43 protein-coding genes and 3 pseudogenes (1 of these 46 only partly in view) are annotated in these 57,671 nt (G+C 48.6%); 18 read left to right on the forward strand and 28 right to left on the reverse strand.

What is annotated here, in order from left to right; all coding sequences use genetic code 11:
* Window positions 1-866, reverse strand: partial view of a methyl-accepting chemotaxis protein gene (locus EBC_RS26220; protein ID WP_065762062.1) — the beginning only. Its footprint begins 1,039 nt before the window's first position; the window shows 866 of its 1,905 coding nt (coding positions 1-866); the start codon lies at window positions 864-866; its stop codon lies off the left edge, out of view.
* A gap of 465 nt (window positions 867-1,331) precedes the next feature.
* On the opposite strand from EBC_RS26220, the gene EBC_RS00855 reads away from it, so the two are divergent.
* The 3 genes from EBC_RS00855 (at window position 1,332) to EBC_RS00865 (ending at window position 8,722) form a co-directional block, all read left to right on the forward strand.
* Window positions 1,332-1,955, forward strand: coding sequence for a DUF2913 family protein (locus tag EBC_RS00855; RefSeq protein WP_041691817.1), 624 nt, complete (start codon window positions 1,332-1,334; stop codon window positions 1,953-1,955).
* Between the two features lie 2,378 nt (window positions 1,956-4,333).
* A complete protein-coding gene (locus tag EBC_RS00860; RefSeq protein WP_013199912.1) occupies window positions 4,334-5,785 on the forward strand; it encodes a methyl-accepting chemotaxis protein in 1,452 nt (483 codons plus the stop codon).
* A gap of 831 nt (window positions 5,786-6,616) precedes the next feature.
* Window positions 6,617-8,722 (forward strand): putative bifunctional diguanylate cyclase/phosphodiesterase, encoded by a 2,106-nt coding sequence (locus EBC_RS00865; RefSeq protein ID WP_041691818.1) that lies wholly within the window; start codon window positions 6,617-6,619, stop codon window positions 8,720-8,722.
* 760 nt (window positions 8,723-9,482) lie between these two features.
* Here EBC_RS00865 and EBC_RS25645 read toward each other — a convergent pair.
* The 3 genes from EBC_RS25645 to EBC_RS00885 form a co-directional block, all read right to left on the reverse strand.
* Complete coding sequence (locus tag EBC_RS25645; RefSeq protein WP_041691794.1) at window positions 9,483-9,767, reverse strand: hypothetical protein; 285 nt, start codon at window positions 9,765-9,767, stop codon at window positions 9,483-9,485.
* Window positions 9,768-10,878: 1,111 nt separating this feature from the next.
* Complete coding sequence (locus tag EBC_RS00880; protein WP_041691795.1) at window positions 10,879-11,613, reverse strand: tyrosine-type recombinase/integrase; 735 nt, start codon at window positions 11,611-11,613, stop codon at window positions 10,879-10,881.
* Between the two features lie 403 nt (window positions 11,614-12,016).
* Window positions 12,017-12,220 carry a hypothetical protein gene (locus EBC_RS00885; protein WP_013199921.1) on the reverse strand — a complete coding sequence of 68 codons (204 nt, stop codon included), beginning with the start codon at window positions 12,218-12,220 and terminating at the stop codon, window positions 12,017-12,019.
* 872 nt (window positions 12,221-13,092) lie between these two features.
* Here EBC_RS00885 and EBC_RS00890 point away from each other — a divergent pair.
* A complete protein-coding gene (locus EBC_RS00890; RefSeq protein WP_041691796.1) occupies window positions 13,093-13,311 on the forward strand; it encodes a DUF3606 domain-containing protein in 219 nt (72 codons plus the stop codon).
* A 351-nt stretch (window positions 13,312-13,662) separates the two neighbouring features.
* Here the strand turns inward: EBC_RS00890 and EBC_RS00895 are convergent, their stop codons facing one another.
* The 3 genes from EBC_RS00895 to EBC_RS00905 all read right to left on the reverse strand — a co-directional run bounded on the left by EBC_RS00895 (window position 13,663) and on the right by EBC_RS00905 (window position 19,151).
* Complete coding sequence (locus EBC_RS00895; RefSeq protein WP_013199926.1) at window positions 13,663-13,902, reverse strand: hypothetical protein; 240 nt, start codon at window positions 13,900-13,902, stop codon at window positions 13,663-13,665.
* A 935-nt stretch (window positions 13,903-14,837) separates the two neighbouring features.
* Window positions 14,838-16,616, reverse strand: a complete 1,779-nt coding sequence (locus tag EBC_RS00900) for a sensor domain-containing diguanylate cyclase (RefSeq protein ID WP_013199928.1) — start codon at window positions 16,614-16,616, stop codon at window positions 14,838-14,840.
* Between the two features lie 765 nt (window positions 16,617-17,381).
* Entirely contained in the window at window positions 17,382-19,151 is a 1,770-nt protein-coding gene (locus EBC_RS00905; protein WP_013199931.1) for an EAL domain-containing protein, read from the reverse strand.
* 520 nt (window positions 19,152-19,671) lie between these two features.
* On the opposite strand from EBC_RS00905, the gene EBC_RS00910 reads away from it, so the two are divergent.
* The gene (locus EBC_RS00910; RefSeq protein ID WP_322874456.1) at window positions 19,672-19,908 is read left to right on the forward strand and encodes a helix-turn-helix domain-containing protein; all 237 of its coding nucleotides are present in this window, start codon (window positions 19,672-19,674) and stop codon (window positions 19,906-19,908) included.
* A 455-nt stretch (window positions 19,909-20,363) separates the two neighbouring features.
* On the opposite strand, the gene EBC_RS00915 is transcribed toward EBC_RS00910, so the two are convergent.
* The gene (locus EBC_RS00915) at window positions 20,364-21,134 is read right to left on the reverse strand and encodes a (S)-acetoin forming diacetyl reductase (protein WP_041691820.1); all 771 of its coding nucleotides are present in this window, start codon (window positions 21,132-21,134) and stop codon (window positions 20,364-20,366) included.
* A 507-nt stretch (window positions 21,135-21,641) separates the two neighbouring features.
* Between EBC_RS00915 and EBC_RS25650 the strand changes: the two genes are divergently transcribed.
* Complete coding sequence (locus EBC_RS25650; protein ID WP_157867990.1) at window positions 21,642-22,544, forward strand: PAS domain-containing protein; 903 nt, start codon at window positions 21,642-21,644, stop codon at window positions 22,542-22,544.
* Window positions 22,545-22,673: 129 nt separating this feature from the next.
* Window positions 22,674-22,952 carry a methyl-accepting chemotaxis protein gene (locus EBC_RS25655; protein ID WP_157867993.1) on the forward strand — a complete coding sequence of 93 codons (279 nt, stop codon included), beginning with the start codon at window positions 22,674-22,676 and terminating at the stop codon, window positions 22,950-22,952.
* A 1,014-nt stretch (window positions 22,953-23,966) separates the two neighbouring features.
* Here the strand turns inward: EBC_RS25655 and EBC_RS00925 are convergent.
* The 5 genes and pseudogenes from EBC_RS00925 to EBC_RS00950 all read right to left on the reverse strand — a co-directional run bounded on the left by EBC_RS00925 (window position 23,967) and on the right by EBC_RS00950 (window position 30,143).
* A complete protein-coding gene (locus EBC_RS00925; RefSeq protein ID WP_013199938.1) occupies window positions 23,967-24,746 on the reverse strand; it encodes a spermidine synthase in 780 nt (259 codons plus the stop codon).
* 851 nt (window positions 24,747-25,597) lie between these two features.
* A complete protein-coding gene (locus EBC_RS00935) occupies window positions 25,598-25,897 on the reverse strand; it encodes an XRE family transcriptional regulator (protein WP_013199940.1) in 300 nt (99 codons plus the stop codon).
* Window positions 25,894-26,252 (reverse strand): annotated as a pseudogene (locus tag EBC_RS00940) (type II toxin-antitoxin system RelE/ParE family toxin). The gene EBC_RS00935 and the pseudogene EBC_RS00940 overlap by 4 nt, the downstream one beginning before the upstream one ends.
* An 851-nt stretch (window positions 26,253-27,103) precedes the next feature.
* Window positions 27,104-28,735: a putative bifunctional diguanylate cyclase/phosphodiesterase gene (locus EBC_RS00945; protein ID WP_013199943.1), complete on the reverse strand. Its 1,632-nt coding sequence runs from the start codon at window positions 28,733-28,735 to the stop codon at window positions 27,104-27,106.
* Between the two features lie 463 nt (window positions 28,736-29,198).
* On the reverse strand, window positions 29,199-30,143 hold the full coding sequence (locus EBC_RS00950; protein WP_013199944.1) for an AraC-like ligand-binding domain-containing protein: 945 nt from the start codon (window positions 30,141-30,143) through the stop codon (window positions 29,199-29,201).
* Between the two features lie 152 nt (window positions 30,144-30,295).
* On the opposite strand from EBC_RS00950, the gene EBC_RS00955 reads away from it, so the two are divergent.
* From EBC_RS00955 to EBC_RS00965, 3 genes are read left to right on the forward strand one after another with little or no spacing between them, the layout of a single operon-like run.
* Window positions 30,296-31,294, forward strand: a complete 999-nt coding sequence (locus tag EBC_RS00955; protein WP_049789580.1) for a carbon-nitrogen hydrolase family protein — start codon at window positions 30,296-30,298, stop codon at window positions 31,292-31,294.
* 2 nt (window positions 31,295-31,296) lie between these two features.
* Window positions 31,297-32,346, forward strand: a complete 1,050-nt coding sequence (locus EBC_RS00960) for a phenylacetaldoxime dehydratase family protein (RefSeq protein ID WP_013199946.1) — start codon at window positions 31,297-31,299, stop codon at window positions 32,344-32,346.
* Window positions 32,343-33,218 carry a transporter gene (locus EBC_RS00965; protein WP_013199947.1) on the forward strand — a complete coding sequence of 292 codons (876 nt, stop codon included), beginning with the start codon at window positions 32,343-32,345 and terminating at the stop codon, window positions 33,216-33,218. Before EBC_RS00960 ends, EBC_RS00965 begins: the two co-directional genes overlap by 4 nt.
* Before the next feature lie 111 nt (window positions 33,219-33,329).
* Here the strand turns inward: EBC_RS00965 and EBC_RS00970 are convergent, their stop codons facing one another.
* Complete coding sequence (locus tag EBC_RS00970) at window positions 33,330-34,490, reverse strand: IS30 family transposase (RefSeq protein ID WP_013199948.1); 1,161 nt, start codon at window positions 34,488-34,490, stop codon at window positions 33,330-33,332.
* A gap of 159 nt (window positions 34,491-34,649) precedes the next feature.
* Between EBC_RS00970 and EBC_RS00975 the strand changes: the two genes are divergently transcribed.
* The 3 genes and pseudogenes from EBC_RS00975 to EBC_RS24905 all read left to right on the forward strand — a co-directional run bounded on the left by EBC_RS00975 (window position 34,650) and on the right by EBC_RS24905 (window position 36,389).
* On the forward strand, window positions 34,650-35,108 hold the full coding sequence (locus tag EBC_RS00975) for a GNAT family N-acetyltransferase (protein WP_013199949.1): 459 nt from the start codon (window positions 34,650-34,652) through the stop codon (window positions 35,106-35,108).
* A gap of 98 nt (window positions 35,109-35,206) precedes the next feature.
* Window positions 35,207-35,579, forward strand: a pseudogene (locus EBC_RS00980) (VOC family protein).
* A gap of 273 nt (window positions 35,580-35,852) precedes the next feature.
* The gene (locus EBC_RS24905) at window positions 35,853-36,389 is read left to right on the forward strand and encodes a P-loop NTPase family protein (RefSeq protein WP_013199951.1); all 537 of its coding nucleotides are present in this window, start codon (window positions 35,853-35,855) and stop codon (window positions 36,387-36,389) included.
* Window positions 36,390-36,554: 165 nt separating this feature from the next.
* On the opposite strand, the gene fhuB is transcribed toward EBC_RS24905, so the two are convergent.
* The 8 genes from fhuB to EBC_RS01020 form a co-directional block, all read right to left on the reverse strand.
* Entirely contained in the window at window positions 36,555-38,489 is a 1,935-nt protein-coding gene (gene fhuB / locus EBC_RS00985) for a Fe(3+)-hydroxamate ABC transporter permease FhuB (RefSeq protein ID WP_013199952.1), read from the reverse strand.
* Window position 38,490: 1 nt separating this feature from the next.
* Window positions 38,491-39,327: an ABC transporter substrate-binding protein gene (locus tag EBC_RS00990; protein ID WP_157867991.1), complete on the reverse strand. Its 837-nt coding sequence runs from the start codon at window positions 39,325-39,327 to the stop codon at window positions 38,491-38,493.
* A 56-nt stretch (window positions 39,328-39,383) separates the two neighbouring features.
* Window positions 39,384-41,729, reverse strand: a complete 2,346-nt coding sequence (locus tag EBC_RS00995) for a TonB-dependent siderophore receptor (protein WP_013199954.1) — start codon at window positions 41,727-41,729, stop codon at window positions 39,384-39,386.
* A 130-nt stretch (window positions 41,730-41,859) separates the two neighbouring features.
* The gene (locus EBC_RS01000; RefSeq protein ID WP_231853651.1) at window positions 41,860-42,903 is read right to left on the reverse strand and encodes a FecR family protein; all 1,044 of its coding nucleotides are present in this window, start codon (window positions 42,901-42,903) and stop codon (window positions 41,860-41,862) included.
* Entirely contained in the window at window positions 42,887-43,417 is a 531-nt protein-coding gene (locus EBC_RS01005; RefSeq protein ID WP_041691799.1) for an RNA polymerase sigma factor, read from the reverse strand. The genes EBC_RS01000 and EBC_RS01005 overlap by 17 nt, the downstream gene beginning before the upstream one ends.
* Window positions 43,418-43,998: 581 nt before the next feature.
* Window positions 43,999-44,976: a ParB/RepB/Spo0J family partition protein gene (locus tag EBC_RS01010; protein WP_013199959.1), complete on the reverse strand. Its 978-nt coding sequence runs from the start codon at window positions 44,974-44,976 to the stop codon at window positions 43,999-44,001.
* Window positions 44,973-46,181 carry an AAA family ATPase gene (locus EBC_RS01015; RefSeq protein ID WP_013199960.1) on the reverse strand — a complete coding sequence of 403 codons (1,209 nt, stop codon included), beginning with the start codon at window positions 46,179-46,181 and terminating at the stop codon, window positions 44,973-44,975. Before EBC_RS01015 ends, EBC_RS01010 begins: the two co-directional genes overlap by 4 nt.
* Before the next feature lie 940 nt (window positions 46,182-47,121).
* Window positions 47,122-48,141, reverse strand: coding sequence for a RepB family plasmid replication initiator protein (locus EBC_RS01020; protein ID WP_013199962.1), 1,020 nt, complete (start codon window positions 48,139-48,141; stop codon window positions 47,122-47,124).
* A gap of 1,052 nt (window positions 48,142-49,193) precedes the next feature.
* Here EBC_RS01020 and EBC_RS25660 point away from each other — a divergent pair.
* From EBC_RS25660 to mazF, 3 genes and pseudogenes are all read left to right on the forward strand, one after another.
* Window positions 49,194-50,127: pseudogene (locus tag EBC_RS25660) on the forward strand (integrase core domain-containing protein).
* 431 nt (window positions 50,128-50,558) lie between these two features.
* Window positions 50,559-50,807 carry an AbrB/MazE/SpoVT family DNA-binding domain-containing protein gene (locus tag EBC_RS01035; protein WP_041691825.1) on the forward strand — a complete coding sequence of 83 codons (249 nt, stop codon included), beginning with the start codon at window positions 50,559-50,561 and terminating at the stop codon, window positions 50,805-50,807.
* Window positions 50,808-51,140, forward strand: coding sequence for an endoribonuclease MazF (gene mazF, locus EBC_RS24910; protein WP_013199966.1), 333 nt, complete (start codon window positions 50,808-50,810; stop codon window positions 51,138-51,140).
* 612 nt (window positions 51,141-51,752) lie between these two features.
* Here the strand turns inward: mazF and EBC_RS24915 are convergent.
* From EBC_RS24915 to umuD, 4 genes are all read right to left on the reverse strand, one after another.
* Window positions 51,753-51,980 (reverse strand): plasmid partition protein ParG, encoded by a 228-nt coding sequence (locus tag EBC_RS24915; RefSeq protein WP_071822088.1) that lies wholly within the window; start codon window positions 51,978-51,980, stop codon window positions 51,753-51,755.
* 38 nt (window positions 51,981-52,018) lie between these two features.
* The gene (gene parA, locus EBC_RS01045; protein ID WP_013199968.1) at window positions 52,019-52,639 is read right to left on the reverse strand and encodes a ParA family partition ATPase; all 621 of its coding nucleotides are present in this window, start codon (window positions 52,637-52,639) and stop codon (window positions 52,019-52,021) included.
* Between the two features lie 528 nt (window positions 52,640-53,167).
* The gene (gene umuC / locus EBC_RS01050; RefSeq protein WP_013199970.1) at window positions 53,168-54,442 is read right to left on the reverse strand and encodes a translesion error-prone DNA polymerase V subunit UmuC; all 1,275 of its coding nucleotides are present in this window, start codon (window positions 54,440-54,442) and stop codon (window positions 53,168-53,170) included.
* 3 nt (window positions 54,443-54,445) lie between these two features.
* Window positions 54,446-54,874 carry a translesion error-prone DNA polymerase V autoproteolytic subunit gene (gene umuD / locus EBC_RS01055; RefSeq protein WP_013199971.1) on the reverse strand — a complete coding sequence of 143 codons (429 nt, stop codon included), beginning with the start codon at window positions 54,872-54,874 and terminating at the stop codon, window positions 54,446-54,448.
* Between the two features lie 117 nt (window positions 54,875-54,991).
* On the opposite strand from umuD, the gene EBC_RS24920 reads away from it, so the two are divergent.
* A complete protein-coding gene (locus EBC_RS24920; RefSeq protein WP_013199972.1) occupies window positions 54,992-55,204 on the forward strand; it encodes a hypothetical protein in 213 nt (70 codons plus the stop codon).
* Window positions 55,205-55,493: 289 nt separating this feature from the next.
* Here the strand turns inward: EBC_RS24920 and EBC_RS01060 are convergent, their stop codons facing one another.
* Window positions 55,494-55,691 carry a hypothetical protein gene (locus EBC_RS01060; protein WP_013199974.1) on the reverse strand — a complete coding sequence of 66 codons (198 nt, stop codon included), beginning with the start codon at window positions 55,689-55,691 and terminating at the stop codon, window positions 55,494-55,496.
* A gap of 181 nt (window positions 55,692-55,872) precedes the next feature.
* On the opposite strand from EBC_RS01060, the gene EBC_RS24665 reads away from it, so the two are divergent.
* Entirely contained in the window at window positions 55,873-56,238 is a 366-nt protein-coding gene (locus EBC_RS24665; protein ID WP_013199975.1) for a hypothetical protein, read from the forward strand.
* Between the two features lie 222 nt (window positions 56,239-56,460).
* Here EBC_RS24665 and EBC_RS01070 read toward each other — a convergent pair whose 3' ends face one another.
* Window positions 56,461-57,621: an IS30 family transposase gene (locus EBC_RS01070; RefSeq protein WP_013199976.1), complete on the reverse strand. Its 1,161-nt coding sequence runs from the start codon at window positions 57,619-57,621 to the stop codon at window positions 56,461-56,463.
* Window positions 57,622-57,671: the final 50 nt, after the last annotated feature.

The raw sequence follows: 57,671 nt of genomic DNA on the forward strand, positions 1-57,671 counted from the left end.
ATAACTACCGAAAATACCGATAAGAAAAGTATTTTTATACGTGCGGAACTGATAAAGTCAGAGGATATTTTCTTCTGATAATAAAACATATTATCTAAAGTTTTGTCGAATTGCTCTCCTTTGCTCACCAGGTTTTTTGCGGCCATATGATGTTCAGACCAGAGCGCTTCAAACGGTGATGCTGATGTCAGAACTTTGTCAATAATATCAACAGTGGGAATAGTTAATTCGCCCAGAGCCGGATTGGTGATTAAATTCAGCATTGAAACTGTCTTTTTGGCATCGTTAAGAGCGGTGTTGAGGGTTGCTTTCAAAATATCATTCGGTTCTTTAGTGAATGAAAGCACCAGTAAATTAACTTCTTTTAATTGTGAAGACAGTCGTTGAAGTAAAAGTGCCGTTTCATTATCCGCTTTGTTTCCTTCAACTATGGCGTCAATTTTTTTTGCAAGAATGAGATATGGCAGTTGCTGTAATGAGGAAGCCTGCGCCATCATTCGTTGCATGTAATCAACCAATATATCTCGTTGCGTTCCATAGCTATCCATGGCCTGCTCAATATCTTTAAGTAACCTGCTACCTTCCGTATCCCAGGAAAACACAGCAAGCATTTTATACTGGTTATTGAGTTTTTTAAGCGCATCCGCATTCTTATCAGCATACTGTTGCTCATTCGTATACTGGTAAAGTGTGCGATTTAGGCGGGCCTGACCAAAAGTGCTGTTCATTTCGATGGTAAGACTTCTTCTCGCCGAATTGTCCTGAATGGTGTCAAGGCAACCAGAAGAAACAATCGCTGTCAGGATGAGCGCTCCGATTACCACGGAGAATCCCAGAGCAAGTTTTGCTCCAACTTTTAAATTCATGAAATAACTGCCGTTTATTAGACTTCGCATAACATACAACCCCTTGATTTATATTGTCTTAATTTTCTATATGGCATTAAGAGAACTTCAGTCATTAACAGTTATCGGCATTAAATAAATTTCATTAAATAAATTTACACATCGCCATCTTACACAGTAAGAATTATGAAACTATTTCTAAACCATCTTACTGCGCATACGCGCTCTCCATGAATTTTTTATCAAATAATTCATACTGATAAGTAAAATACCCGACATCACTCAAGGGGGGTAAATATTTATTAACGGTGAATTATTTAAGGGTTCTGAATCGAATTAATCATGAGTATCTTTTTTTTGAGGCAGATACTAATCATATTAACTTCGAAAGGGAGGCCTCATTGCGATATTATGGGAAATGAAGGGTTGCTGTTATCGTACGCACTGGTACTAAACGATGATGAAGTATCTGTACAGGAGGGGTTGATGGATGAAACAACGGGAAACAGCCGGGTGTCTCACTTAGCCTGGTGTGCACTGGTTGCATTACACATTGCGCGACGCGAAGGAATCACCTCCACACCCCTGCAGGAAAACCTATTTCTGACGAGGTGGCTGGCCACGGCTGAAAAGCAGCGTCTTTTTCCCCGCGAGCTGGCCGCCGATATCGCCTGGATGTTAAAAACAGGGCGTGAAATGGGTACCCGCGCGGACCTGCCGGGTAAATTAGAATACCTGTGGCGTACCGGAAACGGCAGTTTACTGGATCAAAAGGACCTGTTCCGCCTCCAACAAGCTCTTCATGCTCTCAGGCGCAGCGGCTGGTTTTATATGGTACTGAGTGACAAGGAATGGAGCAGCTCAAGATCCCGGAAGCCTTTCCCTGAAACGCCCGGGCTTTATTTGAATAAAAATGGACTCGATAACGCCTTCGATGCGGAGGGTAATCAGATCCACTCGCTTTTGGTGCATATTACAGGCGACTTCGATGGGCTGGACGTTGTGTTAAGGCAGTCAGGGTGGCGCAGGGAACCGACAGGACAGGAATTTCTGCACAGCCTCTTTGCCACTTCTTTTGATGGGAGCCGATTACGCAATGCTGCCCTGTGATTTCACATGTGAAACGGACAACCCTGTTGCTCCTCAGTAGCTGATGGAATATCAATAATTTTTGGAAAACAGCCTTTCCGTAACGATCCTCACAATTATTTTGGAGAAAACCGCATCAAGAACACCATCCGTGAGCGCGATCCTGTCCACGATTGTTGACTGAATTAAGACCTGTTCTTACAGAACCGGTAAAGAGGCGGGCCATCGCACTAAACATTTCACGTTAAGTCCGTTTGGTGCTCAGGCATGACCGGCTGCTTTCAGCGAGTAGCGGGAGCTCTTGATTGTTATCATTCGGGTCGTGTTACCTGCACTGCCCTATGTTTATTGTCGAGTGAAGCAGTCAAACCCGATGTGCAGGCTCAGTAGCTCCCTGATATGCGATGTTATAATTCTCCCCGCGACTGAAGTGATGAGTGAAATTAACTTCATCAAAAATAATCTTATATCGTTAGATGAAGGATCTTTTTCGGGCGTCATGCGCACCTGAAGAATAATCACCCCATCACCAGAGTTGAAAATGCATCCGGCTACGGACACGCAGGAAGCCTTACCGGTCACATGGGGGATGGACTGAAGCGTCTGACATGTCAGCTCTTCTGGATATCCCCGCCGCTGACGTGATTTTACTGCAACAGATTATTAGCCACGGAAAGGTGGACGCATCTTTGATTTGTGTTTGAACTCACTGGCCTCATCCTTCACTGCGAACTGAATGGACCTGGCATTATGACAATTTACCGGGCAGGAAAACGGCTTTAAACCCTTCCTTCGGGAGGTGCAGACGCGCGGATACAGCAGGCTGAATTCCTCGCGGAGGATCATGCCAGCTGTTGCGCAATCTGTTGCTGCCGGTCTAAAATAGAGGTCGGCCATCGGAAGCTTTTTTGTGTGCACCGTATGGCCGGATATTTCCCTGGTGTTGGCTAAATTTAGCTCCTGACCTTAACGGTCAGGTTTTTTTTCTTCAGCCGACGGAGTCAGTGTACAAGAAAGAGTGAAACCGGTAAGCTGTACTTAAGTATAGGTTTGCGCGTAATCACATCACGGTGACTTTCTCCACACGGGATTGTCCTGTATTTTCATAAAAAACATAGGGTCCTCACCTCACCGGGGCGTTAACTGAACATTAGCCGGAATATTTTCAGGCAGTAACAGGCCAGGAAAACTTTATAATCCCACACAATCCCAAGCTGTACTCATGAATTGGTCCGGTTACCCCATGCTGGCAGTTTTTGTTCACAAACCGGCCCTGTTAAAAACCGGAACGGCATGCCCCGGTCAGTCGCCAGCTTATGCAACCCGTTTACTTTCTTGCCCCTGGAGGTGCCATTTTGTTTCAGGCAACGTTTCAGCCTCCCGGACTCAGACATCGTAATCACGTTACGTATGATGCCCATCAGAAAAACTTCTGGACGTTACATAGCCGTTTCGGCACCAGATGCCTGTCGTTAACGGCATGCAATTTCAATTGGCACGATCCACAGTGCGCTCTGCCTTGCTGCAGCCCACGCAGGAAACCGGTAGCCGGCGTGATCACGTGTGATAAGTGCCCTGATGTCCCTGGTCCATACCCCGTTTAGACGCGGTTTTGTATTAAAATTCCCTTCGGCTGGTGTGATCCTGACGTATCCCTGACCCACGGCTAAATCCGGGGAAGTTCTCTCGTTCAGTCCCGCGGAATTCGCAGCCCGGCTGACAATATTCACTCTCGTGATTTTTTATAATGCCATGATAAAACGTTCAGGCCGCCGGCATGGGGTCGTGCGCACCATCAGCAGAAATGATTGATGCAGGATAACCCCAAGCCGCAGGCAGGGTGGGGTTAAGACACGGTTAAGCATCCTGACGATGACAGCAGGCACAGAACAGCGTTGCGCGCGCCCGGGTGAAGAAATTACTGACTACTCATATCTGGCCTGAACAGCCGACTGCGCCCCGCCGTAACAGTAAACCGCGCCTGACACGCATCTCATCACAGGCTGCTCTGGTGGTGATTCTGAACCTTTGCATTGCCCCCTGATGCCGGAGCAGCGTCCCGGGAGGAGGGCGCCCGATTGCTCCGGGAGGCGATTGATACATTGAGGAACGATAAAATAAAAAGAGTAAATGTGGATGTTTTTTTAGGCCAGAATTATTTATGTTAATTTAAAAGTAAGGGTGCTTTAATTAACCTGAAATAATATGAGACTATGCGTTTTTGTTTTCTTTAACGAAATAATTAATAAGCAACGATTGGATTATTTTGTCGTGACAATGCTTTATTTTATTCGCTATTCTGACATTATGGTATGCATAAAAAAAAGGCCTGCATTAACAATACAAAAAAAACCCAGTAATAATGCTTATTATTTTTTATAAAACCAGGGGAACCTTACATGCATTTACTCAGACATTTTACCATCCGCCGTGTCGTGCTGTGGATGATGCTCATCTCACTGGGCGTCGTGGCATGCGCCGGCGGTTACAGCGCACTGACCCTGCGTGATATATACCGGCATGCCGACCGCGCCGATGAACTGACGCAGCAGCTGACGTTCCTGACCCGCAGCGGTATCGTGATGCAGTCCGGCACGGCGGCAGAAAAAATTGCCCTGATAAGTAGCATCCCGGAGGGCACCGACTGGGATGACTTTCGTCGCGTGCTGGCGACCACCCCCGCTGATTATGCGCCTGCCGCGCGGGCGCGTCTTGACGCGCTGACCCTGCATCTTGCAGAAGACGATGCGCCGGTCTTGGCGGACAGACAACGGCTGGAGGCAATCCTGATTTCAGCACTGCTGGCCGCCATAACGCTGCTGATATTCTGTGACCGCTATCTGGTGACACACCTCGTACGCCCTGTGGCCAAAATCCGCGCCCACCTGAAAATCATCGCCAGCGGTGACCTCACGCAAGAACCCGAAGATCTGGGGCGCAACTGCGTCGGACAGCTGGTCCCGCTGGTAAAAGAGATGCAGCACAGCCTGATGGATACGGTGCTGGCCATTCGTGATAATGCCGCGATTCTCCATCGTGAGGCCAGAGACATCGCCGCCGGTAATGCAGATCTGTCAGACCGCACGTCAACTCAGGCTGCGGCACTGGAGCAAACGGCGGCAAGCATGGAGGAAATTACGGCAACAGTAAGCCACAATGCGGAGAACGCCCGTCAGGCGCGGGAGTTATCAGGTGTAACGGCCAGTACCACGTTGAAGGGTGAACATCTTATGCATGCCGTTGTCTCCGCCATGGCTGGGATTGCGGAAGGTTCAGAGAAAATCCGTCAGTTTACCGCAACTATTAACGGAATTGCGTTTCAGACGAATATTCTGGCGCTGAACGCCGCCGTAGAAGCCGCCCGTGCAGGCGAGCAGGGGCGCGGCTTTGCAGTGGTGGCCGCTGAGGTGCGTTCGCTGGCCCAGCGCAGTGCGACGGCTTCAAAAGAAATAGAAGTACTAATCGCAGAAACCGTATCCCGCGTGAATGACGGCCGCCGGGCAGCAGACACCGCAGGCACCACCATGGAAGCAGTGTTGCAGGGCGTCAGCAGCGTAAATGAACTTATCGGCCAGATAGCGCTGGCCTCAGAAGAGCAAAGTAAGGGGATAGCACAGGTTACCGTTGCGGTGGCGGAGCTCGATCGTGTCACACAGCAGAACACGACGCTGGTTCATCAGGTGTCTGCCACGGCGGGTAGCCTGAGCGGGCAGACGGACATACTGGGCGGGGTCATCACGCGCTTTACACTGCCGGCAGCCGCAGGTGCTCCCGAAGTGCCACGCATAAGTAAACGGGGGAAAAGTACGCCTGTGACGTCCGGTGGCTGGGAGCCCTTCGCCGGTCAATAGTGCACCGGGTATGAAGGCAGGAGCGGCCAGGCACCCTCTTCGGTATCTGCCTGAAGCGTGGCAGGCCTTTCAGGGGGACAAGTCGTTATCTGACACTGTCCGTCACTCTCCAGATAATTGACATTTTTTCTGGAGGGGGAATAAATTAATATTTATTCATCGTATTATGCCCGGTTGTGCTTAAGGCTAAGTCAGCAGAAATTATTACAGCTTCACGGCCATTCAGTACAAAGGTGTGAAATGCGGCGCTGATACAGGGGGACCTTTTCAGGGGCTCGCGTTCCGACGCCGAAGGAATGGATTATTTATGCCGCGAAGTACCCCGCCGGTTAGTTTCCATTTTTCATTTCATTCAGGGTAGTGCCAGCAGAAAAGAACGCATAAAAGTCGTGTCAGCCCTGGCAGGGCGATGATATGCCCCCACACGTCCATCGCCGGGATCCTGTCTCATTCTAATCTTATGTCATAAAAAATAACCCGCTCATTTTGCTCCCCTTCCTGAAGTTTTGACTGCGTGGACCGATATAACAGTCAAACATCTTGAGCGTAACGTTTGTCGCGGTGCCGCCCGGTCCGTTATGGCCCGGATCTCGGCCTCTCAGGGAGCGTTGACAGCAGGGGCCGGCACGACGTTGCTGAAAAGACTACGAACCGGCCCTTCCCGGGTCGGAAAATGGGCAGTGATATCTGCGGAGCTCTCTGATTGAAATGGTCCACTTTATGCTGTGAAATGCCGGCCACAGTACATAACCCCAGAGGGGACAGACTCTGAAACGCCCGATCAATAATCACGAAGCAGCACGCCTTGACGCGCTGGCGAAATATCAGATGATGAACGAACCGCCACTCGACGTGCTCGACCGGATCACCTCTCTGGCCGCCCGACTTTTTCGCGTACCTGTGGCTTTTATTTCACTGATTGATGAACAGCGACAGTTCTTTGCTTCACGTTACGGCCTCAGCATATCAGGTACTGCTCGGAGCGTGGCGTTCTGCAATCACACGCTTGCGCAGGACGACATCCTCTGCGTGCCCGATACGCTCACCGATCCGCGCTTCCGGGACAGCCCTCTGGTTCATGGCTATCCACACATCCGCTTTTACGCGGGGATCCCGTTGTCCACTCCGGACGGCCATCATATCGGGACTGTATGTCTTACCGACACGCAGCCACGTCCGCCGCTGACGTCAGCTGACCGGCAGCACCTCACCGATATCGCCGCGCTGGTGATGGACCGGATGGAAGTGCACCGGCTCGAATTGCTACGCCATACAACGCAGCAGAGGCTGGAGGCGATATCGTGGACCTCACCTGACGCCATCATCTGTACAACCCCTGGCCGGGGTATAACTTTCTGGAATCCTGCGGCTACCACAATGTTCGGATTTACTGACAAAGAGATGACGGGTCAGTACGTGGCCGGACTCGTACCAGAGCGGTGCCAGATCGACTACCGCAACGAGCTCGAGCGTCTGACCGCAGACGAAGAGGCTGTCTCCCAACCACGTACTTTACAGATATGGGGTCTGAGACGGGACGGCCATGAGTTTCCAGCTGAAGTCTCTTTCTCAGGCTGGCGTGAAGGCGGTGAGCGCCTGGTCGGCATGATCATCCGTGACGTTACCGCTCGTCATGAAAGTGAAGCCCGCCTTTGCGAACTGGCTTCTCTCGACATGCTGACAAGGCTTGCCAGCCGCAGCGCGTTTATGGAGCAGCTGGGACAGATGACCGAAGCGGGCGTGCCTTATACGCTGCTGATGACCGACCTTGACGGCTTTAAGGAAGTGAATGACACGCTGGGCCATGCCGCCGGGGATGCGCTGTTATGTCACGTTGCAGAACAGATACGCCTGGCGTGTGCAGACGCGGTGGTTGCCGCCCGGTTGGGCGGTGATGAGTTTATAGTCCTGCTCTGCGGAGGCGTCGCTGAAGCCACGCTGACGGCGGAGCGACTGATTTCCTGTATACAGATACCGTTCAGCTACCATGGAGCACCGCTCATCGTCGGAGCGAGTACGGGTATTGCTTCTTTTCCTGAGCACGGGCTGGATCCGTCGGCCGTGATGTCCGCCGCCGACCTTGCCCTGTACCGTGCCAAGGCCTCCGGGAAAGGCTGCAGCGTGCTGTTCCTGCCTGCATTCCGTGAAGCGGAACAGCGTCGTCGTCGTTTTGAACGCGAGCTGGAAACTGCGGTTCACCAGCAGCAGTTTATTCTTTACTACCAGCCACGCTACGACGCCAGAAGCGGTCGTCTTACAGGCTGTGAGGCGCTGGTGCGCTGGCAGCACCCAGCCCGTGGGCTGCTGCTACCGACGGAATTTATAGGCATGCTGGATAAAAGCCCGCTGTCGGTAAGGCTTGGTGAGTGGATTATCAGCAGCGCCATTGCACAGGTCCGCCAGTGGCAGTCTGGCTGTCCGCACCTGCGCGTCAGCATCAATCTGTTTCCCCGACAGCTGGGATTGGGGCCTGAACAACTGCTGCGTGAATTCGGCAGTGGCGACCTGGGTTTTGTGGATCTGGAGGTGGATGAATCCCTGCTACCGCTGCTGACCGGGGAGATACCGGGTAACCTTGCAGCCATCCGTGACACGGGTGCCGGCCTGATTATCGACCACTACGGGCGGACGCTTGGTGCCATGAACCTGTTGCGGCACGATCTGGTCTCGGGGGTTAAAATCGACAAATCACTCACGCATGAACTGGCCACGAACATGCGCGTACGAATGATGTTCAGTGCTATCGCGGAACTTGGCAAAAGCCTTGGCATCAGCGTGGCGGCGGAAGGTGTGGAGGATATGCTTCAGCAAACGTTCGTCACCAACGCCGGATGCGACATAATGCAGGGCAACGGGTTGTGCCTGCCACTGACCGCTGCGGCATTTGGAGAGTTACTGTCGTCTGAAAAGGAGACGCCGTTCCTTGCAGGTCCGTAAAGGTGCATGCAGTTTCGCGAAGGCAACAATGACATCTGACACTGGTAAGTACCTTTAAAACCCGCGTACTGAAATGATGACTGCTAATTTATATTTACACAGATATCAGCTAAGTTAGGTTTATCTGTTAATTACTGGTATCAGTTCATGAAGTTTTTCGTCAGAGAGTATCCCGGGGGGCAACCCCGGAAAGGCGTCCAGACACCACAGCTGTCTGCCCTGAAATCCGGGCTGTCATGAAAGTACCGATGTATTACTATCTTCTGCAAAGCGGTACGGGAAAGTGGCTCATACATCGCAGGGGGTGTGAGTTGCTCACGGGTTCGCCGGGTAAAATATTTCTGGGCACCGTGTACAGCACGCGTCAGGCTGTGGGTGTAGCCAGAAACAGAGTCAGGGAGCCTAAACTTTGTTACCTGTGTTTCCGGGATGAAATTTAGAAATGGTGTCACATTTGCTCAGACGGTGTCCGGCGGAGCAGGCTGGCATGTTATGCCCTGGTGACTGCAATAACGCCCCGTCAGTGCTTTTACCGCCGGAAGCGTATCGTATCGTATCGTATCGTCAGAGGATAAAATCAGGGCCATATCGTGGCCAGAGATATCCGGATCCTGATGATGGCGTTGAGGCCGTTTGCCTGTGTGGGGCTGCTACAGAAAAGACCAGAAGGCTGTACCGCTCCCTGCCGTGCCGGCGAGCGGGTATGGAAAAAACATATAATTCTGAAAATAAAAATACACCGTCAGCCCCGGAAAGGGTATTAACGGGCACGTTCATTATATGCCAGCAGGAAAAGACTGACCGCTTCTGCCGAGAAAAGCAGCTGCGGGTTTTTGACAACCGGCACCGGCGGGAGGATGCCGCGCAGCTTTTTCCCGTGACATACCGCATCGTAAAGCATAACTGTCGGTATACGGGTTAGCTCAGCAAAAGAAATTAACGTGACTAAATTTTCCCTCCCGAACTGTTCATCAGGTGACGTTTTTCGGGGGCGTGCGTGCCAGGCTTTGGCAAACAGAAGGGCCTCTTCATAATCGAATGTCATTCTGCTCCCCTCTGACTGCTGACACCTGGGCAACGTTATTCCCTCAAGCTGGCCGCTACTTCTGGCGGCCCTTAACAGCATGCCGGAGCGTTATTTTCAACATCTCAGCAAAGGCATCCAGCCTGATCAACATACGATAATCTCCAGGGTTGTTGATATGAGCCCTGCTGTGCACGGCAGTCACTGGCCCACAGGCATTTACCAAAATGTTCTGTCCCCGGGGCGGGTGAGGAATCATCACAACGCAGGTGACAGGCCGCCTGGAAGTGCAGGAATATGATTATAAAGCAGTGGCTTGTTTGATTGATAATATACATAACAAATCACTGAAGTACACGGGGGCGTGCGCTTAAATACGGGGTTCAGGCTGTTAAAAAAACCGGCATTTTAACGCCGGTAAAACATCAGCACAGGAATGAAATTCACGAAGGGAATATTCGCACTGGAATAATAAACCCTTCAACTATATAAAGGCAAGCTAATACCGGGGGCTTTCAGGGCGTTGAATTTTAGTTTTGACGCCGCATGTTTTCCAAAGCCGGCCCTGCTGGCTCATCAGAGCTTGCCTTGATTGATTTTTTTAATGAGTAGTCAAAAAATGGGCACCTGACTTCCGGTCAGCCCCTGCCAGGAAAGCATAAAAAAAATCCCGGTAAAAAAACCGGGAAAGCAGCAAATTATCAAGGGTTCTGTTTCTGTGAAAAACGGGAGTGCCCTACTGATAACCCCAGGCAGGTCATAAGTAATCTCCCGTCATTTTTAATTATCGGCAGGACCTGAACAAACTGAAGGGTAGAGAGTATAAAAATCTGAATTAATGATGCCTTGCAGTGCTTTCCGTTGTACCGGAACAGCCCCACACCGTGACGGATGAAGACCTGAAACCTCATGTGATTCTGATAATTAATCATTATATTCAATGACTTGTTAACCTTCCTGCCGACCGGCTTATCAGCCATTACATCCACCGAAATTCTGTGAAAGAACGCCCATAACTTGAGCCGGACAACCGGCAGCGTAGTGCCTTAAAGGCCGTTATCAGCATCATGAGGGCACAGCCGCCTGGTCACCAGGCAGGGCAAAAGCGTTCTCAGAAGCATGCATTTTTATCTCATGCCGGGGGCAGTGACCGGAGTACCGCCGCGGCGTCATGACCGTCACCGGTAAAGGGGACAGAAAGGGTGGCTGCCAGCTCCAGCGCAAATACCCGGGTGTAAACCTCCACCGAGCGCGCATCCTTATGGCCCGCCAGCGCCTGAATGACCTTCAGCGGCTGGCGGTGGTAGAGCATGTGCATAATCCATGAGTGGCGAAAGGTGTGCGGCGTTACCGCAATGGAGAACTGCACGCCGTCCTCTGCCGCTCTCCGCACGGCTGCCTTCAGCCAGTTACGCATGGTTTCATCGGTAGCCGTCCACAGCGGTTCCCGCCGCTTCGGGCGCACGCTTGCCATCCACACTTCCACCTGGCGTACATACCCCGTATCGGTGAGCGGTACCAGCCGCACAGCGTCCTTGGGCGGCCGGCCGCGACGTGAGCGGACCTTCTCCGAAAGAATGCGCACGAACGGACGCGGCCCGTCCAGCACAAAAGACTCGGGCGTGAGGCTGCAGGCCTCGCCGATGCGCGCGCCGGTATTCCACAGGGTGCTGAACAGAAAGTGGTGCTTTCTGTCCGGCATATAGTGCAGCAGAGCGCTCACTTCAGGGGCCAGCAGGTAACAGGGCGTGGCACCGGTGGCGGTGGCCATACGCCTGAGGGCGACCGCCGTTGCAAAATCGACGCCCGGGGCAATGCTCAGCACGCCGGCGCGTTCTGGTGAATTCTGCAGTACCGGAGGGCTCATTATCATAAAGTTTTCACGTAGCGCGATCTGTGTGTTTATGCGGCTATTTTCCCGCATCCCGGGCGCGGGAGCCAGCGTAATAAATCGCGACGACGGGATCCGGGATTTGGTTTTACCCACATTATGGAGGGTAATCCAAAGCAGGTAAAGGATCCTTTTTTGGTGAAAATCGGCCGGAAGCCCCGTGTGACGCGGCCTGGAGGGAAGATCTGTAAATTTGGTATAAATGGAGTAAAGCCAGGCATGGCTGAATGACGGGAGATAAAGCGTGTTGCAGATGGGATGCCCGTACAGGCGAGTAAGTCACACCACTAAAAAAAAGGAAATTGCGGTTTCACAGTACTGAATGCTCTAAACTTTCAAATAAACCCGCACTGACCACATGGGCTTGATGACGCGTTGGTTAATCTTCAAACCCATTCCTTATCAACTGTGCAGTCCCTTTAAGAAGTAATTTATGGAGAACATCATCAACTTCAGTACGTTTGTTCTCAAGAAGAAATGAAATATTTTCCTGTGATACAGGCTCTCCTTTTTTGAGAAGCATTAACACAGCGTATCCTATTTCACAGGCAATCACGCGGGATTTCTCTTCGTCAAGATACATTATTTTTCCTCTGAAATTTTTTCCATTTATAACATAGCTCAGAGAGAGGGTCACCTCATAAATCGTTGAAAAATCAGCTCAGAGATAAGATGATTGTATGGAGAAATTGTTATTTTCTATGCAAGTACCTGTTATTGGTAGTCAATGGTTTTTACTGTCACATAAGTTAAATATTACACTCTTTCAGAAAATGCCATTTAGAGGTGAAAGCGACGAATGGCCCTGCGGACTGCTTTTTTGAAGCAGAAATCAATTGAATTTAATAATTAACATTCACACTTGCAGCATCCTGGTTACTCTTGGAAAATTGGCTAAGTGAATTCACTCAACAATTAAAAAGTATCTGACGCCAGGGGCTTTCTTGCGGTTATGTTTTTTGGTTAAACCCGGTGGTTTATGGTGATATGTATAAACTTCATGACGGTTCAGAATCTTATTATCACTTAAAACTGGAAGAGCTGTATTTTAAAAGATCATTTCTCACTGATATTTATACCCTTAGATTTATTACCGTCACGCCAATACACATCCCCGGGCAACATGCGTCCAGACCACCGTGTAACGCCCCCTGCGGGTTGTGTCAGCACATGAGACGTGTATGAGCGAGCTTAATGATGATGCATTGTCATAATTAACTTCAAATGCTTTATTTAAACAAACAATATTACTCATCAGAATAAGAATAATGGTATGTTTTTTCCCAATTAATACTGAGTGCATCATGCATAACACCCAATCAACCAGGACTACTCCTACTTTACCTCTTAAAAGGAAAAAGTGGAATAATCTGGTTAGCTATTAAAGCTCAACATGTAAATATGTCACCCGAAAATATTATTTCCCTACCTGGCCCTGTTTTTTATAATGGAGGTATGACATTGACTAACAAAAGATTCCACAGACGCGAGCCTGAAAACAGGGAGCTTATCTATCTGGATGAGCAATGGCAAATAACATACTGGACGCAGGAGTTATTAACCACACAGGACAGGCTCAATCATGCAATCCGGAGTGCTGGTAACAATACCGATGCAGTAAGGGAGTGGCTTGAGAAAAACCCGCCGCCCAGGAAACCAGTTATATTTCGGTGAATGATTTTCTGAATAAAACCCCCCGGATATTTATCCCTGTAGTCTTCAGAACAGCTGAGGAGGGATAATGGATCTGTCTCAATTTGTCAATTAGAGGCACTGGCTGATTTATAAAAGTCTGAAGGGTAATGTTATTAAGAACTTTTAAAATTTATATGTTTCTGTTTTTTATAACCAGCATAAAATAATCTTGACTTAATTTAATATTGCTAACCCTGTATTTTACTGCAGAGATACTTCCATTAATAGTATGGTAGTGTTTTACATATTTAAAAATGGCACTGTTTTGTGCCATTTCCGGATTGCAGAAAACAACATGATTGTGGAGTAAGTAATTATAAACATCTATTGTCAATGCCTTTTATCACTATCCCCCTTGACGGTTATTTGCGGCATATTTCCACTGCGTATGATTTCAGCCGCCTCCGTATAGAGCTTTTTTTTGTATAAGTCACCCTCTGCCTGGCGAATTTCCTCCAGTTTACCCGTAACGTTTTTTTCGTTCAGTTGCTGGCCAGAGAGTCTCACCCCGAGAACGGCAAGACCAATAGCTCTCAGCAGAAAAATCAGCTTTTCTTCATCAAATTCCATATAATCTCATCAGGATTGGGTCTGCCCGGCACACACATTATACGGGTAAATTTGACTTAATCCAATTGAACAGTACGGATAAATAAAAGCGATCGTATATTGATGGTGTTATTAAGGCCGGAAAATATTTTTATCTTATTACACCCATTGATTTTTTTGCCTAAACAATAAGCACATGGTGCAGAGCTTTCTTTTTTATTATATCTTTATTCAATTATTACTTTCCGCCAACATATCCGAATCAAAATGATTGCCGTCATCAACCCTTCACTTTTCATGCTAAGTAACCTTGTATTTTTATGTAAAAAGCCCGGATTGTAACCATCTGAAAAGTAATTGTTTTTTAAGTACGAATGGTTCTTCTGTAAGCTTGTTTTTTAAGGTGTGAATTTTGGTGATTTTCTTTTATCAGGATGCAGGTGGTAAAAAAATAAAACTCACTTAAGAGGATTTTAAATATATTTACAGGAAGTGATTTCTGAAAGCAGGGCATGGTAATGCCCCTGGTAATTCCGGGCGTTTTCGGCATGTCCTGTCGTCAGGAAATCACAATATTATAATATGGAATAAGAAATATTTTTTGAATAAGAAGTTTCGTACCTTTAGCGGGATGTGATTTACAATTTCGTATTTAATAAATCTGGCAGGGTTGATATAGTGCTGGATTTTCGGGCCACTCCTTGAAAATTGAGTTACTTTATTTACGGGAGTTAAATGGCCTGTTAGATCAGTATTATACAGATAAATGAATATCCTGCTGAGGGGATATTTAAAAATATTATACTGGACGTATAACTATCCAAAAGACATGCTGAACTTCCCCTGCCCGGGATAGTCAGCATGTCTGGCGTGAGAGATGATACGTTATAATGATACTATAAAAAATATGAGCCGCTCAGGATAAGAAGGGTGTCTCACTTACAAAGCGATAGTCATTACTTTTTTATGAAGCTTCGCGATAACAGGCTTGATATATCTTTTGCTGGCAACGGACGCGAAAAATAATATCCCTGTATCTGATCACATCCTGCGGCGGTAAGGATCTCTTCAGTTGCCCTGTCTTCCACCCCTTCAGCTACTACCGTGTATTCAAGCTCCTTAAGCATCCTGATGACATTTGTTGCAATGATACGGCTTCTTTTGTCTGTGACTATTCCCCTGACCAGCACGCGATCGAGCTTAATAACGTCCAGTGGCATCCGGTAGAGGTAGCTGACATTACTGTATCCCGCGCCGAAATCATCAAGTGCAATTTTAAACCCCCGCTCGCGCAGGGCTATCAGCGCTGACACAGCACCTTCTTTTTCGGCTATTTTTTCTGTTTCAAGGCATTCAATTTCAATGAGGTCTGGCGTCAGGCCGGCCTTCAGCACGTCGCTGTGCAAAGTATCAGCAAATCCTTTTCTGGTGAAATCACTTTCGCTGAGGTTTACCGAAACCGGCACGCTAATACCCGCCGCCTGCCATTGCACCAGTTGTGACGATACGTTCCGGATCACCCAGTCAGCAAGCGAAGCATGCAGGCGGGTGCGGGCAGCAGCCGGAAGAAAAGCATCAGGCGATAGCTCGCCGCGCGTTGGATGACGCCAGCGGACAAGCGCTTCAACTCCGGTTAGTTTCCCCGTAATCAGGGATTTTTTAGGTTGATAAACCAGATACAGCCCGGGTTCATCCCGCAGGGCAGCTGCGAGATCATGCATTAAACGGAATTCGCCATTACGACGGCCATCGGTCAGTGCGTCAAAACTCAGCACGCGGCTGCCGGAGGAAATGGCTTCGTGCAGGGCGCTGACAGCGCGACGAAGACCTTCCTGTGCAGAGACCTCGGAAAGTGCAAAGCATGCCTCTCCTGCGTGTATGGTCAGGTCCACAGCAATCCCTTCCTCGATGAGGGCCGTAACGTCTTCCAGCTGAGTGCTGAAAGAAGAGGCTGTAAGCTGCTGGGCCTCTTCTGTAAGCACGGCATAGCGCCCTGTTGCGACAGTATATAACATATCACCAGGAGGCAGCCTGAGCCGAAGACGCAGGAGCATGCCCACATCACGCAGAAGAGATTCAACCGGTAACATGCCCATTGAGCGGGCAAGCTCGTAGATTTTCTGCATATCAATACAGTCCAGTATCACCAGCCGCAGTCGGTTTTTTGCATCCGTGGCGGCTCTGCGCTGCATTTCCCTTAGCAGCGACTGACGGTTTGGCAACCCCGTTACGGGATCGGTAAATCCTGCGGAGTGCCATGTCTCCAGAAATGTCATCACCAGTCCGGCCAGAATCTCGAGCATTTCACTTTTGCGTGATGAAAAGCGGTGAGGGCTGGTATCAGTGACACACAGCGTACCGAGCAACACCCCTTCAGAAGTCCGCAGCGGTGCGCCGGCATAAAACCGTATGAAGGGCTCACCCAGTACAAGCGGATGTGATGAAAAACGTGCGTCTTTATGTGTGTCCTGGACGACTATCGTTTGGCCACTATCCACAACATGCCGGCAGAAAGATTCTTCACGGCTTGTCTGCCGTAATGTGAAGTTTCGGGACACCGTAATAAACTGATGCCTGTCGTCGAGCACAGAAATAAAACTGCCTGTTACGCCGAGTGACTGTGCGGTGAGGGCCACAAAATCGTTTAAAATTTCATCCCGACATTCATCTGGGGTCCTCAGCACAGCAACTGCTTTAAGGCGCTGTTCCTCATCGCCGCTCAGGTTTATAAGCATGACCATTTCCCCGGTATCGTTTAGTTAAAATCGAAAGTTGACAGTGAGAGCTATGTTTATGAGTTGCCTTTAAAAATATGTTAATTCTGTCTGCAAAAACACCTCTATACAGGAAAGTATTCCCAGTTCCTGTAAGGGGAGATTACCGTCCGCTTCGTTTTTACTGCTACAGCTCTTCAGCACAGACGCATAATAAATGCTATTTATGATTTTAATCCAGGAACGGTTTTTTTATCCAGAGCCTTCTCTTCGTTGTTCACGAGGAATGTAAGCCTTCCACACCTGTATTCGGGACGCAAAATATTTTTCCTGTGTGGCGTTAAAAACACATATATTTTGAAATTCCTAATCAAATCAAAAGAGGGTCTGTGTCAGGACGGGCCTCAACCCGATTTTTTATCTGCCAGTACAAGCGGAAAAGTGTAACGGACATCATTATCGGTTTTGTCACGACCTTTTCTGTCTCTCATTAAGTGAAGAGTAACAATACAAAGTGGCATTTTCTCAGCAGGCTGGCGCTGAAGTTAACTGGTCTCACAGAAAAGTTGATTACCTCCTCAGGCTCCTTACTATTTCCTGCACTCAATCCGTTGTGATTGGTGTGAAATGTCTTTTCGTACAAGGTGCACACCAGAGTTGTGGTCAGATACGTTTGTTACGTCAGAAGATGTAGAGTCTGTTTAGTCGTGAGAATCGTTTATTGTGTTTACATGCTTCTGCAATTTAAGCAGAGTCTCAGACAGCAGATGAAGACGTGAGCCGTCTCTACCTGCATTGGTTACAGTTATCGCGTAATTTCCAGTACAGCCAGCTCTGCACGGCTGCTGCCGGCAGAGAACGGGCATAAAAAAAGCCGTTCACTGCATCACTTCCATCTGTATCTTCATCCAAAGAAGTGATGACCCGATAGTCCTGACTCTCCAGCATTCTGATAATGCCACGGACCATAATACGTGAAGCAGCATCAGCCGAAAGCGACGCTTTGAGTTCATGTGTGAGGCTCACGACCGCTGGCGGGGGGCGTAAAAGATAAGTCTGATTACCGGAGGTCATGCTCAGGTCATCCAACGTAGTAACGAACCCGTACTGCCTGAGTCTGCTGATACCCTCTAATGCTGCGGGACTGCCCGGGATCGCATCAGGCGTGAGGCATTCAATCTGAAGCAAGGCTGGTGAAAGGCGGGCTTTTTTCATTCTGCGCTTTAAATCTTTTGCAAATCCACTCCGGGCAATATCCTCGTCAGAAACGAATACTGAAACAGGCAGAGTGATACAGGTATTGTGCCATTGTTTCAGCTGTGTAATTACCTGATTCAGGGTCCAGTCTGTCAGCTGTGAAAGGGCAGCGGAAGAGATGCCAATTTCACCAAGCTTACCGGGGCCCAGACACCCGAACCGGGGGTTGTCCCATTCCACGTGAGCTTCAAGCCCAACGGGTAATCCTTTTTCCATACATAATCTGGGCTGGTATAAGAGCGTCAGCCCCCGCCCCGAACGCATTACGGCGATAAGTTCATCCGACTCAGATACAAACCGGGGCAAATCTTCCGTAAGCGGGAGATCAAAACGAGCGGCAGGAATTCCCCGGATAGTTGCGTCTGTCAGGGCTGATAAAGCCTGAGCAACGACCTCACGCGCAGAGCCCGCGCCGGGGTTAAAATGGGTCTCGCCCGTTACCGGCGACAATTCCAACGAAATATTGTCCCCGAGATGCGCGCTGATGCCGTGCAGGAGAGTCGATATACGCCCTGCACTCAGCCGGCCCTCATCCTGCGCAAGCAGTGCAAAACGTCCTGCAGAGAAGGAATAAAGTTTTTCCCCGGGACCGGGTCTGAGCCTCAGGGGAATAAGCGTGGCGATATCCTGAAGCAACCCTTCAACTGCAGGAGCCCCGAGGGAACGCACCAGCTCACGGGCACGCGACATATCCAGACAGTCGATAAGCACCAGACGCCGGGTAGGTTTTCTTTCATCTGCTGCAGCTACCTGTAAATCACGTACCAGCTGCTGCCTGTCAGGCAGCCCTGTCACCGCATCAGTGAGCCCCGCGGAATACCAGGCCCTCAGAAAGGACATAACCATGGTGGACAGGAGAGTTAAGCTATGTATCTGCCCGGCAGAGAAGGCGTGGGGGCGTGTGTCAGTTACACAAAGTGTTCCCGGAACAAAACCATCTATATCCCTGAGCGGTACTCCAGCATAAAAGCGTATGTATGGTGCACCGGTTGTCAGCGGATGTGAGATAAAACGGGGGTCAAGTAAAGTGTCCTGTACCACCATGGGTTCATCACTATCGACGACGTGCCGGCAAAAGGCATTTTCGCGTGTTGAGACCTTGAGGCTGAAATTCAGGGAAGCCATAACGGTCTGTTGCTCATCATCTACCACAGAGACAAAGCTACCTGGGATGCCTAGTTTTTGAGCAGTCAGCCTGACAAACTGCGTCAGAATTTCATCCCGGCTTTCGTCAGGGGCTTTCAGCAGATTAAGCAGGTTGAAACGGTGCTCTTGACTGGCACCTGCATCATATGACATTACGCTCTCCGGCCGGCTGTGAAGTGCCGGGAATTAAAACAATATATATAGTTAAAATAAGCAAAGAAAGTAATCACTTCAAAAGGTGAAATTTATCAATCGTTAATAAAGAACAATCGTATTTTACATAATTTCCTTTTCGGTAAGCAGACCTTTTCTTAATGAAATCTTTACCTTAGGAGCACTGGTGCGTGGGGGATTATTTTTAATTGTATAGCAGCTATACGCATAATAAAAGGAATGTTTGTGCTGTCGAATGATTTCTGTTAGTGATGATTAATTATAAAAAATAACCATTGCACATTTAAACGCTCAGCTGAGCAAGGGAGGAAGTTAAAATCCTGATGGCGTGAATAATACTACCGTCTCAAATTTTAACAAACTGGTTACCTGTTGTGATGGATGCCTCAAAGTCACTGCAGGTGGTTCAATTATTCTAAAATAGGGATTATAATGAAGCCGAAACGCAAATTAATAGTTTCATGTCTCTGATGCAGGAGGATTTCTGGAAAAAAATTTTTTGTTAATACCCGTGGTTGTAAAGGACAATGTTCGTGAGCTTCGTATCGCTGCAGGGCTTACGCAAGCACAGGCTGCTGAGATTTTTGGTTTCAGCCTGCGTATCTGGCAAACCAAAGAGATAACAGGGGCTGAGGCAAGCCTTCTGCGCCAGAAAGAGTACGAATTTCTACTTCTGCTGGCGGGGAGACATCCTCATTTTACATTATCTGCTCGCAGCCAGACGAAAGGTCATTGAGGCGCAGGTTTAAAATTTTTTTAATATCATCTTTATACGGGCCTTTGGGCCCCGGCTTCCTTTTGTAATCATAAAGTAACAACAAACTTTATTCCCAATCCCGCTTCCTACACAAACTGCATATTGAGCCTTGAAAGCAATGCGGTGAATTTTAATCTTTTAGCAAAATATTATCACGCGCTGATGATTTGATTAAGAGGGAATGAGGGGTAATAAGTTCAAGGGAATTGTCTATGTTATGGATGACATAGAACCTTTCTAACTTCATCTTTAATTGCCAAGGTTATTGCAGATTGCCAGAATTGAGGCAGGCATTCCTCAACAGGAATCTATTATACCCGAGTGAAAATCAAGCAGAAGATTAAATTGGGGATGAAAGAACATACGAGCTGAAGCCTGAGTCACACGTAATATTAACTTACTCATGCCGAAGTATGAGTAAGTTAATGGATGGATCAGTTGAAGACCATACCACCGTCGATCAGTAGTGACTGACCGGTCATATAATCGGAGTCTGGCCCCGCCAGAAATGAGACGCATGCTGCCACATCTTCAGGTTCTGATAACCTCCCTAGGGTGATACGTTTCGAAAACTCTTGCGTGCCAAAGCCTGCAGCTTTACCCGCTGTTTGGGAAATTTGTTTGTCGATTGATTCCCACATGGGGGTTTTAACAATACCCGGACAAAAAGCATTTACCGTTATGCCTTTGGAAGCAAGGTCCTTTGCCGCAGTTTGTGTAAGCCCCCGAACGGCGAACTTGCTGGAGCTATATACGGCCAGTTCAGGATTGCCAACATGCCCTGCCTGAGAGCAGGCATTAATGATTTTTCCTCCGTGCTTTTCCGCGCAAAAGGCATTAATAGCCGCCTGCATCCCCCAAATAACGCCCTTAACGTTTACGTTGTAAACCTTATCAAAAATTTCCTCCGTGATATCGGTAATCGGTGTTGAAGGCGCAATGCCTGCGTTATTGACGATGACATTCAGATCCCCCAGGATATGGCGTGCTTCTTCAACGGCACTGAAAACCTTATCGCGTTGGGTCACATCAACCTGCAGCGCGACAGCCTTTCCTCCCGAATGGATAATTTTATCCGCGATCTGCCGCGCTGTTTCAATGTTATAGTCCGCAATGGCTACCGCAAAACCATCCTTTGCCAGACGTAAAGCAATGGCAGCGCCGATGCCTTGACCGGCTCCCGTTACAAATGCAACTTTGTTCATCATAATGGCATCCTTAACAAGTGAATCAGAAAATCTGTCTCAGGTATTACTGTTTCATCCGCTGATGGTTATCTTTTTTATCCGGGCAGGGCAGCGCCCACATCACGATCGGTGCCCGCATTACGTTACGAAACGTTTGTTCGTGTTGTACCGAACTGTGTATCAGGAATAGGTTAGCGCCACACGCTTCGCCATAAGCCAAGAATCAACCCACACAGCCCCTTGGCACCGGGAACGTGCGTATTTTCCCGTCACGGCTCTGCCTTCTCACAATTCAACACTTAAGTCCTGTTAATAATATGTTGGGTCTTTTGGCAGGTAAGTTCCAATAGTTAAAGCTGCTAACTTTGAGACGTATTTGATCTGGGACTTAACTATCCATGTAATTTTTCGCCAGGAACCTTACACTGCACTTTTCCTGTGCCATAAGATTTGTGACAGGGTGGGGGTTTGCCGATTATAAGCCTCGAAAAGCCTGGGGCTGATACATGCAACTGGGGGGCAGGTGTGGCAGGGATTTTGGATCAGGGTTGCACCGGGAGTATATCCCCAAAGATCTTTGCATATGCAGGTATAAAAGATGCAGGCCGCGTGCCGATAACATTCTGCGCAACTTTGCCATTATTATTTTTTGCCGGGAAAAATATGTTTCGTAAATTATTAAAAAAACGACCTGAAGCCGAAAGACCATTGGATCCGCTCACGCCGGCTGTTACCTGTGAAACGTTACCAGAAGTTGAAAGTGACATTGACGGCATGCTGCTTTCCGTTCCAGAACTTATGCGCGAAGGAGTATGGGTTATGGAGGGACCTGATTTCTCCGGCAACAGCATTATTAAGCTGTCGCCCAGAGCCCGGAATCTGCTTGGGATGGCCCTGGGTACTCCTCACGACCAGTCTTCTCTGACGTCTCTCATGAGTAATGAAGATAAAGAGGCCTTCCGGCTATACATCCGCCGAGTTGTCAGCAATATCAGTGATGAAGGGCATACTTTATTATGCCGGCTCAACACCGGTGGCCATAAGAGTGAGTGGTTCAGCATCAGAGCTAAGCATGATTCACGCGGCAATACGCCTAATGTCACCGGTACTCTGGAAAAAATCGACGATCAGGTTGAGCAGGCCCATCGTTTTGACATTGTGTCCACGCGTTTTGACCTGTCCCGTGAAATGCTCAACGATGGACTCTGGGATCTCGATATACTAAACGGCGACCCCATGAATCCACGTAATGTATTCTGGTGGTCTCCTCAGTTCAGAAAACTGCTGGGGTTTGAGACGGTGGAAGAGTTTCCTGACGTGATGGAAAGCTGGTCTTCCAGACTGCACCCGGAGGATAAACAGAATGCACTCGACTCCTTTGTAAAACATCTGCTGGACCGAAGCGGTCAAACGGGATTTGATATTTAATACCGGCTGAAACTTCGAACCGGAGAATACCGGTGGTTCCAGGCTCGCGGGCAGACCAAGCGTAGTCCAGATGGAACTCCGCTGCGGGCGGTGGGTGCGCTAATCGATATTCAGAACCGCAAAGACCGAATGATTCATCAGCGGAATGAGGTACAACGCAGGGAGCAGACAACCAGAACGGCTGATGAGATTGCAGAACTGGTAGCTGAAAATGGAGATATTGCTGCCCAGATCAAAATAATTTCCCTGAATGCAAGTATTGAGGCTGCAAGAGCGGGTGTACACGGGAGGGGCTTTTCTGTTATAGCCAGTGCGATAAGGGTATTAGCAGAAAGAACGGCGGATATCACTGGTCAAATATCCCGTTTGCAGATGCGTATCAGAAACTCATCCGGCGATAGCGATTAGCATGGGATTGAGGAATAAACCCTGTTTTCTGAGAAATCATATGCCAGTGAGCCTTAACGGTATCATCAGGACCTGTCTTTAAGCTGATATTGGGACAGTTGTTTCCTCCGGGATGCAGTAACTCCTGTCCCCAATATTCAGACAGACTTAGTGCCCAAGACGTGAGTGGTTAGCAAACCGTTAAATTCTTTACCATTCGGGAATGTCGTACCTCATCGTTCACCCAGTGATTGCCAGTCAAGTAGTCGCTCTTACAAATTATTAATAGAGTAGTGAATTGAACGATGCACAGGTTTTGAAGCAGCACTGGACTATTAATCTCTTCATGAAGATGGACCGCGTGCACGTCACCAAATTACTTTTTGACGTGCAATGTATGTCGTGAGATTTTTAGACATACCCGCATGACTTGATTTTGCCATTATTACGTACTACTTTTAAAGAGGGCTGTTTTATTCCAAAAATAGAAAGGATTTAGTTAATAAATGAAATTAAATTTAACAGATTCTGAGTTATCTGATCTTAAGGGTAAGCATTTTGCCTCCACAACCAATGCATCTAAAAAATCTGTAACACAAGTCATCGAAATAATAAATCGTGATGGTCAACTTATGGTAATTCATGAACACTCAGGAAAAAGGAAAAAAACTCCATTTTCAGTGTTCATACTCAGATTCCCTTATAAGGTCAACTCTTAACGTACGTTATTCAGGGGCGCTGCCACGCACTTATTCACTATCTTATTTTGTAATATAACTATCGTACATTACGGTATTGAATATGAACAAGCAGACTCAGAGCGTAGTGTAAAGAATGACCATCTCATAAAAACCAAATGTCAGTGGATGCCGTCGACGAGGGTATGGCTTAAGGCATTTCAGTTGCTGATTTTAAAATTTTTTCGGCCCGTGATGTCTTTGCAAGGCTATCAATGTGATTGCCCCCGTGACATATTTTAAATACTTGATTTATTTAACAAAAAACCTGATCGTCCACGGCCGATGAATTTCAAGCTCAGGGGAAGGGGGCGATGTTTTTTGACAAAAAATACAGATCCATTCCCAGTTTATCCAGTAACCGCTCAGCCTGAATCCTTCGTTCAGCAATGGGGAAATCACTCTTTATTTTTGCCGCAAATATAATAACATTTCCACTGGGCACTCGACAGAAAAGCACTTCTCCAAAAATTTTAATGAGAGAACGATGTAGTGGACTTTCTCTTCTTGGGATTTCGTGATAATTTATTACAAGCCAGCCGTTATAATTCATTCTTTCCCTGCAGGTTATCAGGAAGCTTTCCGTCTCCTGAAATGGATCCATGTAAAAAGCAGAATAAAGATCCGAGAAAATCACATCGTAATGCTTTATACTTTTTTTCAGGTGCCTTTTCGCATCTTCGATGTGATAAGATATATTTTCTGAAACGGGTAAAGAGAAACACTTACGTGCTACTGAAAGTACATCTTTTCTTAGTTCCACGACATCTATCTCTATTTCCTTATCAAGGAAATTTAATGTCCTCACGAGCGCTCCACCTCCAAGCCCCAAAACTAAGACATTATCCGTGATCGTGAAAGCTACGGCCATTAACATGGATTTAATGTAATTATGCACTGGCAATTTAACATTACTTTTAAGCATTTTGCTTTGCTCATTTATCCCTTCAAAACGAAGGACCCTGTAATCATCATAATCAGCAACGATGATGTCTCCATATTCATCCGTCACCTTCAAAACTATAATCTCCGTGGGGCGGAGAGATGAGCCTTTAAAAAAATCGCCAAGCAATGCCATTTACTGTTCTCAATCATGAAACATTATGAAAAAACATTATAACAATATTGGTTTATTCTGACACTGAACTTTTGTTCCAAAACCTTACCTGCAACTCAATAATCTGATCTGACCCCTTATTTCTTGTGGGGGGTGGCAACGCTTAAATATAGATGTCGTGGGTTTAGGCAATCAGAGTCGATTCCATAAAGTTAAAAAGTCCGAAAAGATATTAAATGGCTGTTTCCGTTACGCTTATAAGTAATGGATCACTGCGGAGGAAGAAAGTGACTGGGACGGACTGACCCTTTTAATCCGATCCCTGAAAGAGTGAACCCGATGTTGCGGGTAACGGTCAGATTTCCTACGCTCAACGGCCTTTCGCATACAGCACGGTGAAAGTTGCCTGCGGACGTTATTTTTTGCTTTTAAAGTTAATTCCTTGAGGATACACACGGTGTGTTTCTGCCAGGGATGCGCGCATAAAAAACAGGCATCGGCCTTCTCTCTTAAAGACAACCTGGGCGCCCATTCTTGCCGGTCACATCAGCCACAAAGGTGAAACTGCATACCTACGCTCAGCAATTAGAAAATCAGTCCTGTCAGGCGGATATCCAGGTTTTTAGGCAATCAATCAATGAACGAGGATACCTGGATACCGAAACGACGGGAAAGGTTACGCATGTGATTGAGCGTAAGCTTGCGTTCACCTTTCATGGTCAAGCTGACCAGGGATTTTCCCCCGACCTCCTCTCTGAAATAACTCTGATTCAGATTGTGCTGATCCATGATGACCCGAAGTATTGCGACTGCTTTTGGCAATCATTCCAGCAATCTCTGCAGGCCGCTCATAGCGGGCTACAACGCTGTCGTTAAAGCGTAAAATCCACGTGCTCACCGCCGGGCATATTTACACCGATAGTAAGCTGGCCACCCAGCGCTTCAACATATCGCTTGAGCGTCGCAATTTTCAGGTCTTCACCGCGCCCCTCAATAGCCGCAACGGAAGGTTGTGCGATCCCCATGGCTTTTGCCTGCTGCTTTTGCGTTTTAGCCAGCGCCTCTCGAAGTTTATACAGCTGAGAATCAAGCCGCATTTCTGCAACTTTATTGTTCACCTGAGTCAGCTCCTCGGGTGTTAAATCAGCCATCAGATCATCAAGCGTCCTCATTTTCCACTCCGTTTAAGGTAGTCCAGGTGTCGGTGATACTCATTTTCAGCCGTTTTAATCATGGTTTTATAGAAGCGCTTTTCATCTGTACCTTCTTTGTTACCCGCGCACAGAACAATGGCTTTACGTAAAGGGTCGAACACAAAAAAACCTCTCACGGGCCGTCCATTGCTTTGAACTCTCAACTCTTTCATATTTGGGATCTTGGAGCCGTATAACGTATCAACGTGCGGGCGCCCGAGGTGGGGCCTTCCTGCTTCAATAAATTTAGTGCAGCAATAACGTCCAGCTGCATCGCCCTGTCCTGCTCTTTCAGCCATTCAGCGAATAAACCCGTGATTTCAACGGCCCACACACGCTCACCTTTATATATTGCAGTCTATAAACAGGGTATACACTATAGGCTATATTTACAATGCTTAATAAGCATCATTTAGAAATACTTCTCCCGTATTACTCCACAACAAAAACTTTTACAGGAACAGTGCTTTCTTATACTGGCTGTCTGTAAGATTTACAGCCAAACGGAACACCAAAATGGCATGCAGATGGTTCCTTCCGGATCCATTTAAGATGTGCGCAGCCTGTCACTGCTTTTTGCCGTTTCGTTGTGGTTCCGGCCCGCTTCTATCGGGGTAAAGCACTCGAATCATTTTTGGTAGAGCACCATGACTCTAAATTTTGAAGAGTATAGTGTCATTGTGATATGTGGCTTAAGAATTTTACCCAGGCTTATTTTCTCATTAAGATATTGTAAAATAACGATTTTTTATGGTCATTTCATGCTGAAATTCCCAGTGACTTCATGGGTTAAGGAGATATAAAACTCACCTTTAGTAATCTTCAGCAGGCCGTTTACCCGTTAAAAAGCAAAGCCTCAATCACACCCGGCCTGTGTTTTTATGATTATGTTTACTGCCGCTAATTACGAAAGTGTGACATACCACCCTCACTGCAGTACTTATCTCCGCGACTCATGTGTGATTGCCACGCACTTCCTTGGCTTGCCATTGATTGTTTGAAGCTGACTGAACCATACGGTGGCAGAATGTCACACTTTATGCTCAGAATGTTTAGCGATAACCCACAACCTGATGAAAAGGTGTAGTTATGATGACGGGAGTGTGTGGCTGTTTATAAAATCCAGATACTGAATCTACAGAGGGATGAATGAACATTCCCCCTGTACCGCACAACACTTATTACTCAACTGGACAGTGAAGGCAGATTGTCGCCTGAAAGAGGGATATGGCCCTTTAGGGTGGCGCCGAATTCCTGAAGAGCTTTACCCGTAAAAAGTCCGGATATCTCGTCTGCAGGGACAGGCATACCAAAAAGCCAGCCCTGCGCAAAGTCACAGCCGTGCGCCGACAACCAGCGTGCCGCCTCCATCTGTTCTATTCCCTCGGCCGTTATCTGCATCTCCAGACTTTTTCCCATGGCCAGGATCGCATCCACCATCTGGTTTTTCCTGGACGTTTTAAGGGCTATGAAGGAACGATCAATCTTAATCTTGTCAATCGACAGCTGTGTCAGGTGATAGAGGCCGGAGTAACCGGTGCCGAAGTCATCAAGCGACACGGTGACGCCCATGGCCCTGAATTTATCCAGGTTTATTCTGGCGCTGGCCATGTTCGCGATAAGCGTATCTTCGGTAATTTCAATCTCGAGCCGCGACAGCGGCAGGCCTTCTTCCCGGAGCAGGCGCTGGATGGTTTCCGGCAGCGTCAGGTCTTCTGCCATGGAAGCAGGGATATTTAATGCAAGAGTCATGTCCGTATAGCGATCGCGAAAGTGCCGGCATGCCTGGCGAAGTAGGGATTCCGTCATAGCAGGCATACAGCCGGTGCGGTCCACATCACTGATGAAATCGGCAGGCATCAGTAAGCCGCGCGCCGGATGATGCCAGCGAGCCAGAATCTCAAATCCTGATATCTTTCCGCTGTGAAGGCTGATGACAGGCTGGAACCAGGGGACAAACTCGTTGTTAAGCACGGCGCTGCGAATTTCCCGCTCAAACTGTTCTCTGCTACGTACAGCCTCCCCGAAAGAGAGATCATAGAAGCAAAAGGTGCCCCGCTCCGTGCTTTTCGTATGGTACATAGCAGTGTCAGCACAACGCAGCAGCGCGTCGGCCGTTTCGGCATCGTCCGGGAAAAGCGCGATCCCGATGCTGACTCCGGCTGAAAGAGGATGCGGCAGTGACATCAGCGGCTGTGAGAGTGAGGTACAGATGCGGGCCCCCAGCGCGGCCAGCTCATCACGTCCAATCACGCCCGAGATGAGCACCGCGAATTCATCGCCGCCGGTGCGCGCAACCGTAATATCCTTATTGCTGAATCGACGGAGCCTGCCTGCTATCTCGCAAAGAGCATCGTCGCCCCCCGCGTGACCATAGGTATCATTGATGGGCTTAAATCTGTCAAGATTGATAATCATGACAGCCGCAGTGGGACTTTCCCCTGTCAGCCAAAACGTCAGCTTTTCAATAAAAATGCGTCGGTTATAAAGTCCGGTCAGTTCATCGTGACGTGCAAGGCGAAATGCTTCCTGTCGCGCATCGAGAATTGCCTGGTAGCCCTGACTCAGCGAGACGACCAGGCGTCGGATGACCAGCCCGGGTATTGCCAGTGAGAGCGTGGCAAATGTGGTTGAGGTAATGATAAAACGCCAGCGTTCGGCGTCCTCGAAGCGACCATCATAGGGGATACCAAGTGCCGGAAGCACTCTCCCTTCAAGTTGAAACTCCCAGAGGGCCGCAAGGGACGCAACGCTTATGAGAGAGAGAAGCAGCAGCAGGCCCAGCCTGAACTGCAGTATGTGAGTGCGTTTTGTCACAGGTGACGCCTTATACGAAAGAGTGGTTATCTACGTTATCGGCGTAATGAAACAAAACCTGAACGGTCAGAACGTGGGTGCAGGTTTTCTCAGCACGGCTGATGGCCTCAGGTGGTTACAGGGATAAGAACAGATTCACCATACCCTGTTGAAGATTTTGAGCCCATCCGCACAAAAACATACGGTTAATGCGTTTTTGATAAAAGGAATATTTTGAGAGAGGTTTTTTAGGCCAGAAATATCTTGTATAGGGGGCTCTACGCCGGCCCCCTTAAGAGTGCATTTGTTTTTTCTAAAAATTCCATATATGCCATCGGTTCGATGAAAAAATTGATCCCTTATTTTAAACCGGGCTGATGCTATGTTGAGTGAAACATCACGTTAAGGAATTTTCAAAAGCCAGTTATCGCGACAGGCATCAGATTTATTTCCCCTATTGTAACTTGTCATATGGGCATCCCAGCTAAGTGTTGCCAGCCTGATGACGGTACTCCGTTGGTGAGTAGCTGAATTTTGCCCTGAATACACGAGAAAAATAAGCCATATCATTGAACCCATACTTCCATGCAATCTGGCTGATGGGTATATCTGAATACACGGGGGATTTCAAAGCCAGTGAAGCTTTATTCAGCCTCTGAGTAAGAACATAACGGCCAAAGGTGGTACCGTCACTTTTCAGGAGCATACTCAGATAACGCGGTGAAATACTGAACGATTCAGCAATTCTTGATACTGACAGCGTGGTATCCGAAAGCTGCTGTTCTATCATTATTTTAATCTGAAGCAACAGTCCTGCGGATGAACGGGGCGATCTTTTTGCTTTGCATTCATCTGAGACGATCACGGTAAGGAGCTCAAGGAGCTGCCTGTAAAGGACGCTGGTGTGATGTGATTGAATATCTTCCGGTTGCGCCATCAGGTTATTCAGAAGCACGTGAAGAAAAGGCGTCAGGGAATGTGTTTTGCCAAAGGAATACGCAACAAGGTGTTCTGTCTTTCCCAGTTCCTGTCTCAGATGCTCTATGGGTATCTGCACCACATGCTGGCGCGTTTCACCATGAAGGTGCAGTTCGTAGGGAAAGCGTGTGTCATAAAGCCCGAATTCACCCTGACCAAGACTGGCATGGTTCCCCGCCTGAATCACGGAGGTTTTACCCTGACTGATGAAACTCAGCAGCATAGCATTATCAGGATGATTATCAGCCCCTCTTCGACATCTTATGACGTCCTGAGCACTGCAGCTGACTTCTGAAACCCGCAGGTCACCCCAGTTTCCGCATCTGATAATGCCGTACCGATCGTCTCCGGAAAAAGTACTTTCCAGCGGAACAAACGTGCGGCTGATGGCATGACGCCAGTATTCACTCCGGTCATCATACAAAACATCAGCAGTGTTATAGGTGTTCATGTCAGCAACCTCCGCCCTGGTTGGACATATTATGCAATATTCAGACCAGTTCCTTTTCAGACAAGCATCCTTTCCGTCATGTCATAACACCGCGTCCGTAAGGGAGGATATATCTGTGTCTGCTGAGTTATTTTACCAGGAGACACAATATGATGAACAAACCGGTTACCGTTGCCTGCGTTCAGGCCGCCCCTGTTTTTATGAATCTTGAAGGAACCATAGACAAAACGATCGCCCTCATATCAGAAGCCGCACAGAAAGGCGCGGAGCTCATCGCTTTTCCTGAGACCTGGATACCCGGTTATCCGTGGTTCTTATGGCTTAACTCGCCCGCCATTAATATGCCCCTGGTTTATCAGTATCATCAGAACTCCCTCGTGCTGGACAGTGCTCAGGCGAAGCGAATTGCGGCTGCGGCGCAGCAGAATAATATCGTTGTGGTTCTGGGCTTCAGCGAGCGCGATCATGGCAGCCTCTATATCTCACAATGGCTGATTGGAAGCGACGGGGAGACCATTGGAATCCGGCGCAAGCTTAAGGCTACGCACGTGGAGCGTACGCTGTTCGGCGAAGGCGACGGTTCCTCCCTGACTACCTGGGAGACACCGTTGGGGAACGTTGGAGCCCTCTGCTGCTGGGAGCATCTGCAGCCACTGTCCCGTTATGCGATGTATTCCCAGCATGAGGAAATACATATCGCCGCCTGGCCCAGTTTCAGTCTTTACACCAGCGCAACGGCTGCGCTGGGGCCCGAGGTCAACACGGCTGCTTCTCGCCTGTATGCCGCAGAGGGACAATGCTTCGTGATAGCCCCGTGTGCCGTGGTTTCTGATGAGATGATTGATTTCCTTTGTCCAGATGATGACCGTAGGGCGTTACTCAGTGCCGGGGGGGGACATGCCCGTATTTACGGCCCGGACGGAAGAGAACTCGTCACACCTCTCGGGGAGAATGAGGAAGGACTGCTTATCGCTGAGCTCGACTCTGCTGCGATTACTTTTGCCAAACTTGCGGCTGACCCGATAGGCCACTATTCACGTCCTGACGTGACCCGCCTCCTTTTTAATCCTTCATCCAACAAGACTGTGATTAAACGGTATTCGCCTCCAGAGCTAATTGCCGAACAGGCTGGACAAGAAGAGGAGGAGTAGAAATGGAATCTGCCATACCTGAACACCTGCGTACCCTGCGCAAATGTCCCTCAGGCATGCCTGAAGAACATAAGCCGCCTTTTCCGGCCTGGACCGCACGATTTTCCCCCCTGACCGGCCGGATAGTCATGGCGTACTTCGGTATTCAGGCGAGGACCTGCCTGGATATTTCTGCTCTGGATGAAATCACTGATCGTTTTTCGTCAGCGGATGGGCCCGGCCACTGGGACATAGCGTCATGCAAAGACCAGGCGGGGTTTTATAACCTGATGGCCATCGCCTACTGGTCATCCGCAGAGCAGTTTGAGAGCTGGAAAGAGAACAGCCTGTTCAACATATGGTGGAATTCACCAGAAAGGGAGAACGGGGAGTATGGTTTATTTCTGGAAGTTGTCAGCCCGCAGCCTGAAAGCTTTGAAACCATATTTTCAGACAGGGGATCTCCGGAAGGCGCCGCCTGGCTGGCAGAAGGCATGAGCGGTGAAATGCGCGAGCATGGCTACTGGGGGAGTGCCCGCGACCGGCTGCCTGCAGCTCAGAACACCCCCCTACGGGGGACCGGTAAATCCCGCTCACGTACAGCAAGTGGAAAACGGATTGTGCTTTCAGGAAGTAACAACCTCTGCCTCATTCGCTCCGGGCAGGACTGGTCGACCACGCAACAGGAAGAAAGACAAAAATACCTCACGGAAATAGAGCCCGTGCTGCACCGGGGAATGGATTTTCTGAGAGACCAGGGCCACGCCATAGGCTGCCTGAGCTGCCGGTATATGCAGGTGTTAGATCCCTCATCACATGCTCTGACGGAGAAAACGTTTGGTCTGGCACACTTTGCCGATATGGCCGCCCTTGAACTCTGGGCAAAAAGCCATCCGACTCATGTGGCAATATTTGGCGGGTTCATGCGCTACGTGAAAGAGCTGAACTTTGATATAGCACTCCGTCTGTGGCATGAGATTGTCGTTGTACCTGAAAAATCACAGTACTTTGAATATGTTAACTGTCATCCAGGAACCGGCCTGTTACGGCAGGACAGTGGAGAATCATTATGAATAAGATTTTTTTACGTACCGGTATTTTTCTGGCAGCAGCATTAAGCCTGCCTGCTGATGCCCTTGAGTTTTCTCCCGGGGACTACGAAATGATGCCCGCGAATAAAACATTCGCGCTGGCCTATTTTCAATATGCTCACAGCGATGAATACTATTCTCAGGGCAATAAAGCAGCCGGTGATTACAGATTACGTTCTGAGGCCACACTGCTGCGCTTTATTCATGGATTTCGTCCTGCGGAAAACGTCAGTATTGAGCCACAGATTATCATTCCGTTTGCCAGGGCGGATGCGATGGGAGATGCCAGCCCACTCGGGAGAGCGTCAGGGATGGGCGATATCATAGTGGGTATGCCTTTCAAGTTCAGCATGGACAACGAAGGAGCTGACATTCTTTCACTGGCACCTTTTATTTATGCGCCTACCGGTGCCTACAACAATGAAAAAGCATTGAGTGTAGGTGAAAACCGCTGGCGTTATCTGATGCAGGGCGTCTGGATCCATCATTTTTCAGACGCCTGGGCATTCACTACAGGCGCTGATATATCCTGGACGACAGCAAATAACCGGTACGGTAATAATAACGCCCGGCTCAGTCAGAGTCCGCGTTACGAATACCAGGCTTATCTGAGTTATAACATTGCACCTGCCACGCAGTTTGGATTCGGCGGCGGATGGATAACCGGGGCTAAAAGTCGGATTGACGGTATTTCTCAATATGATCGGCTGGACAGCACGTATGTCCGTATCTCTGCGTCGCATTTCGTTACACCTGCCGTTCAGGTTCAGTTCTCAGGTGGTCGTGATATCTCTGTAGAGCAGGGATTCCGGCAGGATACAAATATCAGTCTGAGATTAGGTTACCTTTTCTGAAATTACTGGCCAGGGGCTTTCTCTGGCCAAAGATTTCCAATCTTTGTCGTTAGTTCTTTAAAAAGTCCCTGCATCAAACCGGGTAGCCAGTGGCCGGTACGACCTGTGAGTTCAACTAATGGATGCAACACACCGGTTAAATCGCTCTGCGGGTGACTCAAAGTCTAGTGTTTTTCTCGGCCTCTCGTTAAGTTGCCTGGCAACACTATTTAATCTTTGCTGGCTGTGAACTGAAAGGTCTGTCCCTTTTGGAAAATACTCTCTGAGCAATCTGTTCGTATTTTCATTTGAACCACGCTGCCAGGGGGATTGAGGATCACAAAAATAGACCTGTATATCAGTGGCTACGGTAAACATGATGTGGTTGGTCATTTCAGCACCCCGGTCCCAGGTTAATGTTTTATACAGTTCTGCAGGTAAACTTTGGGCTTGTCTGATAAGTGCTGATATTACTGTGGAGGTCTTGTTATCACTGATTTTTGCCAGCATAACAAAGCGGGAATGGCGTTCTACCAGTGTGACGATATAAGAGTTTTTCGAGCCCTGGATCAGGTCACCTTCCCAGTGACCCGGTATGGCTCTGTCTGCGGCTTCAGGTGGCCTTTCGCTGATGGGTATCGCGCCCGGGATTGACCCTAATCCTTTCCCTTTAAGCGATGTTGTTCTGGATTTACGCACTGTTCTTCCGCTTCTGAGGCACTGTTGTAGTTCTTTTTTTAATGCTCCCCGGGTTTGTATAAAAAGCGTTTTATAAATCGTTTCATGTGACACATGCATTTCCTGATTATCGGGATAACAGCGTTTCAACCAACCGGCGATTTGTTCTGGTGCCCAGCCCTGATGCATTTTTTCCGCAATGATTTTACACAATGCGGAGCATTCAATTAGCTTACAAGGTTTAGGTCTGAGGGTACTGTTCCACGCTTCCTTATCAGCTTTTGCTGCACGGTATTGATTTGCACCTCCGTGCCTCTGTATCTCGCGGCTAATAGTCGAGGGGGCTCTTGATAATTTATCAGCTATTTCCCTGATACTGCGTTTTGCTACCAGCCCTCTGGATATCTCCTCTCTTTCATCAAGCGAAAGAGATAACCGGTGCCGTTTTCGAGTTGGAGGACGGTACCCACCCGTTTGGTAAATCGTGGGCATAATAGAAGAGTGATATCTGTCGAACATTCTGGCGATTTCATGCAAAGAATCACCTTGCTTATACCTGTCCCAGATAATCGCTTTCTGTTCTGGCGTGTAGTAAATACGGGATCTTTGTTTCATGGTAACGCCCTCCTTGTTTAAGGATAGCGTTGCATCGACCAATTGAACTCACACCACAAAGCGGAAGTTGCACACGAACTCCCATGTTAGGTACTCAACGGCGTCATAGATTGAACAGCATGGTAGATTCAGTAGTTAACACCGAATCAAGGATATCGCATGCTCAACATTTCAGAAGCAGATATAAGTGATTCTGACCTGGCGTGGCTGTTAAGCGAGCTCGATGCCTTTCAGAGCGAACGGTATCCTGCAGAAAGTAATCACTGTCTGGATCTTTCAACAGTTACTGACGAGCGGCTCAGGTGCGTTATCGTACGTGAGGAAAATAGCTCACCAGCAGGTGATGGTGATTTGCTATTTACGGAAAATGGCTCAGTTGAGATTAAGCGGGCTTATATTCGTCCGGAATACCGGGGAAGGAAGCCTGGAGAGCAGATAGTCGGTGCAATCGAGACGATTGTTTCAGAAAATAATTCGAGCCTGTTGCGGCTTGAAACAGGAATTCACCAGCAACCGGCTGTTGCACTTGATCGTGGATGCGGTTACGAGATATGCGATGCATTCCCCCCTTATGCTGCAGATTCGTTGTGTGTTTTTATGTGTGAAGAGCTTCCTTAACTTCACGTCTTTATGGAGCTAAGGATGTTATTCGTGGTCGAAATTTTATGTTAAAAGTAATGACCGGCCAGCTGTGCCTGAAACCTGACGGAGCAGAAATGAGAACGCAAAAGCGATACATGGGATATGTGGCGATCGTGGTCTACGACTACGATTGCGCGATTGAGTACCTACTACACCGACAAACTGGGATTCAACCAGGTCGAGGACCCGCCGCAGCCGGGCAAGCGCTGGGTTGTGGTGACACCGAATTCCGGGCGCGACTGTAATCTTCTCCTGGCCCTGGCTTCAAACGATCGGCAGGAAGGCTTCATCGGCAACCAGTGCGGCGGGCGGTTATTCCTCTTCCTGCAGACCGACGACTTCTGGCGCGACTACAACGCAATGAAGGCGAAGGGCGTCCATTTTTGCTAGGAACCGTGAGAAGAGGAGTACGGAACAGTTGTTGTATTTGAGGACCTGTACGGCTAACGCAGAGACCTTTACCTGAACAAGCAAAATTAAAGCTGTCTTACGGCTAGGTCGTCACGACCTATCCGCCCCCAATATAGTGTCCGCCTTTCGCCCATGGCTGCCCCCGGCTCCTAACCTGTGGCAGCCTCGTGCCAGGAGCGGACGTTGCCAACTCCGCATAGTATTGACTACACATTAGCAGATTACCGGGGCTTGCCGGATAGCATGAGAGATCCACAGGTTGTTATATATTCATCTGAATTTATTACGGTTTATTTGAGAGGTCGGTGAATGAACATTTCTTTATCATTAGATGACCTTGGCCCACGCATTTGCATTATGGGGCCATCAAATAGCGGCAAATCCACACTGGCAAAATCAATAGCTTCTAAAACCTCGTTACCTTTAGTCCACCTTGATCAATTGCATCACCTGCCTGATACAAAATGGGTTCCCCGTGAACCAGAAGATTTTTATCGGTTACATGAAGAGGCAGTTCGTGAAGAAAGATGGGTAATAGATGGCAATTACACAAAATGCATACATCCCCGACTTGAACGTGCTACAGGTCTGATACTGCTTGATGTGCCAGTAGCGATAGCGTTGCAGCGCTATATACGCCGATGTTACTCGTCAAAACCCAGGATCGGTGGCCTCAATACCCGAAGGGAGAATGTGACATGGGAAATGCTTAAATACATTGTGCATATTGCGCCTAAAAACCACCTTCGCCACAGGAAACTTTTCGAACAGGCAACCATTCAAAAGCTGATGCTGACATTACCTCGTGATATTAATTCCTGCTTCCAAAGCTGGGATATTTCATAATATTTTCATATAATTAATAGGCTTTCGATAAGAGTCAATCATTCACCAGATTCTGTACCTTGCACAATTTAATTGGCTGGCTCGTTCAATGTGAAGAGGACGTCATCAAACCTGTCGGCTTCTCGCTCAAAGCCACGCAGGATGAGCGAGGCTACTGTGCTATTTTTACCTTTTCTCCACTCTCAGCAACAGCCATAAAAACCAAGGTGCTCCAATCAGGGCGGAAAGCAACCCTGCTGAAATTGGCCACGGCCAGGCAATATTGCGTCCCAGCCAGTCAGCAAAGATCATTAGTAATGCGCCAAATAATGCTGCGACCAGGCATTGTGAGCGAAACCGGTAAGCGCCGCTGAAGCGGGCAAGTTGCGGAGCAATGAGCCCGACAAAACTGAGTGGGCCAATCAGAAGTGTTCCGCCAGCCGTGAGCGCCGCCGCGAGGAGTAAAATCAGGATATTGCTGCGTCGAAGCCCAATCCCCAATCCCCGGGCCGTGTGATGTCCAAGGCTCAGTATTTGCACCCAGCGTTGTAAAAGTAAGGCCAGAGGGATCAGTAATAATGCCTGTCCCGCCCCCCACATCGCGCGGTCTGCTGTAATACCTGACGTTGAACCGGTACTCCAGTTTAGCAACATCATCGCACGCGGATCGCCACTCATCAGCAAAAGCATACTCAATGTCATGCTAAGGTTAGTCATACACAAACCGACCATTACCATGTACTGCGGCTGAAAGTGTGAACGCAACCCGAAGAGAAACAGCAGTAACGTAGCCAGCGCACTTCCTGCCAGTGCAGCAGGAAAAAGTTGCGCCAGGGTCTGGTTGAACAGGGTCACCATCAACACCACCATCAGCGAGGCCCCGCTACTGATACCGAGTAATTCTGGGCTGGCCAGTGGGTTGCCGCTTTGTCGCTGGATAAGGACGCCCGCCACGGCCAGCATCGCACCGGCACTGAGTGCGCCGACCATTCGCGGCCAACGCCATTCAATCAACGTCCAAAATGTGGCCCCGTCAGGAGCGTGATTAATCCACAAAGAGACAATGATGCTACCCACTAAGAGCAACAGCAATCCTGACACACGTGCAAGCGTCAATGGCCTTCCGGGTGATGCACTGAAAAGCGGCGGGTTTATCTGCGGATGATGTCGGCGGAACAACAAAAGCAGGATTAAAGGGACGCTCAGCAGCCCTGACAGCGCGCCAGTCGGCAAATCACCGCTAACCGGTGAAAGAAATTGTGCGAGTTGATCGATCAACGTCAGTAGTATTGCACCCAGTAGCGGAATCACTAATAGCTGATGGGTGAAGGTTCTCAGGTTTGTCAGCCGGATCAATGCTGGAGCAGCAAGCCCAATAAAACCCACAATCCCGACCTGGCTGGTGACCAACGCACTGAGAGCAACGGCTATGGCAAGGGCGGCGACCCTCACTTTTATCACCGACACACCCAACGCCCCGGCGCTTTGATCGGAGAGGCCGAGCAAAGTAAGTGGTCTTGCCAGCAATGCGCTGACTGCAATCAATACCCCAATCGGCAACAATAAAAAATGGATCGCCTGCCAGCCATTCTGGCTCAGTGACCCGGCTTGCCAGTTGTATAAATCACTAAGATAATCATGGTTGAACAACACCATCAGTGTAGTGATGGCGTTCCCGTACAGGCTGATCACCATTCCAGTCAGGATAACTTTAAGTGGATCGAGTCCCTGACGGGCTATCAGAAGATAGAGTATCAATGCAGTCAGTGCAGCGCCCGCCAGCGCCAGGTTGGGGAGTCCGATAAACATCAGGCTGGGGAACACAATAATACTGGCCGACATGGCCAGATTCGCGCCAGCCGCGATGCCAAGCGTCGCAGGTTCTGCCAGGGGATTACGCAAAACTTGCTGAAAGATCAAACCTGCCAGCGCCAGCGCCATCCCGGAGATTACGCTGGTAGTCAGACGCGGCAGAAAACTGTATTGCAACAGAATGCTGACCGTTGCAGGTGGATTGTTTAACCTGATTTGGCTCAGATTGCTGAGCAGCAGAAAGAGACAAAGCAGAGTCAGCAAAAGAATGAGAAGCCACGGAAAAACATATCGGGGTATTTTACGCATTTCAGTTGGACCCCTTGAGCGCCGCAGTGATGTGCTGCGCCAAATTGAGCGCGGTGGCTAAACCACCAAAAGGGAAGAAGTGCGCAAGTTCATGGGCCCGCCCACTGCTGACCAGTGGCAACTGTTGCCAGAGTCCTTCCGGCTGACGCCGCCGGGAAACGCGCGTCATAGTTGTAGGAAGTTCAGTATAAAACAGGCAGTCGGCCTGCAATGACATCAGCTTTTCGATGCCTACGTTGGCTGTTCCCATTGAACCAACAGGTAAACTCCAGGCATTGCGCAACCCCAGCAGTGAAAGAAGAGCATCCGGCAGGCTGTTGGCACCATAAACCGTGGCATATTTTCCATCCTGACTGCGCACGGCCACCAGAATGCGTTGCCCAGCGACGTGAGTGAGTTGCTGTTTACAGCGATCAATAGCCAGACTAAAGGTCTGAATGGTTTGATCTGCTTTCGAGGCAATACCCAGTAACTGCCCCAGATCACCTATAAAGTGCAGTAAAGCCGGCCAAAGTTGGCCTGAGGGAGGGTACACCGACACGATTTGCAGTGAGGCGATACGTTGCAGGTTATCGAGGATTGCGGGCGCCAGATTATCACTGAGGATCAGCTCAGGCTGCAGGGCGCTTATCTGTTCCATATTGGGTTCCCAGTAAGGGCCAATATCCTGAACCGCGTCCGGTAAAACCGGGGTAGCGATCCGACGCCGAAAATAGCCCGTGTCAGAAACCGCCAGAGGGATAATACCAAGTGAAAGAAGTGTTTCTGCCGCTAGCCAGTTAATAGCGATAATACGGTGAGCAGGAGTGGCGGCTGGCGCTGGCGCTGCATTGAGCAACGGCAGCGCCAGTAACGCCCTCAGACAGTCACGACGGCTGAGTAATAAAGTTGACATCAGAAGCTGTATTTCAACGAACCAATAAACGTTCGCTCCTGTCCTGGATAGCAGCTGGTGTCCTCGTCACAGGTGCCGACATAATCGTGGTTTAGCAGATTTTGAATGTTAAACCCGACTGAGACATGTTGATTCACCTGGTATTTAGCACCTGCATCAATCAGCGCGAAGTTTTTCACCGGTACTGTATTAGCATTATCGCCGTACATACTCCCCACATAACGCACGCCGGTACTTAGCAGCAATCCGTCCAGCACGCCCTGATGGAAGCTGTAGTTCAGCCAGGTTGAGGCCATATGTTTCGGCACGTTAGCCTGCTGCTTACCGCGATCGCCGTTGTTACTGGCGGTGATTTCCGTTTCTGTGTAAGTGTACGATGCCAGCAAATCCAGATTCTGCGTAAGTTTCATCGTGGCTTCTGTTTCCACGCCGCGCGAACGCACTTCGCCAGAAGCGACCTGATAACCGGTTACGACGCTATTCACAATCTCATTGGTTAGCACATTGCTTTTGATGATATCAAAGGCGGCGAGTGTCAACAGCAGACTTGCGTCTGGCTGGTATTTCACGCCGACTTCGTACTGGTGTGCTTTGCTTGGGTCAAAAGTCCGGTTCTGACTGTCAGTTCCACTGTTAGGGACAAAGGATTCAGCATAGCTGATATAGGGTGCGAGACCGTTATCTGCCAGATAGGTCAGTCCGGCACGTCCGGTCCATGCGCCTTGATCCAGCCAACTGGTACTTTCAGTTAGATTGTTTTGCGTGCGCAGACTGATTTCATCGTGGCGGCCGCCCAAGGTAAGCAGCCATTTTGGCGTCAGTGAAATTTGGTCCTGCATGTACACGCCCAGTTGCGCGGTAGTCTGGTCATTGTCGTTCAGTGCATAATTCGGATCGGCGATATTCAGGCCATAGACCGGATTGTAGATATTGAAGGTCGGGGCGACGGCACCGAAGCGTTTGGCATTGCCCTCAAGGCGACTGTAATCAAGGCCTGTTAACAGACGGTGAGTAATTGATGCGGTTGAGAAGTCAGCCTGCAACTGGTTATCGATGTTGAACGCGTTCATGTGTTCATCAAAGCGAATCGCATTACGCGAAACGGTCCCGGCATCAAAATTCACCGCACCTGGCAGGAGATTGTTGAGAACGGTGTCGGTTTGGCCGTAACGCACATTCTGACGTAACTGGAAAGTGTCGTTGAACTGATGACTCAACTCATACCCCACGGTGAACTGTTCCTGACGGAAATGGTTAAAACTGTAATCTCCCAGCAGCGTATCAGTGACTTTACCCCCTGGTTTGGTCAGGACAGCGACAGTGCCACCGGATGTATCACGCAGATAATCGGCACGCACGGTCAGGCTGGTATCAGAATTCGGCAGCCAGGTAAGAGAGGGGGCGAGATAGACACGGTTATCTTCGACATCAGGCCCGTCGTGGTACTGGAACTGCGTGTCGCTGTCACGCACAACACCAATCATGCGATAAAGATAATGGCCGTCATCGTCGATTTTATCGCTCATATCAAACTGAGCCTGACGGCGGTTGAAGTTGCCCAGTTCAACTTCAACCTCATGCACGCCCTGTGCGGAGGGCAGTTTACTGATGCGGTTTACAATGCCTCCTGCATCGCCAAGACCAAACAACGTTGATGAGGGACCGCGCACGATATCAATACGTTCAAGTGCATAAGGTTCAGTACGGAAGTAACTGTAACTGTTGTTTAACTGGCGGAGTCCGTCGCGATAATCGTTGGTGGTTAGCGCATTGAAACCACGAATGTATATCCAGTCATATCCTTTGGGATCAACACCGTAGGTTTCCGTTTTTACGCCCGGTACATAGCGCAGCGCTTCAGTGACGCTTTGCACATTTTGCCGATCCATTCTTTCACGAGTCACCACTGACACAGACTGAGGCACTTCCAGCAACTGCGTATCGGTTTTGGTCGCGGTACTGCTTTGCTGTGGAACGCTGGCGTAAGGATCGGACAGTCCGGTGACGGTAAGGGTATCTGATACGGCACGCAGAGGAGCGATGACCACGATGCCATTATCGACGCTAAAACCCAGACCGCTTTCGCTCAGCAGTTGGCTGAGCGCACCTTCCAGCGTCATGTTTCCCTGCAGCGCAGGGGCTGTCTTTTGGGCAATAGCATCAGGAGAAGCAATCAGCTGAACGCCTGCCAATTGAGCCAGCGCATTGAGCGAGCTGATCAAGGGCTGGGAGGGAAGTGAAACCGGCAGGGTAGCGACTGCCTGAACGGGCGAACAGAGGCAAAATGCCAGTGCTGCCAGCCCAGTTTTCACGCGTGTATGTTGGTAAAGAGTAAAAGTCATCATGCAATTTTTCCCAGAAAAAAATCAAATAAGAATCATTATCTTTTCTGAAGACGTTACTGCTGACAAAATCCTGACGTCACCACCTCAATATTTTTACTTTTTTCTTCAGGCGGCCTTTTGTCGCAAACCATCAGCGAATGATGATCTGCGTTTCATCGCCCTGTGGGATCAGTTTTACCGGTAATACTTTGGGCAAGGCATCGACAAAACTGTCAGGACGATAAATATTGAAACTGCCGCTGATGCGCAAGTTGGCTACGTCAGATGAGGCCAAATGAAAAGGCACATTGCCGTAGCGAGAGAATTCAGCCAGCGCGAGGTTGAGCGGTGTATTGTTAAAATTAATACGCGCCTGGCGCCACTCGGCGATGTTGTCCAGTGCAATCGGAAGTTGACGAGTCAGATTACCGTGAGCATCGCCGGTGGCCCGCTGTGTGGCATGCAGCACCATCAAATGGTGGTCGTAAGCCATCAAATTCAGCGAAGCCAATGCCCTCCATCGCATATTCTGTAACCATGAACGGGCCCCGATGCGCACCGAGCCACTCCTAACTGCCACCTCTACGCCATCACCACTCATCGACTGCGGGATATAGCGGACGCTGAAACTCGTGCCTAATACCGTCACACGAGAAGGACCACTCAGCACCACAAACGGCTTATCTTGAAGGTGTTTGACCTGAAAATAGACCTGGCCTTTGCTGAGCCTGACTTCACGCCGCTGTTGATAATAGGCCACCTGTAACTGGGTATCGGCATCCAGACTGAGTACGGTTCCATCAGGCAGGGTGAACTGTTGGGATCCTCCGGGACTGGTGTGCAACTGAGTGGTCATCAGCGGCGGGGAGAGCCACTGCCAAGCAGGCCATAACAGCACCAGACAAAGGACAGTGGCGACACAAGCTTTATGCCAGATGAGGTGTGATACGGTTTTTCGGGGCGTGGCCGGTATCGAAGCCCGCAATAACGTGACGCTATCCTTCGGCAAATCGCCGACCTGCTGCCATAACTGTTGCATGAATCGATAGCGGTTGGCGTTTTCACTCAGTGATAACCATTCTGCGAATTCGCGTTGTTGACTGGCAGATAACCCTGCCTGCTGTTTTGTTAGCCAGCGGGCGGCCTGTTCATCTGCAGATCGTTTAGCATCCCTCTCGCTATTCATCATGGTCATGAGCCTTCTTACGCCTTTCGTCGGTGTGCTGCTGCATCCAGAGGGCGTGACTATTGCGGCAAGCCATCATGGCTCGAATAATATGTTTCTCGACCATATTGACTGAAATTCCCATGTGGATGGCGACGCTCTTTTGAGAGTGACCGTTGAAACGGTGTAAGACAAAGGCTTCACGGCACCGCGGGGGCAAGTCCTTAATTGTTTTGGTCATCAGCTCAGTATACTGATTTTCTTCTATTAATTCGTAGGGTTGCAAATGGGATGGGGCAAAAAAATGTTCGCTGTCGCTGTATTCTGCGTCGCAGGTGGAAGAGAGAACCGGGCGACGATAGTGATCGATAATTAAATTGCGGGCAATGCTGTACAGTAGGCTTCGACGAGATCGAACAGGTTGGGTGACAGTCAATGCCCGTATAAACGTTTCCTGAGCCATGTCTTCTGCATGTTCACGGTCACGAAGCTTCCGGTGTATAAACCGATATAGTTCAGTGTAATACTTGTCGAAAGCAGGCACTAGAGTCTCTTAGAATGAAGGTCAGGGAACGTCTGCGAGCCCTATACTACTCATAAATTCCATTGTTGATTATCATTAAATGATAATCATTCAAAAAAATGTGTAGTCTGGCTATTCTACCGGGGCCCGTTTCACCTAATACTACCAGCTCGGCATACGATTCTTGATGGATGCCGGTGACCGTTAACATGGTGCAAAACTTCCAGAATTTGAGCGGATAAATTAGTAAAGGTATCCCCCCGCTGGCGGTAACATCAGTGGTACTGACGATGGATTTAAGGATGACCGGTACAAGGCCAGCGAAAATTCGGGGCGCTGAACAATGGGCCCGGAGGTCGCGGGTGCAGAACACATCCCCACCGGGTTAATGTACCGCTCCTCCGGACAGTCACAGGGTAGCCGATAGGGAACGGGTAAGTCAGCCGGACTGTCGGCTGAAGGGAAGTTACCCGCATTTTGGGTGAATGGCCTGAATGACATTTGGGCATTCATCATAAAATGTGCCGCACGACTGCGTTATCACTGTCTTGCGTGAGGCTTTTTGCATTCTGATGCATAAATTCAGCACTACTTTCTGGGAATTATTCTTCTGCCTGAAATTTGTCCATTACGATTTTTATCGCCGCATCAAGTTCTGCATGATATTTAGCCGGAATTCGTGAAAATTCATATGTTACAAGTCGTTTTTCAGCATCTGTTTTTTTGCGTGCAAACTGCTTTTTATCACTGAATTCAGCCAGCTTTTCTACCACTGCTTTCTTCATTTTACGGGGGGCTTTCAGACCGTTGCTTTCAGCTTTGAAAAAACCAATAATCTTCGTTTTATTGAGCGGATCCTGAGCATCGTAAGCCCTATCCTTTTCAATCCTGATGCGTACACCTTCAACCACTTCCAGTACATCTACCTGCCGGGCTTTAGTCTGCTCTGCAATTTCCAGAAGCAACTGATAGTCCGGAATGGCCAGATCGCTAATCGATGGGAAAACGGCAATCATTTCATCAGGTACAGCGGCTGCCTGAAATGCGCGGGTAATCTTGGCCGGTGAGATGCCTTCAGCTTTGGCTATCTCCATCTGGCTCATGCCATTATCACTCATCACCTTCAGGCGTTTGCCTAATTCCCGAAGCGTATGCTCTTTTGCCGTCTGAATATCTACTGCAAGCTGGCGGGCATCACTGATATCGAGTTCATCTTTCGTAACCAAGACTTCAAATGGCATGCCATTGAAAATACAGGCTGCCCGACGGCGTGAACCATCCAGAATTTCAATGCGATTATTGACTTCGCGCCCTATGGCGGGAAAAAACTGCTGCAGTGTGATGGTGCGGGCAATATCGCTGATGGACTCTGGGGTCAACAACGACTGATCGCGACCGTTCACAGTTGAGTCAATGTAGGTCTGGGCTTCGATATCATCATGAAGGATCTTAGTAAGTACAAAGCGGGCCTCTTTCCCCGACCTCAGCACAAACACGCGCTCGCCTTCCCTTTCGCTGAGCATTTTGGAGAAGTTTGAATTACCCAGCGTACGGCCCATTTTTTTCATGACTTTGGTCATTTGATACCCCTTATAAATTCGATTCGCTTGAACACCGCCTGAGTGAAGCGCTCAGCTTCGCGTTTCGCGTTTTTAAGGGCTTCAGCACTTCCAGGATAAGACTGGGGATCCGCACTGACAATGGTGTCAAAGGTTTCGCCACAGCGCTCAAAACCATCAAGTCGCGGTAATACCGCATCGAGGATATATGAGGTAAAAACATCACGCGCAAGACCATGGGTCATCTCGTGATCGCGCTTCGTCGTCATTTTAGACATAAAGCCTATATTCCCTTTGATACGCGGATTGACGCCTTCTTCTTCCAGTTGCTCCAGCATTTCAGGCAGTCGTGTCAGGTATTTAAGCGTTGAATGAAAATCAACCTGCGCGGGAGGGGTCGGCGTTAACAGCAAATCACTGGCGGCAATAGCGTTCAGCATGAATGCATCCAGATGCGGCCCAGTATCGATAAAGATGAAATCGTAATCTTTACCTACGCGATCGATGATATTGCGCCGGAGCACTTCTGAAGGCAGAACGCCCGGAAGGTTTTCGCGAACAAGTTCACCCCACTGGCTGGCAACAAACCCATCATCAATCGAGGCAGGAATGATATCCACACCGGGAATTATTGTCGGCTGAATAATCTGACGCTGCAGCTGCTCGGCATCAAGGTCATTCAGCATTGCCTGAGCAGCCGTTTCCATGATTGAACCTATGCTGTGAGCCTGATTCAGGAACATGGTGCTGGAAGCTTGTGGATCGAGGTCTATTACCAGGTTTCGCAAATCATATTGCAACAAGTCCGGATGTACACGGAGTCCATGTGCAAGCGTTACCGTACTGACCGTTTTTGACACCCCACCTTTCAGATTCACCACGAAAATGACGAAGGGACCCTCCCCTTCATGGAGATCACGATATTTAGGCACTTTACGGTGTGCATAGATATCGACAACATCTTCAACGGTCAGAGCATAGTGCCTGGCATTACCGGCATCTTTTTTACCAAACTGATGTCCCTGCATTTCCATTTCATCAATAGCCTGCTCGACAGCACGACGGCTGAGCTTAGGCATATTGGCAACGGAATTTCGCGTAAAGGTCTGGTAATAGCGATCAAGTCCAAATTCATGACGTTTATCAATGATGTCATCACTCATGCTGCGGAGCATGGCATTTGCTCTGCGGGCAGTCTCGTCAACACCACCATAATTACTTTTCATGCAGTTAACCTCACCGGCAAATTTCAGCTAGTGTACAAGCCGGAATTAAATGTGCAACTTTTTCCGTAAATCAGAAAATTATTGTACTAACTCATAAAAGTTAACCGAGTGGACGCTTGATGATCGCATGTTATCAGTCGTATGCATGAAAACCAGAAGAAGTTATCGGTCATATGCACGTGCTCTGTATTTTTTACCGGATGTGTGTATTCGAGCGATCTTCTCACTGTGCAAACACAAATCTTCAACAAAGATTGGCAGTCGTATGCATAAGGTTTTCAGTCGTATGCTTTACTATGCCTTTTGCAGGGTGTTGTTTCTAACCCTCATATTTGATCCCCCCAAAATTAGGGTTATCGTTCATATGCCAAAGGTTATCGGTCGCATGCTCTTTAGCACTTCATATGAGATAACGAGTAAAGATGTTAAGAAAAGATCATCCAGTTCTAGGCCGAAGGTGTCGTTCCAGATAAAGGTTGATATAAGATGGCTAGGGTATAGGCCAAACACTGATCAAATATTTCCATTCGTATGCTTTAAAGTTTCCAGTCGTGTGCTATCACCATGTATGAGGTGGCTATAAATGCGTCCCTAATTAAGAGTATGTATGGATAAATAAATATATATATAAATAAACAAGTTAGACATTCAGTGGTGAATGCCTGTGACGACGTAACACAGCATAGGTTATCGGTGGTATGCATTGAAGGGGATAGGTAAAAGGGATCCTCATACTGCAGGTTATCAGTTGTATGCAAAATCCCTGCTTTAATGCCGCAAAGTTTCCAGTCGTATGCAAGAAGAGGTCATTTTAAGCTGGAATGCATCGGTTTCAAACTGAGCGTGTGGGAAACGCTCAAACCAGCAATCTATTTACATGAAATTATGGGGTTTCATGAAAGGTTTCCAGCCGTATGTATGGCCACCATCACTGAAATAATCACTCAGAATCAAGGCTGATAAGGATCTTGGCTATCTCTTCTTCCGTGAATCCAGAATCTTTGAGCTTAGAAATTTTAGCGATCATCTTTTCATCCACTACCTGTGGCTCAAGGGTATCAGTGTGGCCCGTTTTAGGTATTTTGTTAGGGATAAGGTTAGGATTACGCTTGGTGATGTTGAAGTAAACCGATCGACCCCGTTTAAACTCGCTGTACTCCAGGTAGTTAATTTCTTTAAGCTGCTCGAGTGCTTTACGGACGATATGGTTCTGATAAGCCACGCGGGATTTTAAGCGAAGCCTTTCACGTAGCCTTTTCATCGATACAGGTGCGGGATCTTTAGGAAGACTCTCTATGAACGTATAGAGGGCTTGAGCAGATTCTTTACGCGGAAGATGATCGATCGCTTTGAGGCGCAGATATACCTTGTAATCCATCTGATAGAGATCAGCGAGTCTGTCATCCCCCTCAATCTCGACCTCGTTCTTTGCCATATTGTACTGAGCGCTGTTAACGAGCCCTGTCGTCAACGATCCAGAATCATTACGGAATTGTATGGTGACACCGCGTAAACGCATCAGAGAGTCGTCTATACGCTTTTTCATGTCTTTATTTGAGCGCTTCGAGTCAAAACCACAGTTTTGTAAAAATTTGGTGAATGGTAGCTTCAATTTACCGGCAAATGTTCCGCTATCGTAGATCGACCGAATAATCCCAAGCCATACCCGGAAGTCAGTGGCCATGTCCAGACGCTCAGAACGGATGGAGATGTCCTTGTACCCTTCCCTTTTTACAACTTCAAGATGGTAAAGATCTTCGCTAGCATCTACCGTAGACTTCACTGCGCTGACTGAGTTTTTTAATTTTGCATGATCGGTGTTAGGAACGAATAAACCCAGGCGCATTAATGCGACCGGTTGAACGGTTGCATTCGCCGTAGGATTAAGGTGGACAACTTCACCCGTTCTTTTGTTTACTTCATCTGTCATGCTATCTAAGTCTTTGACTTTTTTAGCCATATCTTAAATCCATTGATCAACAGGTTAATTTGCGCCAGCACATGACGGATAACCTTACCAGCATACGAATGGAAATAAAATAGCATACAGTCGATAACCAACTGCATACCACCGAAAACCTTTTGCATATGACAGCTAATCTTTTGCATATGACTGATAACCCAGATCGGCTCTCAGGCCACACCACGCAAGGCTTTCAAGCTACAGGGGATCGTTTTGGCAGTTTAGGATCGATACAGGATCGTTAAAAGATCTTATAACTGGATCTATCCTGTGAATAACGGGGATAAAGACACGACGTTTTCACAAAAAATTCTGTGGGCAATTCCGTATGCTTCACATACGGTTCCCAAGTGACTCTGAAATCAGATTTACGAACACTCAGAATGTATACCGTCTAAATTTGGAGATTCGGTGAAAAATTCTATCAAAGGCTTATAACAGCAAAGGCTTGTTACGATAACTTGATATTGAACTTGTTTCTCAAGAAGAGGTTACTTCGGTCTCGAGTAAAAGTGGAGTTTATGAGGCTTGGAGGAAAAGATGATGCAGTTCAGATCTTCAAATGAGTAACCACATGGAGCTTGATAAAAAACGTTCACAATAAGTGAAAGGACAATCTGAACTAAACAACCCATAAGTGAATTTAACTCAACTCGTTGATTTTGATTAATTTATAGTAATTATTTCATACTGAAATTCCCACAAAATGACTGGTTTTCAGTTCAGCTTGATTTTTTTCAATGCATTTACATACCAGTAAAAAGTGGTTATCCCAAAGCTCGCTACGTGATTTCTTTTGAATTTTGTGGGTGATAACCCTGCAGAATTTCCACAGTGATGCCGAAAATTAACTTATAGATATTGACCTTCCGCCAAGGCTAGATACAACGCTCACTTAGTAATGTACTGACCCCTTCGTAATCAGCAGGAGTAAGTATTACTATTGTTGTGTTGACCTGCTTCCGGTTGATTTGTACAACCCGATGTTAGTAATGTCTTCATCTGCAACGTGAGGACATCCCCATGAAGAAGCTTTTTCCGACCAACAGATCATCGGTATTCTACGCGAGGCTGAAGCCGGGGTATCTGCCCGTGAACTCTGCCGCAAGCACGCCCTTTCCGATGCTACGTTTTACACATGGCGTAAGAAGTATGGCGGTATGGAAGTGCCTGTGGTTAAACGCATGAAGTCGCTTGAAGAAGAGAACGCCCGACTCAAGAAGCTGCTCGCCGAAGCTATGATCGATAAGGAGGCGCTTTAGGTGGCTCTTGGGCGAAAGTACTGACGACAGACCATAAGCGGGAAGCCGTGGAGTTGATGTGTGGAGCGACAGGTCTGTCGCAACGTCGCGCCTACAGGCTGACAGGTTTGTCCCTGTCGACCTGCCGCTATGAAGTGCAGCGTCCAGCGTCGGATGCGCATTTATCAGGGCGCATCACTGAACTGGCGCTTGAACGCAGGCGTTTTGGTTACCGGCGCATCTGGTAGTTACTGCGTCGTGAGGGCTGGCTACCGGTCGCAAGATCAAGTGTCTGACCTGCGTGGATGATTTCACGAAAGAGTGCCTGACGATTACCGCCGCTTTCGGGATTTCAGGCGTGCTGGTCACGCGTATTCTGGACAGCATTGCACTATTTCGCGGTTATCCGGCGACGATAAGAACCGATCAGGGGCCGGAATTTAGCTGCCGCGCATTGGATCAATGGGCCTTTGAGCATGGCGTGGAGCTGAGACTTATCCAGCCGGGCAAGCCGACCCAGAACGGAGTTATTGAGAGTTTTAACGGACGCTTTCGCGATGAATGCCTGAATGAGCACTGGTTCAGCGATATTGTCCACGCCAGGGAAATCATTAATAACTGGCGAGAAGATTATAACGAGTGGCTTCCTTTTTCATCGCTGAATTACCAGACTCCAGCTGAATTTGCAGCTGGCTTGCGAAACAGGAAATATGAAGTAAAACCAACCGACATTACTAACTGAAGGTTGTATCCAATCCTGGGGGCAGGTCAATTGGTTCATCAATAATGGCCTGCTTTACCTTTGCATCTAACACGGTTCCTTTTGTTGTGGCTATATTGGGGTTCGAGGGCCAACTGTGCGAAAAACCACGTTAGGGAATTAACCGTATGAAATATATAGACTTATGAGACTACATATTTGGACCAAATAAACGGTTCCAAATATCTTCTTTTGGTCATTTTGAGACTGGATCGTATCAAAATCGATTTCTGATACCGCTTAGCGTGGTTTTTTACATCAGTGGACTTCAAACCCCAAAAGGCACTTTTCGCCCTTACCTACATCACTACTGAAAGTTAGCTAAAAAACCCGGTCTATCAGGAAGGAGGATGCTTGTAGACACATTGTATATCCTCTACAATGTATCTACAAATGTGAGGGGGGAAATGTTAATGACAACAGTAACGCTAAAAAAATGGGGCAATAGCCCATCGATCAGAATACCAGCCAGCGTAATGCAAGCAGCAGCACTTAATGTCGAAGATAAACTCGATTTGAAAATTGATGAAGCTGGCCAAATTGTTTTAGTACCATTGAAATCTAAAGAGTATTCACTAGATGTACTGTTATCAGGTATCACACCAGATAACGTTCACGGAAAAATAGATTTTGGTTCGCCAGTTGGAAAGGAATTGATTTAAATGGTTTCACGTTACGTACCAAATTCTGGTGATCTAATCTGGCTGGATTTTGACCCCGTAGAAGGTCACGAACAGGGCGGCCATCGCCCTGCTGTCGTCCTTAGCCCTTTTTCTTACAATAATCCCGTAGGATTGCTGCTTTGCGTTCCGTGTACCACTAAAGCTAAAGGCTATCCATTTGAGGTAGAACTATCCGGTAGCCGCGAAAGTGTTGCTCTTGCCGATCAAGTTACCTGTGTTGACTGGAGAGCGCGAAAAGTAACAAAAAAAGGCACTGTATCGCCTGACGAACTTGCTGAGATCAGAGCAAAGGCTAAAGCTCTAATTGGATGAGAAAATCTTTGCCGCGCTTTGCTTGGCCAACACTGATCTGGTACATATAAATTTTATGAACCAGATCAGTGTTCTCAAGGGGAATGCATGTGTTTTTGAGTAAATGTGTGATTACTCATTTTTTAATGAAGTATCTAGCGAGTTGCAATATGACAGTTAAAAAGATTAGAGACACACTGCGAAGCGGAAAGGATGCGGCGCTTGATACTTGGGATCAAGTTACATCTGACCAAACAAGCAGGACAGGTCATTCAGCGAAACGTGTAGCATCGTAGCTCGCCAATTATGTTGATCCGGAAGTAGTTGCTCTCCAGATTACGAAGAACAGCCTTAAAAATAACCCGGACGATCCACAGACGTTTACCGGTGAGGAAGTTGTAACTGTCGCAAAATTTTACGCAGCTAACTGTTCGCGGACGGTGCTCACTAACAAGCAGTCCAATGCGCTCATTGCCGCGAAGAAAGAAGCCGATGCTGGAAGTAGCCCGTCTGTTAACGATGACGTTCCAGAGCCACAGCAGAATTGATCTGCTTAACAAGAGAGTATCTCTGGATGGTTATACTCTCTTATTATTACACATGAGTTTTTACTCATATGTGTATTTGAGTAATTTACCTGTCATTTGCTTTCAGCCAGCTATCAACCAAGTCCTTTATCACATCAGTAATAGATGTTCCTCGTTTTGCACACGCCGCTTTGAAGCGGATATGTGTTTCTTCATCAAAGTTAACGTTGACTCTCTTTTGCTTTCCCGTGGGTGTGCTATTGACGACTTTTTCAAGATCTCGATGCTCACCGAAACTCATTGTTTTTGATGTGGTTTGCTTAGTTAGTGCCATACATAACCTCTAATATGCTGAAATGAGTATATGAGTTTTTACTCAAATGATTCGATTATTTCTCGCGTCAGAATGGCTATCTCGCCCTTTGCTGCTCCATCGTTGGTATCGAAAACGCTCTCCCCCTCCATGACGGATTTAACGTAACTTTGGCGTTGTGTGATCGCAGTTTTAAACGGCTTAATACCCGTCTGAGCAATGCTATCTTTCAGGACATTAAGCATGGTGGCTTGTTCGATTTTCCGTGTGATGAGGAATCGAGCTTCTACCGGACGATTATAAGCCTGGGCTTCCAGTACCGTGACGACAGAACCGGCAGCGGAAAAATCCAAAGGGCTGGGTGTTACCGGGATGATAATAAGATCGCTGACCATCACCGCTGCGGAAGTAATAACTGACAGAGAACCGGCTCCATCAATAATCACAAAGTCATATTCAGCCAGATCTTTTCTTACCTGGTAAACGTCTTTCTCTGATGCTGCGGTGTAAACATCGAATGCTGCTTTCTCTGCTTTATTCCAGTTAGTGAGGCTCATCTGTGGGTCTGTATCTACAACTGCAATTTTTTTTCCCGAACTGGCAAGGCAGCTACTGACGTTGATCGCCGCAGTCGTTTTACCAGACCCCCCTTTGGGGTTGAGGAACGCGATAATTTTCATGTTTAACCTTATTTGTGTGTTTACTCATTTGAGTTTAATTATACACAAAAACACAAATGAGTAAATGTGTTTGTTGTGTGTAAATGAGTATAAGAGTTTTTTGAATGTTAGAACTGGCGGGAATTTTGGTTTAAGCCTCTATCAGGAAATTAAAGCCAACCTCCATCGTATTCATTCCTGCCCTGATTGGTCGCATCATTGGTTAGCGTCATATCATCGACCACGCAGTTACGTATCTCAGCGGTGCGGTATATTTCGTCAAAAAGTTCGTCAATCTGCTCTTTCAAATCGGCTTCATCGCTATACTTTAATAGTACCGAAAACTATGTTGTAAACGGTGTATTGTTGAAAATCGCAGCGCTGGACATTTATTTTGAGTATGTTGCTTATGCCCTGCTGACCCGGGGGGCGGGTAATAAGGTAGGGAAGTGGCAGGATAACTAAACAGAAGCACCGGGATCTCCTAAGTTAGTTAATAAAATATAGTTCACCTCAATAATAAGGTCTGGAACCAAAGATAGCCAGAACCTATCGCAACTTGGCCACAGGAATATCACTCCAGCGCGTAGTCCATGCAGGTGAAAGCATTTCCCGTTTCATTTGCCAGTCCTGCTGTGTTCCCTGGCCTGCGAACCACAGCTTACCCAGCCCGGAACCGTTGACCTTGTCCAGCACGGACAACAGTTCTGCGCTCTGAGGGCGTGGCGGCCGCTCGTCGAATAACGTCAGCTGAGCCAGAGCGCCAGAGCTGAAGTCGCCGAGCATCACTCCTGCCTTTGCATAACGGTGGCCATCACGCCAGATATGGTCAAGACTTTTCATTGCAACCGAGATGATGTCTCGGGTGTCCTGCGTGGCCACCGTCAGCTTTTCGCCGGCAACGTTACCGTAGTACGGTTCTCCGGGAGAAAAGGGCGACGTCTTGATGAAAGCCGAAACGTGCCGGCAGTACTGCCCCTCCTGACGGAGCTTTTCCGCCGCGCGTTCGGCATGTTTACAGATGGCCTGCCTGAGACCTTCAAGCGTGGTGACGCGCTCACCGAAACTCCGGCTGCAGACAATCTGCTGCTTTGCCGGTGGGGCTTCTTCCAGGGCAATACAGGATTCACCTTTAAGCTCACGGACGGTTCTTTCAAGCACCACGCTGAAGTTTTTGCGGATGAAGGCGGGGTTGCTGCGTGCCAGATCGAGCGCGGAGACGATACCCATCGCGTTGAGCTGTTTACTCAGCCGCCGGCCGACGCCCCAGACCTCTTCCACGGGCTGTCGCGACAGAAGCTTTTCAGTCCGGACCGGATTGTCCCTTGTCAGTGCGAGTACCCCCCCAAACTGTGGCCACTCCTTGCTCGCCCACTGTGCTGATTTTGCGAGTGTTTTGGTCAGCCCCATCCCGACGCCCACCGTCAGACCGGTAACGGCCTTCACCCTTTCGCGAACGCGGCGTCCGTAGTGTTCAAAGGGTTCAGAGTTGTCTATGCCGCTGATATCCAGAAACGACTCGTCAATCGAGTAGATTTCCGTGGCGGGCGCCATCTCCTCCAGTACAGTCGACACCCTGACAGACATGTCGTGGTACAGAGAATAATTACTGGAGAACACGTTAAGCCGCACCGGAAACTGCCGTGACCTTATCTGGAACCAGGGTTCCCCCATTTTTATGCCGAGGCGCTTAGACTCTGCGGACCTTGCGATTACGCAGCCGTCGTTGTTCGATAATACGATGACGGGGACATCCCTGAGCTCAGGGCGGAATACCTTCTCGCAGGAGGCATAAAAACTGTTGACGTCGACCAGGGCAAACATGCTTCAGCTCCGCGTAGCGTGCAGGAACCAGGTCACCACGCCGAAGATTTCCAGCGCGTCGGGGTCCGGGTAGATAGTCGGGAAAGCCGGATTCATGGGCTGCAGTGCGAGTCGTGGGCGCAGCTGCAGCACCTTAACGGTGAACTCACCATCCACTGCGGCAATAACGATATCCCCGTGCGACGGCTTTTCTGACTTATCGACAACCATCAGGTCCCCGTCCTTAATACCGGCATCGGTCATGCTGTTACCGGAGGCCCTGACAAAGTAGGTGGCGGCCCGGTGGCGGATGCAGAGCTCGTTCAGGTCAAGCGCGGCTTCGACATAATCTGCGGCAGGGGAAGGAAAGCCTGCCGCACACCGGTCGGAAAAAAGCGGCAGCAGGATACGCTCCGGCATGGAAGAAGGCGTGTGGAGATTTAAAAGAGGCATTGTTGAATCCTGACTATGCTGTATATATAACCAGTATAAATAAAGCTGCCTTTTTGTCACGGCCCTTTACATAATGCCGGCAAGAACAATGACCGTATCAGTTCAGGAGAAACGACCATGCTGTCCGCCATACGAAAACGTCTTTCTGCCGTGCCGCCCGCGCGGCGCAAGAGCTGGGGAGAGTGGTGCATGCTGGCAAGCGCACTGTGCATCGTTCCGCTGCTGGTCATGCATGACCTGAGCATCGGGGTAAAGGCGGTACTCCAGCTGCTGTGGGTGATTATTCTGGCCGCGGGGTTCTGGCTGGCCGGCAGCGTCAAAAAGCGCTGATAAAGGTGTGTCCGTGAGCATCGTGTGTCAGGGGAATATGCAAGGTGATGGTGCCGTTCCGCTTCCTCGCGCAGTCTGTTCGTTCCTCGCGCTGCTGCGGTACGCCTCAGACGGCCGCTGCGGCGAGCGGTGGGGGTGGGTGCAGACCGGTATTTTTGTGAGCCGGTAACCCTGTTTCCCGTTAATCATCCGGAGGCGGGGAACGCCAGTCGGAATATTTCCGCCGGCGGGCCGCGCCTGCCCGTCCGGCAGGACGACCCTGCATCCTGACTCCTGTTGTAAGAGGCGCCTAACTTTCTGCACGGCCGGGGGCATGCACAACGCGGTAAAGGGTGAGGTGCTCCCCGTTCTCCGCGGTATCGTAGTACACCTCCGCCTCGCGTATCTCATGGCTGCCGGCTTCCACCAGGTCAGCCATTTCGCGCAGGCTGGCGGCGAGGCATTTCGGTGCGGCGTGGATAAAAACGGGGGGTTTAGCGGTTCCCATAGAAATTCTCCTTTTAGAATGGTTTCTAGGGTAAACCATTCCGGTCGGGTAGGTAATGTGATTACTCCTGGTATCGGCCCGCCTGCACCGTACTTTAGTCGCATTCCCGGGCTCAGCTTAAGCTGGCATAATCCTTGCTGCCGGGCCCACTCCGCCGTCCCGCATTATCTGAGGCATCAGCATGAATGACTGGTTTGTTGTTTTTGAGGTTCACTCGCGCGGTGAAATCATCCGTTATGAGGTGCTGCTGATGGCTGAAAACGCGGGCGTGGCCATGCTTGGTGTGGCGCTGATGGGGCGCACGTGGTGGCCTGACTGCCTGAAGGAAGATGGCGCCCACTGGCACTGGGGCAGGGGGGACGTTTACCTGCACACTCTGTGGCAGGTTGACGACACCGTCTGCGCGATGCCGTCGGACTTTCGTTTCGTCGATCGCCAGACGGCGGCCGTCACCCCGGAAGGGGTGGTGGTGTATGATGAATGGGATGAACGCTGGGAAACGCTGTTTCGCTGGCGCTGGCAGGAAGGCCTTAACCTTCAGCGGTAAGTCCGGTTTACCGGGCGTGATATGCATTTTAACTGACTACCTGTTTACCGTTTCTCTGCTGTACCCGCAATGCCATGACGCAGGCGCACCGCCGGTGGCTTGCGGTTATCCTGACATATCTTTCAGTTCATAAGTCCGCCTTTGCCAGCTTCCAGCATGGATTCTGTTCACGACAAAAACACTCAAAATCTGTGTCGTATAGTTCCGCTAAGTGCTGTGAGTTCAACCGATGGATGCAACACATTGGTTAAAACGCTCTGCGGGTGATTCATAGTCTAACGTTTTTCTCGGCCTCTCGTTGAGCTGTCTGGCAACACTGTTTAGTCTTTGCTGGCTGTGAACTGATAAGTCAGTTCCTTTTGGAAAATACTGTCTGAGCAATCTGTTCGTATTTTCATTTGAGCCGCGTTGCCAGGGAGATTGAGGATCACAGAAATAAACCTGGATGTCTGTGGCTACAGTAAACCGGTTGTGGCTGGTCATTTCAGACCCCCGATCCCATGTTAGTGTTTTATAAAGCTCAACGGGTAATTCCCGGGCTTGTTTGATGAGTGCAGATATAACCGTTATGGTCTTGTTGTCTCTGATTTTAGCCAGCATAACAAAGCGGGAATGGCGTTCTACGAGAGTGACAATATAGGAGTTTTTAGAGCCCTGGATCAGATCGCCTTCCCAGTGACCTGGTATGGCTCTGTCTGCGGCTTCAGGTGGCCTTTCTCTGATAGTTATCGCATCCGGGATTGACCCTAATCCTTTCCCTTTAAGCGATGACGTTCTGGATCTACGCACAACTCTTCCGCTTCTGAGGCATTGCTGTAGTTCTTTTTTTAATGCTCCCCGGGTTTGTATAAAAAGCGTTTTATAAATCGTTTCGTGTGACACATGCATTTCCTGATTATCCGGATAACAGCGTTTCAGCCAACCGGCGATTTGTTCCGGCGACCAGTCCTGATGCATCTTTTCTGCAATGAGTTTACACAATGTGGGGCTTTCAATTAGCTTGCAAGGTTTTGGTCTCAGAGCACTTTCCCACGCAGCTGTATCTGCTTTTGCTGCACGGTATTGTTTTGCACCTCCATGCCTCTTGATCTCGCGGCTAATCGTTGAGGGGGCTCTTGATAATTTGTCAGCGATATCCCTGATGCTACGTCTTGCTACCAATCCTCTGGATATCTCCTCTCTTTCATCAAGCGAAAGCGCTAACCGGTGCCGCTTTCGAACAGGAGGACGATACCCACCAGTCTGGTGGATAGTCGGCATAACAGAAGAGTGATATCTGTCGAACATTCTGGCGATATCATGCAGGGAATCACCTTGCTTATATCTGTCCCAGATAATCGCCTTTTGTTCTGGCGTGTAGTGAATGCGAGTTCTTCGTTTCATGGCAACGTCCCCCCTTCTTTAAGGATAGCGTTGCATCGATCCGTAGAACT

The sequence above is a fragment of the Erwinia billingiae Eb661 genome (assembly GCF_000196615.1).
GTDB classification, from domain to species: Bacteria; Pseudomonadota; Gammaproteobacteria; order Enterobacterales; family Enterobacteriaceae; genus Erwinia; species Erwinia billingiae.

Coding starts and splice junctions, on each gene's coding strand:
- EBC_RS00855 (WP_041691817.1), top strand. CDS start 1,332: ATGGATGAAACAACGGGAAACAGCCGGGTGTCTCACTTAGCCTGGTGT.
- EBC_RS00860 (WP_013199912.1), top strand. CDS start 4,334: ATGCATTTACTCAGACATTTTACCATCCGCCGTGTCGTGCTGTGGATG.
- EBC_RS00865 (WP_041691818.1), top strand. CDS start 6,617: ATGAACGAACCGCCACTCGACGTGCTCGACCGGATCACCTCTCTGGCC.
- EBC_RS25645 (WP_041691794.1), bottom strand. CDS start 9,767: ATGACATTCGATTATGAAGAGGCCCTTCTGTTTGCCAAAGCCTGGCAC.
- EBC_RS00880 (WP_041691795.1), bottom strand. CDS start 11,613: ATGAGCCCTCCGGTACTGCAGAATTCACCAGAACGCGCCGGCGTGCTG.
- EBC_RS00885 (WP_013199921.1), bottom strand. CDS start 12,220: ATGTATCTTGACGAAGAGAAATCCCGCGTGATTGCCTGTGAAATAGGA.
- EBC_RS00890 (WP_041691796.1), top strand. CDS start 13,093: ATGACATTGACTAACAAAAGATTCCACAGACGCGAGCCTGAAAACAGG.
- EBC_RS00895 (WP_013199926.1), bottom strand. CDS start 13,902: ATGGAATTTGATGAAGAAAAGCTGATTTTTCTGCTGAGAGCTATTGGT.
- EBC_RS00900 (WP_013199928.1), bottom strand. CDS start 16,616: ATGCTTATAAACCTGAGCGGCGATGAGGAACAGCGCCTTAAAGCAGTT.
- EBC_RS00905 (WP_013199931.1), bottom strand. CDS start 19,151: ATGTCATATGATGCAGGTGCCAGTCAAGAGCACCGTTTCAACCTGCTT.
- EBC_RS00915 (WP_041691820.1), bottom strand. CDS start 21,134: ATGAACAAAGTTGCATTTGTAACGGGAGCCGGTCAAGGCATCGGCGCT.
- EBC_RS25655 (WP_157867993.1), top strand. CDS start 22,674: ATGATTCATCAGCGGAATGAGGTACAACGCAGGGAGCAGACAACCAGA.
- EBC_RS00925 (WP_013199938.1), bottom strand. CDS start 24,746: ATGGCATTGCTTGGCGATTTTTTTAAAGGCTCATCTCTCCGCCCCACG.
- EBC_RS00935 (WP_013199940.1), bottom strand. CDS start 25,897: ATGAGGACGCTTGATGATCTGATGGCTGATTTAACACCCGAGGAGCTG.
- EBC_RS00950 (WP_013199944.1), bottom strand. CDS start 30,143: ATGAACACCTATAACACTGCTGATGTTTTGTATGATGACCGGAGTGAA.
- EBC_RS00955 (WP_049789580.1), top strand. CDS start 30,296: ATGAACAAACCGGTTACCGTTGCCTGCGTTCAGGCCGCCCCTGTTTTT.
- EBC_RS00960 (WP_013199946.1), top strand. CDS start 31,297: ATGGAATCTGCCATACCTGAACACCTGCGTACCCTGCGCAAATGTCCC.
- EBC_RS00965 (WP_013199947.1), top strand. CDS start 32,343: ATGAATAAGATTTTTTTACGTACCGGTATTTTTCTGGCAGCAGCATTA.
- EBC_RS00970 (WP_013199948.1), bottom strand. CDS start 34,490: ATGAAACAAAGATCCCGTATTTACTACACGCCAGAACAGAAAGCGATT.
- EBC_RS00975 (WP_013199949.1), top strand. CDS start 34,650: ATGCTCAACATTTCAGAAGCAGATATAAGTGATTCTGACCTGGCGTGG.
- EBC_RS24905 (WP_013199951.1), top strand. CDS start 35,853: ATGAACATTTCTTTATCATTAGATGACCTTGGCCCACGCATTTGCATT.
- fhuB (WP_013199952.1), bottom strand. CDS start 38,489: ATGCGTAAAATACCCCGATATGTTTTTCCGTGGCTTCTCATTCTTTTG.
- EBC_RS00995 (WP_013199954.1), bottom strand. CDS start 41,729: ATGATGACTTTTACTCTTTACCAACATACACGCGTGAAAACTGGGCTG.
- EBC_RS01000 (WP_231853651.1), bottom strand. CDS start 42,903: ATGACCATGATGAATAGCGAGAGGGATGCTAAACGATCTGCAGATGAA.
- EBC_RS01010 (WP_013199959.1), bottom strand. CDS start 44,976: ATGACCAAAGTCATGAAAAAAATGGGCCGTACGCTGGGTAATTCAAAC.
- EBC_RS01015 (WP_013199960.1), bottom strand. CDS start 46,181: ATGAAAAGTAATTATGGTGGTGTTGACGAGACTGCCCGCAGAGCAAAT.
- EBC_RS01020 (WP_013199962.1), bottom strand. CDS start 48,141: ATGGCTAAAAAAGTCAAAGACTTAGATAGCATGACAGATGAAGTAAAC.
- EBC_RS01035 (WP_041691825.1), top strand. CDS start 50,559: ATGACAACAGTAACGCTAAAAAAATGGGGCAATAGCCCATCGATCAGA.
- mazF (WP_013199966.1), top strand. CDS start 50,808: ATGGTTTCACGTTACGTACCAAATTCTGGTGATCTAATCTGGCTGGAT.
- EBC_RS24915 (WP_071822088.1), bottom strand. CDS start 51,980: ATGGCACTAACTAAGCAAACCACATCAAAAACAATGAGTTTCGGTGAG.
- parA (WP_013199968.1), bottom strand. CDS start 52,639: ATGAAAATTATCGCGTTCCTCAACCCCAAAGGGGGGTCTGGTAAAACG.
- umuC (WP_013199970.1), bottom strand. CDS start 54,442: ATGTTTGCCCTGGTCGACGTCAACAGTTTTTATGCCTCCTGCGAGAAG.
- umuD (WP_013199971.1), bottom strand. CDS start 54,874: ATGCCTCTTTTAAATCTCCACACGCCTTCTTCCATGCCGGAGCGTATC.
- EBC_RS24920 (WP_013199972.1), top strand. CDS start 54,992: ATGCTGTCCGCCATACGAAAACGTCTTTCTGCCGTGCCGCCCGCGCGG.
- EBC_RS01060 (WP_013199974.1), bottom strand. CDS start 55,691: ATGGGAACCGCTAAACCCCCCGTTTTTATCCACGCCGCACCGAAATGC.
- EBC_RS24665 (WP_013199975.1), top strand. CDS start 55,873: ATGAATGACTGGTTTGTTGTTTTTGAGGTTCACTCGCGCGGTGAAATC.
- EBC_RS01070 (WP_013199976.1), bottom strand. CDS start 57,621: ATGAAACGAAGAACTCGCATTCACTACACGCCAGAACAAAAGGCGATT.